We start from the raw sequence: 57,671 nt of genomic DNA, 5'->3' as shown, positions 1-57,671 counted from the left end.
TTGTCCAAGAGGCAGAAGGTAAGAATGATAACTTTTTCTACAAAGTGACTCGTGCCTACTGGGATACAAACATTTATGAAGTGAGCAAATCAAATTCTAATTGGATTGTTGTTGAGGATTATACTGGATGGGATAAGATTCAGGAGAAAGTAGAAATCAAAGAACTAGTCTATGATTGGAATGGTGATAAGATCAAATGATAGGAATAGAAAAAATCGCCTTTGATTCAAAAATAAAGGCGATTTTTTTGATGTCAAAATAAATACGAGCATGTATTTATCAATATCTTGATGCTAGTCACTTATTAGGGGTAGAGGGAGCGAAGAACAAATTTGGTGCCACCAATCTTGCTCTTCGCTCCCTCTACCCCTAATAAGATTTTTGGAACAGAACTTTTCCTAGTGTGACCAAAATCACACCATTATAATATCTAAATTGCTATATTATTTTATAACAATCAGTTTTTATAAATTAATATAGGAGGCAATGAAAATGAAAAAAACATGGATAGTGCTATTTACACTGGGTTTAATTTTTAGTATAGGATTTACAAACAACGCAAGTGCAGCATCTTCAGGAGAAAAGGTAATTATCAAAGAGTTTAAGAATGCGAACGAGCAATTTTCTTCTAATCAAGCACAAGTACAATCTATCGATAAAAGTGCATGTTCCATAGCGAAGTTGAGAGCAAATTTTGCATCATCTATGTCAGTAGATACTTATAATTACTGTTTAACAACAAATGAATGGAAAAATAATTTAAAATTCAGTATCAAATTACAGGATCATTTTGATATTTTAGAGAAGAAGACAGTCGAATATGATGTTAGGATGACTGATCAGACTCATCTATATACTATGCTGCAAGGTCAAACGAGGACAATTAATACAACTATTGAAAATAGTGGATCGACTATATTTAAAACAAATGCTGGTCTTAATGTGGGGCTTTCTGAAAAGATTAATCTTAGTTTTGGAGCAGAGTTCCAAAAAACAGGAGCATGGAGTAAAAGAACGGAAACTACCGAGACTTTCACAGGGCCAGTAGAAGGTTTTCAAGTTCGTGATTATTATAGTGCAACCGGATATGATTTAGTTAAAGTTACTCACAGAAGAAAAAATGTTATGTTTTATAACGATATACATGGGAAGTATACTATAGCATTTAAGGTTTTACAAAACCCAGAAGTAACATATGTTGAAAAACCCAAGCAAGTGATGTTTTATATTGATAGAAATCCTATTAAATAACAAACAAAAGCATCCATCAGGGTGCTTTTGTTGTGTGAGCCACATAAATGAGTAGACTCAGCAAACATGTCACGAAGCGTAATTTAGTTTAACCTTTTTCCGTATCTGGTGTTTAAGAAACTAGTGAACTACTCACCACTAAAAGTGGTTGAGCTTCTCGCTTCATCTGGCGTAGCATCCTACACCCATCCACGAAGGCACATTCCATGCCCTAATATACGTGTCAATCACGTTTGGTGACACTAGTGCTGGGTTTATGCCGTCATGGAGGCTTTTATTTTTGTTTATTTTCTACTCAATGCGATTTTGCGATACAAATCAAAAACATCTCTACATTTAGATTTCCAAATCGTATTATGAACAGCTGGCTTTTGACATTGTGCCTCTATTTTTTTCATAAGCTCACCTAGTCTTTGATTACGTTCTTCTATATCCAATACTTTCATAATCATTTCATACTCTGTCACAAATAAGCTTATATCGCAATTATCTTCACATTCATACAATAAAACCACACCTTTATTTGAGATAAAGGAAGCAACGACCAAATTTGCCGCCAAACAGGATTTACATGAAAAATGGCTTTTTCCTATATTGTTCTCATCAATATACATTTTCTTGAGGTTAAACATCCTATAACAAGCATACCGAATTAAAGTCAACCCAGCGCCTTTCTAAGAGATATTATCGTATTCCAAATACCAAACCTATTGCCTGATGCTCTTCATATCAACTTTCTTACTTGGAACAATCGTACTAATTACGTGTTTAAATAAGACTTGTTGCTTCCCGTCCGCATCCAACATCACTGAATATGTATCAAATCCGATAACCTTGCCCTTATACTGAAAGCCATTTGTCAAAAACACTGTACACAGTATCCTCTTATTCTTCAGCTCTCTCAAAAATGCTTCTTGGATGTTGACCGCTTGCTTAATCATCTACTGCTACCTCCTAAAGAGTCGAATCGTTACTCGCAATCAAATTCAAGTTTCCTCTAGCTTCGGGATCATCAAACCATCCTCCAATAAGCTGAGGGAAGAACATCTCACAAGATTCTTCAAAAGAGATAACAATTCCTTTATAAAATGTGCAATATAAACAGTATATGCAAAGCATACGGAGACCGTTCCCCAATAAAAAACAGAGAAAAAGAACTAAAATATTGTAACTAAAGCCCTAAAAAACCGGAAAAAATTAGAAAGCAGTCCAATTATATTTGTTTATAGTGACAGAGGGTGGGACAGGGAACGTATGTTTAGAATACTTATAATGACACACTCTGGGACATCATAATTGGCTCTTTAAGCGTTGGACTACAGACTTTGAAAAACCTGTGATTTCAGCTAACTTCCGTATGCTCGCAGTTGGATTAGTTTCAATCGCTTCATGTAATAGATCGACCTTGCTTTGTGTCTTAGCTCGCTCGTTTGCTTCATACTCCGTTCTAGATTTCACACCAGCTTCACGACGCTTCTCGCGTACTAGCTCAGTGTTACGGTTCTGACGTATCACATCATCAATTAGGAAACGCATCTGCTGTCGTTCTTCACTGGTGATATCCAATTTGCGTATGATAGTTGAAGCTTTTTCAGGTTTAATCAGATCTCGTGCCAATCCATACATAGTGTACTTATTATCGCTGAATGCCTTGAAGAAAGTGGATGCGTCTTTATGTGCTGACTTGGCTGTTTCTTGGACTTCCTTAATTAGCAGTGGTTCATTGAATTTTTCGTTGAGCTGTCTAGCGAAAACAATGGTAGATTTTTGTTCTTTAACAATTAAAGCAATCGTGAAGCAGTATGTATATAAACAAGTATTCCGATAGCCGACCATCTGACCACTACGCAATGTCACAAGTAACTCCAGATCATCTTTCTTTTTTGTATTCAAACTGTAAAGGTCCACAAGCCCCTTCGCAGGTGGTAACGTGACGACTTCACGTTTCTTCTTACGCCTAGACTTCTTGATCTTTTCAACTGGCGTGCAATAGCTGTATAAGGTAGACAATTCATATTCAATGTTATTCCAAATATCCACGGTAGCTCGCACTTGGTTCTTCTGGTTAATCGTATTCGGAAAGCGTAAAACCCTTGTGGGGTCAGTCGTTTGTGTATCCGCTCCAAGAAAACCAAGCTTCATCGTATATTGTGCCGTAATATATCGGCTCATCCAGACCATTTGTGGTGATGCTCCGCCTTCTATACCGTAAATTAATTGAAGCCCACGGCCACTACCTATGACCAAGTTTGGCTCTGGCAATATCCGATCTAGCACCAAGGCTTGTACCTCGTCAGTTGCTTCTGCCAGTGTTGCACCCATTTTGTAGATATCGAGATCCAGACCTATGTTGCGGATCTGTTTTAAAGCGGTCTCCTTTCGGCTACCATACTTAAATGCGTTCAAGCTGAGATACATATCACTCTCATGCTTACTCTCGGCGTGTGTGAGCATCTTCTGTATGTCATTTAGCCCCCAGTAACGCTGAAACCCACCGGGCATCTCTAAAGTAGCCACAAACCCCGTTTTCTTCCGCTCCGACAGATAGCAGTCGTGCCACAACTCAAGTTCAAGCTGTTTTGCTTGCACTAATGTAGACATTTTTTCCTTCTCCCTGACCTACAGGGCGTCGCTCGGTTCTGTTCACCATTATTCTATCTATTTTCCGATATTTCCCCTGTTGACCGTATTCCGAGAAATAGATACAATGATAGTGTAAATTCAATCGAACATTTCTGGCTGTAACTGTTGGTAGCAGTTGCAACCTTCGAGCGACCTGCCCTACAGGTCGTTTTTTATTTTATCCGTTGTATTTTATTTTCTGATTTATTTTTCTGAAAGATTGTTTACTAGCTTCAATTCTACCAGTTATTGCACATTCCGACAACATAATTGGTAGAATTAGTTTGTCCATAGATATAAAGTAAGAAAGGACACCCAGACAGTGTCCTTTCTTACTTTATATCTCGACTAATATAGAAATTAAATCTCATAATTTGGGAGAGCACGGTTAAATAGTTTAAAAATATAGATTATTTGCCCTCTATGATGAGCCTCATGATCAAGTAAATCAAGGAGAACTTCAAAAAATGGTGTTGGAGCTCCATCTATCGGAATTTCAATATCCAGAAAATCATCTTGAAGAAATAGTAATCTATCCCTAGTTCGATTCGTTACTGAATGGATAATATCCACGAGTTGCATTCTATTAATGGGATTCTCTAGTGAAGGGATCGTCAGAGGATCATTGATTCCCTTAACTCTCTGGAACATTTCAATTTCCCAATTAAGAATATGCAATATCTGTTCCTTGAAACTATATTGATCCTTTAAATCGAGTTCAACCATTTCATCTGTAGCACATTCTAAATATGAAATGGTTCTCTTACGTGTTCGTAACCATTGTTTATAATAAATATCAAATACTTTGCACATTTATTATATCTCCTATTTATATTGAACTTATTTTTTTATTTATAAACCCAGCAACTATTAACATTAGACACATTACCCAGCTGTATGTTACTATGCTTATAAAGTTGCTGAGGATCATAAATAGAGACAGACCAAATACATATCCTAACTTAGTAAATGTTCCCAAAAAAGCAAAGACTCTACCACGATGACTATCTTTTGTGTTGTGCATAATACTTGATTCAAACGATATATTTAATAGACCTTGAGGAATATTCATGATCAGAATAAACAATAAGAATAACCAGAACGAATCCATAGAAAATGCTATACCTAATAATATGCCATACAGAGTTATAAAAATCAAACAAAAGTTTCCTAGTTTTCTATTATTTTCAAGCATATCCTGTTTTATAAGCTTCTTCGAAAAGAATCCCAATGCTATATAACCCAATGCTGTTGCTGTATATCCATAAGCAATTCCCGTATCACCCATTGAAAAGCTAACAAGAATCACGGTATTGAACATAATATTGACAGCACCTAAAACAAAATCTCTAATACCATTTAATAGGAATGTGCTTTTTAACAAGGTTGAATCCCTTACAAACTTGTATCCCTCTTTCAATTCCTTTAGATATGAAGAATTGAACCTTTTTGGTGTATCTTGACTATCATCTCCCTTAGAAGCTTTAATTAATAAAACCAATAAAGCTGATATTAAGTACATTATAGATGCAATAATTAATACATTATATGATCCAATGTAGCTAAGAATGATTCCGCCTATTGCTGTTGATACAGCCATTGTGACATTGAAGCTGATTAATAAAATATTATTTGCAGATACAATTTCATCTTTTCTTGTAATCTGTGGAATAAAAGCTGATCTTGTAGGAATAAATATAGCAGAGAATATATTTGTTATCAATATAATAGTTAGGATAAGAAATAGATTTTCCGTATACATTACACATACAAGAAGAAGCCCTAATAGAAAACGAATAAAGTCAAGAAAAATGATCAGATTACGTTTATTGAATCTATCTATAAAGGGACCAGAAATAAAAGAAATAAATATTTGTGGTACAATAGCAAGTATAAACAATAATCCGGTTGCATTTGCATTCTGGGTTAAATGATAAATAAATCCAATTAAAGATACGGTCTTGATCCAATCACCAAATACAGAAAAAAGTTGACCTAAATACAGATACCGAAAATCTTTATTTTGCGTAAGTAACATATTGACCTCCACCTATAAACCTCTACTTCTTATGAATTGAAAGGAAGTAGAGGTTTAACCCCGTAATCCACATATTTACTTTATAATTAAAATAAAAAAACGTCACATATAATATTTTTTGCCATAAAAATTATTACATTTACAAACTCGGGATGATTGTTCTTTTTTCTTCTTTCCAGTTTTTATTATTTTGCATACTGTTTATAGCAAAATCTAAGGCGTTTTTTTGTTTAACAGGCATTAGTTCTACCATAACATTAGCGAACCAAGCCTTGCCTTCATCAGTTAGTAAAAATTCATCCTGCGTTTCATATATCATGTTTTTTTCTCTCAAAGATTTTAATTTTATGTAGAAATATTCTTCTAAGTTGTATTTTTCCAAATGAGATTTCTCAATTCGCATTTTTTTAGGGAAAAAGACGAGTCCTCTTTCGTAAGCATGATATTCCATTGCTTGAGCAACTGGAAATGAACCCTTGGATACTAAGCCTATATAATCATCTACATTATCTACATTGCCGTAAGACAGACCTTTAACAGTCGAGTATCCTCCCACTCCAAGGGCAAGAAATTCATCTTCATAACCCCCATATATGGTCTCACTAAACTTAAACCTCTTATATTTTGCATCATTTTTTGTAAATGTATATACATAGTTTTGAAAATATCCACTAGAATTTAATCGATCATACACTAGCTTGTTATAATTAATCTTTTCAATTGGTACAGGAGGTTTTTCGTATTTACTATTATTTATACTATTCAAAAATTTCTTTGATGTCGCCAAATATTCTAATGGGTAGACATCAATACTTGACGTATTCAATGAAATTGATTTTTCTATGTCCTCTAATAACTCTTCATGGGTTTGCCCTGGAAGATGATAAAGCAAGTCCATGTTACAAGCATTGAAGTAATTCATCATAAGATCCCTTGTGTGTTGTACTTGATCTTCAGTCCACTGAAGATTGAACATCTTTTTATACTTCTCATTAAATGTTTGAACACCAAAACTGCCCCTATTTACTCCTATTTCGGACATTGCTTTAATTTTATCTTCAGTAGTAGTCAGTGCTGCGCATTCAAATGTCCACTCGTAATCTTCTGCTAACTCAAAGTTGGATGTAATTGCATCTCCGAGACGTCTTATTTGATCTGGTTGAAGAACAGATGGTGTTCCTCCACCGATATAAACTGCATCAATAACCCTAGACTTCATTTTAGGAGTAGATGACAACATTCTTATTTCCTTGATTAAAGCATCGAGATATGGCTCTAGATTATTAATATAGTTTGTAGTCTTTATAAAAGGGCAAAAAGTGCAAATAGTATCACAGAACGGTATATGTAAATATAAACTTGTAAGACCTTTGTTCTTTTCATTTTTATTTAGATATTCTTTTGCTAATGCTTGAGCAGAAGCTCCATTTGATTTCTCTAGATTACCCACTACCGGATAAAAAAAGTTCCACAATGCTGGTATCTCTTTAAATGGGATTTCTTTTATACCTAAACTCATTCTTTCACCTCATAAAAAATAATTCCCTGTCAGAGGGAATTATGTATAGCTTCAACTTCCCTCTGACAGGAAGTCTATCATCTTAATAATATTAACACTAGTCTGATTATCAGTAATCAACAAAAATTACAAGTACATTTTTTACCAACCTCATGACTTGGTAAAAAAAGAATAAGCGTACTCAAGTTCTTTATTAAACAGCTATCCACTCATTCTTTACAGAAATCCACTCATTACTCATTTATTACACACCTCGCTTTCATGTAATCTTTCGATGATGAATCAAATTAAATTAAACAGCTATCCACTCGTTCTTTACAGAAATCCACTCATTACTCATTTATTGCACACCTCGCTTTCAATCAGAATTTGATATATGTACGAAGTAATTAAATATCAAATTCTATTCTTATTACTTCGATTTGTATCATATATTATTATATTAAAATTTATATGTCAATACATACTTGTTAATACAAATTTTTTTACTTAGAAAGTATATAAAAACCTATATATACGTAATATTTAGTTCATTTGCATCGTCTAAATTAAATTGCACCATTACTGGCTGTCGATTATTCGCCATGTCCTATGCCTCCCGTGCTTCAGCTTGTTGTGTATCCTTAATGATCTCCTTTGCAATTCTGACTGCTTCCTTCGCTTGATAGTCAGAGCACTTAGCCAACTCCATAACATCTCTTCTAGATGTGAAATCATTAGTCTCTTCTTGTAATCTAAATACCGCAGATACCGCCAATCTCATATGGGGTACGACCACCAAAAGCAGATTCAACCGCCACATCTGAAAATATTTCCATATAAGGAACAGATCTAGCACCTAATACAAGCGACAGAGTAGCTATCTACAGACCACTAAAGCTTAGTGATAGAGTAACTGCTGTAAACCGCAAAGTAGAATACATCGCTTGATGTAATTGGAAAAAACAAACCACTTCACCTTACTAAAGACATACTATATGTGGTGTTTTACTAATTTCCAGTTTACGTTTCATATCTAGGTATATGGTCAAAACCCTTATATATCAAGGTATTAAATCGTTTTCATAGTATCTTCTTATTCTTCAACTCTCTCAAAAATGCTTCTTGGATGTTGACCGCTTGCTTAATCATCTATTGCTACCTCCTGAAGAGTCGAATCCTTACTCGCAATCAAATTCAAACGAGCTTACTATATTTTCGCGTATCGTTTCCTCTAGCTTTTGGATCATCAAACCATCCTCCAATAAGCTGAATAAAGAACATCTCAAAAGAGATAACAATTCCTTTATAAGATGTGCAATATAAACAGTATATGCAAAGCATACAGAGACCGTTCCCCAATAAAAAAACAGAGAAAAAGAACTAAAATATTGTAACTAAAACCCGAAAAAATTAGAAAGCAGTCCAATTATATTTGTTTATAGTGACATACAATGGACAGGGAACATATGTTTTTATTTATTCTTATAATGACAGACCGTGGACACCTAAGTAATTCTTTTTTTTAAGCGTATAACAGTTGTTCTAGGTATTCCTGTGATATTAGATAACTGCGAATTTGAAGCGTTTGGGTTTTCCACTATCGCCATTCTCAACACATCTAACTTATCATCAACTTTAGCTTTACGCACTTTCTCATACTCTTGCCTAGGCTTCACACCTTCTTCACGCCGCTTTTCCCTCACAAGCTCTGTGTTACGATCACGTCTAATATCTTGATCTATCAGTACTCGCATTTGCTGGCCTTCATCACTCGTCATTTCCAGCTTTCTAACAATAGTAGACGCCTTCTCAGGCTTGATCAGATCACTTTTAAGCCCACGCATAGTATATTCATTCTCACTAAACGCCTTCAGAAACGCCAATGCATCTTTGCAAGCAGACTTTGCAACCTCTATTACTTCCTTTATCAGCAGTGATTCTGTGAACTTCTCATTTATCTGTCTAGCGAAAACGATTGTGCTGGCTTGCTCTTTCACTATGAGTGCCACCGTAAAGCAGTAGGTGTAGAGGTATGTATTGCGATAGCCGACCATCTGACCGTTACGTAGGGTCACCAACAGCTCAAGATCATCTTTCTTCTTCGTATTCAAGCTGTAGAGGTTAACAATACCCTTTGGTGGTGGTAACGTGACGATTTCGCGTTTAATCTTCCGCCTCGATTTTCGTGTTTCCTCGACTGGTGTACAGTAGCTATATAAGGTAGGTAATGCGTACTCTATGTTGTTCCAGATGTCCACAGTAGCCTTGACCTGGTTCTTTTGGTTAATCGTATTTGGGAACCTTAGCACTCGTGTTGGATCAGTCGTCTGTGTATCCGCTCCTAAAAAGCCTAGCTTCATGGTGTACTGTGCAGTAATGTATCTCGACATCCAGACCATTTGCGGTGATGCTCCGCCTTCTATACCGTAAATTAATTGAAGCCCACGGCCACTACCTATGACCAAGTTTGGCTCTGGCAATATCCGATCTAGCACCAAGGCTTGTACCTCGTCAGTTGCTTCTGCAAGTGTTGCACCCATTTTGTAGATATCGAGATCCAGACCTATGTTGCGGATCTGTTTTAAAGCGGTCTCCTTTCGGCTGCCATACTTAAATGCGTTCAAGCTGAGATACATATCACTCTCATGTTTACTCTCTGCGTGTGTGAGCATCTTCTGTATGTCATTTAGCCCCCAGTAACGCTGAAAACCACCGGGCATCTCTAAAGTAGCCACGAAACCCGTTTTCTTCCGCTCCGACAGATAGCAGTCGTGCCACAACTCAAGTTCAAGCTGTTTTGCTTGCACTAATGTAGACATTTTTTCCTTCTCCCTGACCTCCAGGGCGTCGCTCGGTTCTGTTCACCATTATTCTATCTATTTTCCGATATTTCCCCTGTTGACCGTATTCCGAGAAATAGATACAATAATAGTGTAAATTCAATCGAACATTTCTGGCTGTAACTGTTGGTAGCAGTTGCAACCTTCGAGCGACCTGCCCTACAGGTCGTTTTTTATTTTATCCGTTGTATTTTATTTTCTGATTTATTTTTCTGAAAGATTGTTTACTAGCTTCAATTCTACCAGAAGCCACCTATTCCGACAACAAATTTGCTATATTCGTAGCCATCACAAAAAAGGACGCAACAATGTGCGTCCTTTTTTCATAGATATTTATTGTGTGAATACTAGTTATACAAAGGTACAAAACCTTTATAATAACACTCCCATGTATTTCCACTAAAACTCGTTTTACAATAGACACGATCTATCTTTCCAGCATAGGCGGCTCCACCAGCATTAATAGATTCGTAATAATTTATTTGGCTTGGTGTGTTTTGCCATGAAGGGTATTTGATTTTCGAATACTCAACAGTTTGAGATGCATATTTTCCTTGAGCAGCAGAAGCATCCGAATAACTGGCAAATAGACCGAATGAAAACATGAAAACCGCCATTGTAACTAATGCAAACTTTTTCATTTTAATCACTCCAATTGTGAAATTTTCAATCACTATTTATATTAATTAAAAAATATAAAGTTTAGTGTGATTTTGGTCACAGTAGGAAGATAAAATTTTAACACAAAAAAGGACGCCTTTGTGCGTCCCGACACAGTTTGCTACTACAAACTACAATTTATCTTTTCCAAAAATTTAACCAGAATAATAGCAACCCCAGCTTGAACCAGCATCAAAGCAGTACTCTTTATACAAAATTTTTCCGCCATAATTTATCATTGATGGTACTCCATGGATCCAAGGCCAAGCAGATTTAGACCAATATCTTATTGTACGTGTAAAATTAGGATTTACGGTTTCTGTAACTGAAGAACTAGTAATTTGCGATGCATTAGAAGCGGTAGCAGCGTCGACTTGATTACTCATAGGTATAACCAAACCAAAAATTAAGACAGAAGCAAAAAGAGATGTCACAACTTTCTTCATGAGTAATACCTCCTAATTTATCATAGATTCCTAATTCAAATTCATTATACATTAAATTCCAATGATTAAATAGTGAAAATGCAAATTTTTTTGTTTTTTGAGAAAATTGATTATATAATATATTTGTTCCACATTTACAATCAAAAAATCAGGAGGCGTTATTTATGAAAAGAACCGTTATTTTCATGTTTACACTTTCTTTAGTTTTTGGTTTATTCGTTCCAGTAACTCAAGCTAATGCCGTTTCAAACGGCGAAAATGTAGTGTTAGATAGAATTCACACTCAAGAATCCACTTACATTTATAAAACACAAACTGTACCACAAACAAAATGGTTTAGTAAATATTATAATGGCGGTTACTATGGTGGAACATTATGGTTGGACGGATGTATAGACTATGATTTTTCAATATGGAAATGCTATTATAGTGGGTACTTATCTAGAATTTCAAAATAAAATAATTTCAATAAAAAACAATTAGGAAGTTTCTATAAGTCCTAATTGTTTTTTTCTATTCAACAACTACACTTCTTTTGCTTCAGCTCGTTGTGTATCCTCAATGATCTCCTTTGCAATTCTGATTGCTTCCTTCGCTTGATAGTCAGAGCACCTAGCCAACTCCATAACATCTCTTCTAGATGGGAAATCATTATTCTCTTCTTGTAATCTAAACACCGCAGAAACCGCCAATCTCATCTCATCTTTCTTTCTACTTTTCTCCAGCTTATTTTCGATTTGTCCGCGTAGTTTTTTGTCTTTTAGAAAGATCACGTTCTTACGCTTAGTACTTCGTTTTTTGGTGATAGGTTTAATTTTATTTTGGTTGTTATCGTCATTACTATCACCAATATTTTGCGTAGTTATATTTGTCGTTTGGTAGTCATTAGCCTTATCTATTTCATCACTATTTTTGGTGTTAAGCGGTGTAATTTCATTGGCGATAGATTCATCATTATTGGTCGTTATTTTAGTTTCATTGTAGTCATTTTCTTCTTCTATTTCAGTTGGCTGATTACTGGTATATTTTCTTTCTTCATCAGCAATAGAAGCAACAATATCTTCATTTTTTTCATTGTTATTTTGGACGTTATCATTGGTGATTAACTGACGTTTATTTTTGAATTGATGGGCCAATAGACCCTTACTAATTAGTAACAAAATTGGTGTTCCGACCCCTATCGCCAAGCCGAAAATATTGTCAGCCATTCCCATTACATTAGATACTTCAACAAACAAAAATCCCATCAAAAATCCTAGCCATGGTGCCCAGCCAGACCTCCAATTTCCCTTTCTAAAATCATTTGCCAGTATGATTGATGAGAAGATAAAAATAAGCTCCCAGACAACCATTGCCACCCATTCTAAACCATTTGTAGCACCAGCTTGTCGAAGCAATTGAAGTGAGTGAGACGCAGAAAATATGATTGTACCTGCCAAAATTACGATATTAACAAGCACCAAAGAGAACCTACCAAGGAAGCTGAAAAGTGCACCAAAAAGCGGTTTGAAATCATAGCAGAATTCTATAATAGTATTAATACAACGTACAATGAAATTAGGTTGTCTTACATTTTTTATTGTATCGTTTAACATCTATATTCCTCCATTATTTTTTATTTGTTATGTATAATCTTTGTTTATTTGGTGCTTTATAATCAGTTGTTTATATTCTTTTACATGTTATTATATATGATTATTTGATCAATACAACACTAACTACAAAAGTTGCTAGCAACTTTTGTATGATAAATATAATTAAATAGCTAAGTTGCTAGCAACTTTTATAATAATGTTTAAATGTTGATAAAAAAGTAACAGAGAATGTTCGTAACACTGATTCTATAAAGCTTTATTTAATAGCTATTCTCTATGTGATAGACTTGGATTGTAAAATACTTGTAAAGGGTGGTGTAAATGGGGAAAGTAACTGCGATACTACAAAACAAAGGTGGTGTAGGGAAAACTACGGTATCTTGTAACTTAGGTGCTGCATATGCTAAACGTTTTCCTGATAGGAAAGTTTTGATAATTGATGCTGACCCTCAAGGTAACCAAGCACTTAGCTTTGGGATTCAGCCAAATGAACTAGAGAATGCTTTGTATGATGTCCTGGTTAATGATCTCCCTGTAAAGGATGCAATAGTTCCAATCAAGTACTGTTCTAACCTCTACCTGCTTCCTGCTAACGACGATATGAACTATTACGAATTGGACACACTTCCAGGCATGGCAGATGTCCGAGAGTATTTACTGACGCTTAGAAAGGCAATAGAGCCCGTTTTAGACGATTTTGACCGTATCATCATTGACAGCCCACCAGAGTTAAAAATTATTGCTGCATCGATTATGATGGTAGCTGACGAAATCTACATACCATTTGAGCCGGACGCTTACAACGCACAAGGACTAATACAGCTACTTGAAAAAATTGAGGTATACAAAGAGCAGTATGATACATCTCCAGAAGTAAAAGGGATCATTCCAATGAAGGTAAAGAAAAAAACCCTTTTACATCGCGGTGTTTTGACTCAAGTTGATGCGTTTTGTAACTTAAAAGGAATCAAGGTTATGAATACCAAAATCCCTGACTCCATCCGATATCCAGAATTCATCGCATCTGCTCGAATGCCAATTGTACTAGCCGATCCGAACGGTGATCATGCCAAATACTACTTTAAATTGCTCGATGAGGTGTTACAGAATGGGTAGAAAATCAAAAGAAATAAAACCGCTATTTCCAGAAGATAAAAAGGAAGAAATAACAGAGGAACAACCAGTAATAGAGGAAAATACAGAAACTATAGAAGAAAAGCCAAAAATAGTCCCACAACAAGATGATAAAATGGCTCCTTCTATAGAAAAAGAAGCAGCCATTAAACCGAGTTATGCAAAGTATAAGAAAAAGCCCAAATATGAAACTCATGTACCACATAACGTCCGTATCCCCAAAGAACTACGCAAGGAGATAGAACAGATCGGTAAAGCATTGAAAGTACCACTATCGAAGAATTCCGGTTTCTTTCAAGATTTCACTATCGATGCTCTCCAGGCACATGTTGATAAAGTGAAATCGGATTTAGGAATCAAATAACAAACATTAGTTCTATTCTCTCGTACTGGGTCAATTAAATCAACCCAAGGAGGCTCCCCTATGCACACAGGCGAAGTCTGGCTCGGACGCACCGGAACACCCTATGCAGGCGTGAGTGCTACAATAGACGATGTTACAACTCGCAATGTGGTTTTGTCGTATGATCGTGTTGTTGATGTGAACGGTGTGCAGACCATTGGCGAGGTCATGACGCAAAAGAAGTTCGAGCGAATGTTTGAGCAGATTGTGTACGAGCAAGGGGAGCTGTTTTAGAAAGACAAATCTAAGGAGTTACCTTTATGACAGACTTACTAGAAAAATTTATAGGACCCTATGATCTATTTTATGTCTTCAATATACTATTAATCTTATATCCTATTTTTGCTTTAATTACAGGCTTATTATCCCAATTAATAGCCCGTAAAATTTGGCTAGGTCCGTTAATAACTACAGTATGGGCTATATTAATAAACGTAATTGTTTCTTTTTTTCCTACATCATTTGACTATTTGCCTATATTCGTTGATATTCCTATTTGGGGAATTCTAGTCTATGCTACATTATCGTACATTAGCGCATGTCTTGTATACTATGTTCAAGTTAGATACAAAAAATAGTCAGTCATAATTCAGGGTGCTATTGATAGCACCCGTTTTTGTTAGTGGTTATTGACCTATGTAATACTACTTCTCATGTTAAATAATGTATACAAATTAATATTTATAGTTTATACTGAATAATTATAGTAAATAATACACTAGGAGTAGTGATAAAAATGAAAAAACTATTACTCGTAAGCTCAATCGCCTTTGCTATGCTTTTATCCAATGGAACTAGTGGAGTTGTTGATGCTACAACATCTTCAGAATCTACGTTGTTGGCAGGATGTATATCTGGACTTCAACATACTTGTATGTTAGATGCTGTATAATAGGTGAATACAGAATAAACAGATCGTATAATACATTATTGTGGAAACAAACCTACCATGCTTTGAATATTGGTAGGTTTGTTTAGTTATGTATATAGATTTGGTCACGTCTCTTGGTTGTTCGTCGAATGCGATGAGGATTTCTCTTACCGACTACTGGGCAGATCATGCAGACTACACCATACAAAAAATCTATGTTTGATCAGATTCCGGATGAGCAAGGGGAACTAGCAAAAGAGGGTGCCACTACAACACCCTCTTTTGCTAGTTTCCTAACGACTGTTCAGCCATTGCAACTGCATGCTTTGTAATCTCGCCATCTATAGAGCCATTTGCGCTTGCTGTACCTGCTACTACAAGCTGGTTAGAGCGGGGATGATTATCGAATAATTTAAATTTTATGATTTAATTAATGACATGATATATAAGATAATATACACCAGTGGTGTGGATTAACCCAAATTAGATTATAAACATTTTTCCATATTATGACTAATCGACACTATTTACTATACACATTAATAGGAATATTTCATATTTATTTATATATTGGTATATCCCACTGGTATCCGACATCTGAAAAAAATTCCAGATAGATATCAGCTAACTTGTTTGCCTGCTTACTAGCCCAAGCGATGTCTGTTGCATATTGATGTGTACCTGGATTCAGTGGGTTCCAGCGCATTTTATACAATGTATCTTGACCTGCATGTATATAATTAAATCCAATGTACTCTGCTCCCCCTAGTATAGCTTTGTAAACGGAATCCCATCCCTGTTCTTTTGCATATATTGCACCATTTAATTCAGTCCATGCCTTTATCCCGTACATGTTGTAGTATCCTTCATAACCTTCAACTACACCTCTTGCTAGTCTACTACTACCATTTCCCGTTTCTAAACTAGAGTGAACTGCTAAATATATAGGATCTACATGATAAACCATTCCTGCAACCAAAAAAATCATGCCAGCTTCTTCAAGCACACCTTTACCAACTAAAAATTCATTCAAATGCTCTATAGATATATCTGGAATACTACTTAATTTTATATGTTGCATGACCTGATTTCCTTCCAATGAAAGCGCCGGATCACAAAACTCTAATATATCTGTGGATGTCGCAGGTACCCAAGCACCAGACTCATATTTAACAGGATTAACACCTTCCTGTATAGACACGGTTTCTTCAAGTGTATTCAATGCTTGAGTTAATACAATACTTTTTATCTTACCTGAAAAAGCATCTTGAACGCTAAGCTTCACGATATCTTCCTCCTTCTGATCATTTGAATGGTCTTTGAAATCGATAAATGTATCGCTTATTCCAATAACAGCACCTACATCACTGTCAACCATGTCCAGGGTCTATAACTACTTTCAATGTTTGATAACCCATTCTATTTTCATTTATATTAGTATTATATTAATAAACGATTCTAATAGTTACTATTAATATAAATTGATTATAATTAAAAATTTTAAATCACACATAAAAAAGCCCCTAGCATACTAGAAGGCTTTGCCGGATATAATGGAACTGACGTGACCCGTCGCCTGCTACTTAGCAGACATATGTTTCAATTCGTACCAACGGATCAAGACTGGGACCAGCACAGGCGCCCAGTCTTTCAACTCGTGGTATAAGTACGAAAGAACATGCAGCATGATATCACCTACTCGGAAAAGGTTTCTGCTGCTGTTGCCACGTTGAGATAGATTAGGCTAGGCATATATGCTTGGGTCACGTCCCCTTGTAATTCGTCGCGTACAATGGGGATTCCTCTAACCGACTACTGGGCAGATCATGCAGACTACACCATACAAAAAATCTATGTTTGAGCAAGTTCGGTATAAGCAGGGGGAGTTGTTTTAGAGGGGGCTATGATAGCACCCGTTTTTGTTAGTGGTTATTGACCTATGTAATACTACTTCTCATGTTAAATAATGTATACAAATTAATATTTATAGTTTATACTGAATAATTATAGTAAATAATACACTAGGAGTAGTGATAAAAATGAAAAAACTATTACTCGTAAGCTCAATCGCCTTTGCTATGCTTTTATCCAATGGAACTAGTGGAGTTGTTGATGCTACAACATCTTCAGAATCTACGTTGTTGGCAGGATGTATATCTGGACTCCAACATACTTGTATGTTAGATGCTGTATAATAGGTGAATATAGAATAAATAGATCGTATAATACATTATTGTGGAAACAAACCTACCATGCTTTGAATATTGGTAGGTTTGTTTAGTTATGTATGTAGGTTGGGTCACGTCTCTTGGTTATGCGTCGAATGCGATGGGGATTCCTCTAGGTAACCGGTTCTACGTCGTGTTTTCCGCCAACTGGATCAATCATTATTTTGCTGATTTAATTTTATGTGTAAATTACAATATCATTAAACTTTTCTAATTTAGTAGTTCTGTCAATTAGATACTTGTTCACTCTAGGTGGTTTTAACCTATCTCTACTAGTATATTCAAATTTATCACTTTTGAGATATTCTCTTGTTAATTCTAAATCAAAGTATTCCATATTAACCTCCTAAAATTCTTCCATACAACTACATCAAAGAACCCCACCGTTTGGCAGGGTTACAACATCTTGCTAGAGCTTTCGGTTCATGCTTCGTGAGAACACCATTTACTTCTTATTACATATCAGTTTTATCCCAACCACATTTTCCATCCAATCGATCAAACACCTTGATATGACTGGGTTTAACGCTACTTTCCTTATCACACCCTGAATTACAGTAATAGATTGGGATAAAACACACAAATCCCTTGATGTTACTATCATTATGAGATATCCTAGTAATCAAGAATCCAGTGTTTATCGGGGTTGAACATTAACATGGGATGTATTTAAACATGTGTACCACTGAACGATTAAAGGCATAAGGAGAGTTGAACATTAACATGAGATGTATTTAAACAGGTTCGGAGCAAGTAAAATTGCGCTTTGCCCCTCGGTTGAACATTAACATGAGATGTATTTAAACTGGTTCCGATAGAAAGCCGTATTGAAAAGTACCGTAGTTGAACATTAACATGAGATGTATTTAAACTTGAATTCTTCTCGGACTACTTTTTTTAACTGATTTGTTGAACATTAACATGGGATGTATTTAAACCGATGTAATCCTTCATGAAGCGACCGGCACCGCCGAGTTGAACATTAACATGAGATGTATTTAAACTATTTACCTGCTGGGCCTTTTACCCAAGAATCTTTCGTTGAACATTAACATGAGATGTATTTAAACATGTACTTTTGATCTCCTGTAGGACCAAGATAGATTGTTGAACATTAACATGAGATGTATTTAAACATGTACTTTTGATCTCCTGTAGGACCAAGATAGATTGTTGAACATTAACATAGGATGTATTTAAACTCTATTAGCCGGCAAATATTCATTTCTCGTTCTTGGTTGAACATTAACATAGGATGTATTTAAACAGTTGGCTACCCAGTGCATATGTGCGTGATGACTTTCGTTGAACATTAACATAGGATGTATTTAAACCCGATTGTGGCAAGGACATTGTCAAGCATGAGAATGGTTGAACATTAACATAGGATGTATTTAAACTTTTTAGATATGGCAGTCTCAAATGAAAAGAAGTTCGTTGAACATTAACATGAGATGTATTTAAACTCCCATGACTTGATTTGCAAGGGTTCCATCTTTGGTTGAACATTAACATAGGATGTATTTAAACCCAAAAAGCGCACGACAAAAAAACGAAATAATAAACGTTGAACATTAACATAGGATGTATTTAAGCTGGGAAAGTAACAACCCGATCCTCACTGATGCAGTGGGGATTTTCTATACCAAAAAACCCCACCGTTTGGCAGGGTTACAATATCCTGCTAAAGCTTTCGGTTCATGCTTCGTGAGAACACCATTTACTTCTTACTACATATCAGTTTTATCCCAACCACATTTTCCATCCAATCGATCAAATACCTTGATATGAATGGGTTTAACGCTACTTTCCTTATCATACCCTGAATTACAGTAATAGATTGGGATAAAACCCACAAATCCCTTGATGTTACTATCGTTATGAGATATCCTAGTAATCAAGAATCTAGTGTTTATCGGGGTTGAACATTAACATGGGATGTATTTAAACGTAATCGTCTTAACCACTTTGTATTCGAAAGTCTCAAGTTGAACATTAACATGAGATGTATTTAAACTCATTTTTCGTATCTCGATTTCCGCACGCTGCTCGTTGAACATTAACATGAGATGTATTTAAACTTTCTTGTAACTCTTTAAGTGTAAACATTTAAAACGTTGAACATTAACATTAGATGTATTTAAACCCGTAGAAGTCGGTTCCGTTTTCGGTGTCAATGACCGCCTTGTTGAACATTAACATGAGATGTATTTAAACACAGATTGGAGATAACGATTGGGCGGAAAACATCGCGTTGAACATTAACATGAGATGTATTTAAACATTACCTGGCGTTGTCCAGCTCGGTTTATGATGATTGTTGAACATTAACATAGGATGTATTTAAACAAGTAGCCGCCGCACTTATCTGTCACGAAAAAGCGCGTTGAACATTAACATTAGATGTATTTAAACCTCATTTTGTAAAACGTTTTGATGTAGCTAGAGGTGGTTGAACATTAACATGGGATGTATTTAAACAAGTAGTCAAAATGTTTCTGGTTTATGCGATACCCTGTTGAACATTAACATGAGATGTATTTAAACAGAGCAACCGCGTACTGCTCGTAAGCATAGGCATTAGTTGAACATTAACATGAGATGTATTTAAACTTGTTGTCTAACATCCCGTTTCTAAGTGTTTGTAAAGTTGAACATTAACATGAGATGTATTTAAGCTGGGAAAGTAACAACCCGATCCTCACTGATGCAGTGGGGATTTTCTATACCAAAAAACCCCACTGTTTGGCAGGGTTACAACATCTTGCTATAGCTTTCGGTTCATGCTTCGTGAGAACACCACTTACTTCTTATTACATATCAGTTTTATCCCAACCACACTTTCCATCCAATCGATCGAGTCCCTTGATATGACTGGGTTTAACGCTACTTTCCTTATCACACCCTGAATTACAGTAATAGATTGGGATAAAACACATAAATCCCTTGATGTTACTATCGTTATGAGATATCCTAGTAATCAAGAATCCAGTGTTTATCGGGGTTGAACATTAACATGGGATGTATTTAAACATGGTGTCACTTTCTAGGAAATCGATAAACTTGGATGTTGAACATTAACATGGGATGTATTTAAACTTCGAGTAGTAGATGATATAGTTGCAAAATTGAAGAGTTGAACATTAACATGAGATGTATTTAAGCAGCGAAAGCAACAACCCGATCCTCACTGATGCAGTGGGGATTTTCTATAACAAAAAACCCCACCGTTTGGCAGGGTTAGCAACATTCGATAGCTAAAGTTGCTCCATCTGTTGGATTAGATGGTGGTATTACATCACCAGTATTAGAGCCCCATAGAATAACGAATATAATTGATAATGTTAGAAAATTTTTCATATTGCCATCTCCTCTTTATCACAGATAGTTTTAAATAAATTCAAGTACTTAAACTTCTCTTCCTTATTGTCATCAAAACAATCACATAGTTTTGAGCAGATAACTTTCTGTTTCTTTGTTAAATTTTGTTCTACCGCTAAATCAAAAGCCTTTATATAGTGACCTCTTGCTACAAGAATATCAAATTCGTGGAAAAAGTCACCTAAACCTGTAAGTAAATCCACATAATTTACACCACTATATTTTTGTGATTCACATAATTTTATTCCTTTTTCAAATTGTTCTTTAGCGTTTTCAAACTCTGATTGATTCAAGTAGAAGTTACCAAACCGATTATGTGCAAGAGAAACAGACTCAATCTTCTTATCAATCAATTTATCTTCAACAGTTAAAGATTGAAGGTAGTATGTTTTAGCTGTGTCGTTTTTGCCTTGTTCCGCGTGAATATCCGCCAATAATACATATAATTCCATATGTCTATGAAGCAAATGGTTGTCTTTCGCTAATGTTATACCTTTTTTTATTTCTGTGATCGCATCTTCATATTCCTTATCTTTGATGAAAAACTTGGCTCTATACTGATATTTATAACTCTTTACTAGCGGACTATCTAACCCTTTACAAATAACTTCTAGTTCATCCATCGTATCTCTTGCTTCAAATAGTAAACCTTTAGCCTCAAGCAATTCTAGTCTGTTCATTAGCATTAGTCCATAGCTTTTTTGGTGTTCCCCGTTCTTTTCGAAGTTAGCAATTGCAATTTCGTTTTGTTTTATTGCTTCATCTAAATTGTTTTCAAAAAATGAAATGACACTTAGAATGTGATGAGCACAACTATAGATATTTAAATATCCATTCGTTTCTTGGTATTGCTCAGCGTATTTTACAGCACTCGTCAGAAGTTTTTTTGCTGCATTTCTGTCTTTTTTCTCATCATACATACATATTTTAGCATTCTGGTAACAGATCCAATCATAAAATTCACTTGCATATATCGAGTCTAATTTCTTTTTTGCTCTATCAAGTTCTCTATGCTCTATTTGTTCATCTATCATCCAAAGTTCTTCTTCAGAAATACTTGCAATTATCTCTTTTTTCATTTTTTGAATATCAAGTTCATATTTATTAGCTACATAGTCTAGCAGTTCCTCTCTTACAGTTTCATCCCCCACTTCAATTCTATGAAGCGTAGTTTTTTTTATCACACTATCAACAACATCGTCTAAAATCCAACCTCGGTCTTTTCTAGTTTTTTTAAAAATTTGACCAAAAACCTTACGCTGACCGATTGTGATCACTTTTATCAACACCCTTCTAATTTTTTTTGATATTTATTCAAAGAATACAAATTTAGTTCAATGAATAAATGTGTTTTTTGATAATTTACATATAGTTTTTTTAAATGAAGTTCGTTTTTCGCTCCTTTTTATTCATTGAATAAACCCTTTTGTTCAATGAATAAGTTAATTAGAGGTGGTTTGTGTGTGAAATTTTGTATTGTTATATTTATGCAATTAATTTAAAATGTTAATCATAGAAAGTAAATACATTAGCGTGATGAATTTTCTCAAGAATGAGAATGAAATATATTTAAATCCAAATAGAAGATTACTTTAATAAAAAACGAGAACAAGAGTTCTCATTTTTGTGATACAATAATGCTCTGAGGTGATATCATGTACTTACGTAAAACCAAAGAATGTAATATTCTACTGTTGAAAAATAAGATGAACATAGTTGCTAAAACACTAGATACTAATGAAACAACACTTGATGAGCTTTATAACCAAGTGATACAACAAGACCCCTACATGCAAGAGTGGGTAAATTCTCACTCAGAATCCTTTTTGTCTGATCGCTTTAAAAACTTATCAAAAAACTGAATGAAGAACTCAGCATCTTCTTCAGTTATTGGCTTACCTTTGAAGGTAGGTGTGGTGTTGTTAAGTATGTAGTCTAAATCTGGATTACTTGATTTAATACCTTTTTCAAGTTCATTTACGCGTTCTTCTTTCCGTTTTAAATGGACAATCTTTTCATCTATAGTCTCTCTGATGTCGGTTCTACCCATGAGATAATCTATAGATGTATCAAAGAAACCAGCTAACACAACTAAGTTTTCCCGACTCGGTTTTTTCTTTCCTTGCTCATAGTCATTTATCGTTTGTTTGCTGACATTAAGCTGATTCGATAATTCTACTTGGCTCCATCCTCTTTCTTGTCTCAATTCTCTTAATCTATCGAAACGGAATTCCATAATTTTCACCATCCATAAGTGTCTATAAGTACATACTAACCTATAGGATGGTCACATGTGAATATTTTTATGAAAAAAATCAGCCTAGGGCTTTATATACAACTACAAGTTGACTATAATTATAATATAGTCAACTTAATAAAGAAAGGGGTGATACCATGAAAGTTACACGTGTAGAATTAAGGACAAAGCGCAAACAACTTGGACTATCCCAAAAAAAGCTTGCAAAAAAGCTGGGCGTTACAGTTCAGCATGTATCAGATATTGAATGGGGCATAAAATCACCTTCACTCGAACTCGCTTTAAAAATAGCAAGAACACTAGACAATACAGTGGAATTTTTTTTCGGCAAACAGTCAGCCTAGAGATGTTAGTGAAGAGAAAAAAGTTAACCAGTTGTTATTCTTACAACAAAAAAACACCCTCGCGAGAGAGTGTCTAGGTCATTCTGCTTTCTTTAACTTCCGCACATCCGTTTCTAGTTTAATAGAACGGACGCTAAGCGTATCCATGACAGCTTTATGATCAACGAGCTGTGCTTCGTGAACGTCTATACGGTGTTCAAGTTCACTATCGTTGTTGTGATCAATACGTTTAAGCACGCGGATAACATCGTCTTGAACGTCCTGACCAAGTAAGTTTACTTTTTGATCGAGTTTGTTGATGTCGGCTTTAACATCTTGCATATCGATTTTCAGTTCTTTGACATCGGTTTTCAGTTCTTTGACATCGGTTTTCAGTTCTTTCAACTCATTGAGAATCTGTTGAAGAAGGTTGTCGCTCATGGGGGTCACTCCTATTCCGCTTTCTTAAGTTCGCTCAAATCAGCATCATGAGCAAGTGTGCGTATGGCAATAGTTCCGAGTGCCTTTTCTTGCATCTTTTGGCTTCGCTCTATGGAATCTACATTACCTTTAATCGTTGAAACATCGGATTCCAGATTGGAAAGACGAGTGTCCATCTTATCTAAGCGACTATCAATTGAATCAAGTCTGGCATTAGTCGTTTGTTGTCCTTCAAGAATTGCGCTCAATAAAGCTGTTATTTCATTGTTGTCGCTCATGGGGTTCACTCCTTTATCTTTTCGATGAACTCGTTAAGTGAACTGAGTTGATCGGGGTTCAGACTTTCAGCTAATGCGATTAGTCGAATTAATTCAGGGTTATCAGTCGAAGTTGATTCAGGATTAAAGAATTGCTTTATAGATATCCCAGTCACTTCACAGATTTTATTTAAAGTCGACATTGAAGGCGTGATCTTATTATTTTCGATTCTACTCAGATTCTCCCGTGAGATATCAAGCATCATAGCGAATTGTTCTTGAGTAGATTTTTGACTTTTCCTAAGTTCAGAAATACGTTTACCAAAATCAAACATGTTAATTCCTCCTGTGATTTTCAAAATCACCTAAAACTATTGTACAGAGGATACACAGAAAAATCTGTGATAAAAAATATCACAATATGGTTGACATGTGATGTTTAATATCACATAATATAACTAGAAGGAGGTAACACAGTGTACCGCACAAACATTAGAAGCCTAAGAAAATCAAGGCATCTATCACAAGAAGCACTGGCTGAAAGATGTGATGTAACTAGAGAAACGATTAACAGAATTGAAAATGGAAAATATGAACCATCTTTCAAACTGTTACAAAGATTTGCGTCGGAACTAGGCATCACATTAGAAGATTTGTTTCGTGAACAATCGGCTTGAGTACCTCACTATTGAAGGGAGGTGAACAAAAAATGGTGATCGCAATCGGAAAAGTTACGCGTGGCGCAATTACATTTCGCAAGGCACTAATTTCCCAAGAAATGTTAAACGCCCACCGGCGCAACGGTGAGCGTAAAAGTAAAAAATCTCGAAAAGACATTTTGAGTCAGTATACCACGAAAGGAGATGAGATTCAATGCACCCACAAGCCTGTCATCACCAGTTAGGCGAAATCTGGTTCAAATATCGCAAGGGTTTCTATTCAGAGAAGGAATTTTTACGCGACATCAAAACTCCATTGGATGAGAACGTAGACTATCTAATCCTGAGCGGTCAACTGAATCAGATAGCCGATCTTGCAACAAGTATCGGTGATGGAGACTGGGAGAACGACGCAGGACTAAGGCTTGACGCATTGCATTTCAACTCAGGAGGCGGTATTGAATGAATAGTCATTTACAATTAGTCGCACAAGAAGAACAACAAACAAGCAACTATGTACCCACTCTTAGCATGACATCTGGAGAAGCTAAAAACCTCATCCAAGAGCTAGACCACTTAAAGCAAGATGCACTACGTAAAGGCATTGATTACGATAAAATCCCATCAACACCAAAACCTACACTTTTAAAGCCTGGTGCAGAACGACTTCTACAATGCTTTGGATTTGGTCACAAAGTTAGCGAAGTACGACACATAGAGGATTGGGAAAAAGGGTTCTTCCACTACGTATACAAGGTCACAATTGTTAAAACCTATCCAACATATGAGCTGACAGTTGCAGAATGCGAAGGATCATGCAATAGCAAGGAGAGCAAATACGCTTACCGTTGGGTAAAGAAATGGGAAGTCGAGAGAATGGGTTTAAACATCAATGAACTTCAAAAGAAAAAAGATAAGTATCGTATCAATAACGATGATATATACAGCCAAGTCAACACATTGCAAAAGATGGCTATCAAGCGAGCGTTGGTGGGAGCAACTCTCCAAGCAACCGGCACAAGCGAATTCTTCACGCAAGATGTCGAGGATATGCCACAGTTCCAACAACAGCGCGAACAACCTACACCACAGCAACAACAACAGAATTTCCAAAGCACACTAGAAGACAAATTGAAGCGCGGACGAAGTGCTATAGCTATAGAGGCAGAGACTAACAAAAAGTTGACCAAAGAGGAACGCAAAGCCATCCTCAAGGCTGAGATACATAAAGACAGCCTAACGGACTTGGATATACATGAATTAAAGACAATCTATGAATATTTCAATAAACATACTAGCGAGGAATTGAAAGAAATCGCAAAAGCTCACATGGCACAGCCGGAACCAGCACCAGTCATTGACGCTGATTACACGGATGTAACAGAACAAAAAGCAGACTCACATGCACCCATCACGGATGCCGAATTAGAAGACATTTTCGCGCCATCCCAAGGCGGTGAGATGTGATGACCCTCAACATTCCGATCCAATGGAAGCGAGCTACAACGGTTACGGGGATACGCAAGCGAGATTGTGCAGAGATACGAGGGCGCACAGGTCACATACTCTTGCTGGAGGGTGAACGTAGCGGTGAGTTCTTGTGCGGAGCTAGGATACGAAACCAGTTAGCACACGAGCTACTGAACGTGAACACGAGGACGGACGAGGCACGGGTAGTCACATGTCAACGATGCATCAAGAGAGCACAACAAAATAAATGGGCGGTCTAGTACCGCCTCCCTTGGCGAGCTATGGTCGGATGTTTGTGACGGACAAGTGCGGAGCTTTTTTTGAGTCAGATTTGAAATACAAAAGCGGACTACATGTAGTCGAATAAACAGAATCGGGGCGGGGTTCCGCCCTTTCATATACAGGGGGCGGAGAGTTTGGAAGGATGGGTTAAATTACATCGCAAGATTTTACAAAGCGATATGTACAGAACATTAAATAGCAAGCAAAGAGACGTTTTAATGACTATCTTACTCATGGCTAATCACAAGGAAAATCAATGGGAATATAAAGGAGAAATTCACACAGCAAAGCCTGGTCAATTTGTCACATCAGTGAAGAGCATTAAGGAAAATTGCGCTAAAGATGTAACCGAGCAAAACATAAAAACTACTCTAAAGAAATTAGAAACATGGGGATTTTTAACCAACAAATCAACCAAGACTGGACGCCTTATAACTGTAGTAAATTGGGGGCTTTATCAAGATACATCAAAAGAAACTAACCAAGATATTAACCAAGACCTAACCGAGAACCAACCGACATCTAACCAAGAACTAACCACTAACAAGAATGTAAAGAATGAACAAGAATGTAAACAACAACAACCGAGGGAGCCGAAACCAAAATTAATTGAGCAAAAAGATGTCGTAGCTGTTCAAGATCAATTTGAAAAAATATTCAACTTAAACATAACACCTAAGAGTGCAGTCAATCTAATTAATCTTTCAAACAAACATGAAAAAACAATAGAAGATGCAATTGAGGAAACCCAGACCTATTACAAACAGTCTGGAAAGCCAAAAGAAAACCCTTATGGGGCTGTTTGGTACGCAATAACAACAGGGTGGAACATCAATTCTAATGTAATCCCGATTGAATCTGGACGTTATAACTTACCTTCTGAAGAAGACATTCGCAAACAAGATGAATTAGAAGCTGAAATGCTAGCGCTGATGGAACAAAGACAGAAAAAACGAAAGGGTGTGGCAAATGTCTAATAATGCTTTTGATAGCAGCCTAGAAGAAGAAATCATTGGTTCCATGATCTTTGATCCCGAATGTATCTCAGACGTGGTAGACATTATCAAGCCGAGTCATTTTTATCACCAACAGTATCAAAAGCTATGTGAGAAAATATTTAATCTCTGGCAAGAAGATCAAACACTAGTCAACATTATCCATATGGCTCACTTTCTAACAGAAATCGGCATTGGCATTGATAAAATAACGAAAATCGTTAATTCTGTTGCATCTACAGTAACTATTCGTCATCATTCACAACGACTAAAGACACTTTGGTCTCTACGGGAAGCAATGAAAGTGGGACACACATTAACACAGTCTGGAAATCTAAAAGGTACGGATGAAATCAAAGAAGTTATTGGACAATCAGAAGCAGCCTTATCTAAAATCACAGACACCACTACAACTACAGATACAATGGCAACTATGATGGATGCGCTGATGGATTTTGGGGATAAATTCGAGGAGTTATACCATAAAGGAGAAGGTGTTGTTGGTGTCGCTTCAGGATTTAAAAGCCTGGATTTGAAAACAACCGGCTTTAAAAGTGGAGATTTAATTGTTGTTGGTGGACGTCCATCAATGGGAAAAACAGCTTTTGCACTACAACTTGCAAGAAATGTAAGTATAGAGCAGGATCAAACTGTTCTATTCTTTTCACTAGAAATGAACAAGGAATCACTAGTAAGACGAATGGTAGCTGCGGAAGCGTCTATCAATATCCAGAAAATGAACTCAGGGCTTCTCCAACCTGATGAGTATATGAGATATACCGAGGCTATGGGAGCGTTAGGAAAAGCACAATTGGTTATGGATGAACAAGCCGGACTGTCTGTACTTGAGATGAAATCTAAGGCTAGAAGAGTAAAGAGGGAACGTGGGTTGTCCTGTATCATCATTGATTATTTGCAATACGTGAAAGGTTCAGGCAGATCACAACGTCATTTAGAAGTAGGTGAAATCACACGCCAACTCAAGAACATGGCAAAAGAATTTGATATACCTGTTATAGTGCTAGCTCAACTAAGCAGGAAGGTTGAACAACGAGATGATAAGCGCCCAATGATGAGTGACTTGCGCGAAAGTGGCGACATTGAACAAGATGCGGATTTAATTATGTTCCTTTACCGTGACGAGTACTACAAACCTGATACTGAACAAAAAAACACGGTTGAAGTTGTTATTGGGAAACAAAGAAATGGACCTACTGGCATTGTGAAACTTGGATTCATCAAGGAAACTAACCGTTTTTTTGATTGGGATACAGCAAAAGAAAGGGTGGCACAACATGCATAATCAATGGCACGTATATAACTGACTCAAACAGACATACATGGCATCAGGTAAGATGCCAGCTATAACCGACGCACGGGACGCATTCCCAGACACAGACTATGGCGAAGTCATGGAAGGTTTCGCAGAGTTTAGAAGCACGATCCAGTGAGGGGCGTGAATAATGAAACCCATCATAACAGTAAAAAAAGATTTTAAACTTTTCACCTACGAATGGTTAGAAGATAACGCTTTTAAAGCTCACACAAACCCACCACCAGTGATTGGCGATGTACTCGAACATGAAAATAAGAGTTGGCTCATCATTGGAGTCGAACAAATTGAAGTAGATGGTTACGGCGGTGATTTAATCGTATGGTATACGTTGCAAGATCCTCAAAAGGAAATACCTAGGTCAACGTCAGCCACACTAGACAGATCACACATAGCTGAATTGTCATTGACATTAAGAGCTAAGTTATCACACGGGTTCTATACTTACTCGGACTACAAGCAAGCGGTTTTAGACTACCGCCCAGGTCGATTCTTTTACGTGCAAGACATACCATTCAAGTGTCTAGAGTACTCAGGGATCCAAATGAAAGGAAAAAACATTCTGATTGATCTACTGGCAAAACGTGTTCAGCCAGTTTCACATAAAGAAGGTAAGGCAAAGCTTCTCCACGCACGTAAAACGAAATTGCAACTTGAGGTGATCAGATGAAGCATTCTGGGAAGAAGGAGACGAAGGTGAAAAAAAAAGACGGTTTACGTGTGTAGTAGATGTGATAAAACGATTGTTACCGTATATGTGAAAATCGAAGTGGCAATATGCGGATGTGGTCACAAGATGAAGCCGAAGGAACAGGGAACGCTGAATCTAAAGGAGACGGGGTGAAATGATAGAATTACCATGATTTAATACTTAAATAAGATTAGAGGTCAGTGATATGGATAGAGGGAAGTTCATTGATGAATTAGATAATGAACAGTCAAAAAAAATTAAAGAGTGGCTTGAGGAACACATTTTTCCAGAAGATTATTTAGAAAACTACTTAGAGGACGATCACTTTGATACGGAAAAAGTTCTTTATCATACAAAATTAAGAACAGGCTACGTATTTGTGGATTCTATCGTCCACAACCCAAACACTGCAAAATTTTCACCTAAGGATCTAAATGACACCATTCTCAAAGCATGTAGACAATTGAATCTAAATGAGGGTTGTCACTACTTTAATGTCAACATTCATTGTGGAATAGCTAGAATTGCTGAAGTAGTGGGTAACTATAGCTTAAAGCGTTGTGGAGATGATCCCCTATTTCCTTTGTATTGGCTACTGACTGAAAATCCCCCCGATCAAGGTGGTACAGGCTATACAGGGCTACTGGGCTTAAATAAAAACTGGATGTTAACATTTGAATTTGACAGTGAAATTACCTTTAGAATTCACGGAACATCTGAGTTCTGTGAATTAGTTTCTAAACAGCTTCAAGAAATCAATTAATAACAGGAGGGGTCAGGATGGGAGCAGCAACCAATAAACCAGACTATAGGAAACAGGTCGAAGCCATGTTGAAAGCATATCCATGGGTAAAACAGACGATACAAGAATCCAACGAGGAGCTGTACCCGTCCTGTGTACCGATTTATGAAGAGATGTTCGGGCATGGAGAAAAGGAGTACGCTTCTAGTACAGAAAAATATGGGATAAAGCGGGCAAAAAAGTATGAACGGATTAAAGAGTTGGAAGATGCATTGAAAACTCTCAACTTTCACGAACGCATGGTGATTACGGAAACATATTTCAAAAACAATGACAATCAGACTGCTATTACCATTAGTGAACAACTTGGTCTAGCTGAACGAACATACTTCAGAATAAAGAAAGAAGCAATTCTGAAAATAGCTGGAACACTAGAGTTAATACAATGAATTTGTTATATTTGTAAAGCATTTCATTTTTAAATAGTAAGGTGAGTTGTATGGAAAACAAAAAAAGAGGTATTTTACTTACAATCGTACTATGGTTGATGATGATTTCTTATTCTATAGGCCTATTCGTGTTCATCACATTACTTATTATGAATGAACCTTTGCCTCTAGAGTTCCATTCTAAGTACGCAGAATTGATCTTTTATTGGGTGTCGCCTATTATAGTAATTTTCAGTTTAATCGTTTCCATTGGTATGTATTGTTGGAAACGATGGGCAGTGTATGCATACTTCACTATTCAATTTATTGGACTTATAATAGCACTGTCTCTATATTTCATGCATGATGCATTGCCTAACTTTGGTGACCTAATAGGTGCAATCATTATTTTTTTCTTAATCAAAAGAAAGTGGCAATACTTCGAGTAAAATATTTTGGCAGTTTTGGCAGTAATGGCAGGATTTACGATTTTTAGGGTGCTATTATGCTAGTATGGAGCTTCTGGATGAGTCTCTAAATATACGATCAGTGCTTATTTACATCAATAGCCCATATTAGTACGTACGTAACAAAAATAACTAATCAATATGACTCCTACAGTGTGACCTATTCAACTGTAATTCCATCAGCAACGGTCAGTTACCCAGGAGGTGCTTTTTCTATTAATCCTGGTAAAATCACTTGGTAATTCACGTTCTTGAAGGACATTATTTTTTGTATTAGAATAAGTGAATCTACCGTTAGGAGTGATTATTTTGCATCTCATCACCGTTATCAATGGTGGAAAGTTGAGTATCACAGGTACTCTAGTATTAATAATCTCCATCGTTCTTCTTATTTTTATAACACGTAGTATTGTTAGATCTATAAGAAAATAATCTAAGACCAGAACATACAAAAGAAAAGTTGAAGCCTCTGCTATTATATAGAACTATAGCTGAAATAATTACTGCATATAAGCACCCGTTGAGGTGCTTTTTCTAGATTACACGTATCCCACTTACGCCGCCAATCACTAGATTTACTTTTATACCTTATGTATTTCCCGCATGCAAAACAGTAAGGAGGAGAGGTGACATGTGATATGGCAAAACTGACACCTAAACAACAAGCATTTGTGAAAGAATATTTGATCGATTTGAACGCAACACAAGCGGCAATTCGTGCAGGTTATAGCAAGAAAACAGCGGAAGCAACTGGATCAAGGTTGTTGAGAAATGTTAAGGTTCAAACCGCTATACAGAAAGCCCTAGGCGAACGTGAAGCCAGAACAGAAGTCACCGCAGATATGGTACTCAAACAGTGGGCAAAGATCGCATTTGCCGATATCAAAGACGTGGTGACATGGGAACACGAGGACGTCATGATCAAACGTGACAAAAAGACGGGTGAGCCTGTCATGGAAAACCTGCTCACAATTGACTTAAAGCCATCTGATGAAGTAGACGGAACCATATTATCTGAAGTGAGCGAAACCATTATGAAGGATGGGAGAAAGGTAACGGTTAAAATGAACGATCGTATGAGAGCACTCGAAATGCTAGGAAGGCACTTGGGCATGTTCAACGACAAGATGAATCTTGAAGCGGATATGAGTATAAACATCAATGTGAAAGGTTCCAAGGATGAACATTGATGTAACAGTCAACCAAGTGTACATGCCCTATTTGCAAGATGACACCCGCACACAACTATTCTTTGGGGGATCGTCATCGGGAAAAAGTTTCTTCCTAGCACAACGCACCGTACTTGATGTTCTTAGTGGGAATCGGAACTATCTCATTGTACGTAACGTTCTCAATACAGTTAAAAAATCGGTATTCAATGAAATCACGAAGGCGATTGGGGCGATGAACCTATCGGCTTTTTTTAATGTCAACAAATCAAATATGATTATCACTTGCAAGCTCAACAATAAACAGATTATCTTTGCTGGCTTGGACGATCCTGAGAAGATCAAGTCAATAACACCAATTGATGGCGTTGTCACGGATGTCTGGGTTGAGGAAGCGACGGAAACGAAATACCAGGCAGTTAAGCAACTTGGTAAACGTCTACGCGGTCGGTCAAAAGCTAAGAAACGTCTGATATTATCGTTCAACCCAATCTTGCAAAGCCACTGGATATACAAAGAGTATTTCGGGGGATCGGATGACGCAAAAACAGCCTACCGAGATGATAAGCTGTCTATCTTAAAAACCACTTATAAAAACAACGACTTTCTGGAACCAGATGACATTGCTGAGCTAGAAAATGAAACCGACTCCTATTACAAGGAGGTTTATACCTATGGAAATTGGGGTGTGCTTGGTAACGTCATCTTTAAAAATTGGGAGATTCAGGATTTATCAGATATGCGCAAAACCTTTGACCGGTTTAATAATGGGTTAGACTTCGGATATGGTGATGATCCTGCTGCACTCATTCACATGCACTATGATAGAAAGCACAAGACACTATACATTTTAGATGAACTATATGAAAAAGAAATGACCAATGACATGCTGGCAAACGATGTGAAAAGAATCATTGAGGATCAAGTTGTTGTATGTGATAGTGCAGAGCCGAAATCAATCAAAGAACTAAATGATTTGGGTGTGCGTGCTATTGGCGCTAAAAAAGGACCTGACTCTATACGCTTCGGTATTCAATGGTTACAACAACAACGCATCATAATAGATGTTCGATGCCAGAATACAAAGAATGAATTCCAAACCTATCGGCGCAAAGAAGACAAGCAAGGAAATGTATTGCCTGTTCCGGTGGACAAGGATAACCATGCGATAGATGCAATTCGTTATGGTTGCGAGGAATACATGACTAAACGCCCGAAGGTGAAAGTGTACTAATCATCATGAATTCATCTTTTCAAATTCTCGATATAGAGCTGATCGACTGACACCCGTTATATCACATATTTCTTTAACCGTTTTATCAGTGGTGTTACGAAGCTCTAGGGCGTGAGCCATTCCAGCATGTTTGGAGTGGTATTTCTTGACTCTGCCTTGATACTTACCAGCCTTTTTAGCACGCTCAATACCTGCTCGCTGACGCTCTAGCATCAACTCACGCTCGAACTCAGCAAAGCCGGCGAACATAGTTAACATTAGTTTTCCTGTAGGAGTTGACAGATCAAACTTCATTCCTTGGAAATTGAGTACTACCATAATGACACCTTTTGCATGCAAAGCTTCTGCGATGTTGCGGGCATCAATTACAGAGCGTGCGAACCGATCCAATTTTGTAAATACGACTGTATCTCCTTCTTGTGTAGCATCAATTAATTCTTGTAACTGTTTACGATCATCCAAATTTTTGCCGGACACGATTTCTTGATAGATTTTTTCGCAACCATACTTTTCAAGTTCGCTAATTTGCAAATTGATATCTTGGTGACCAGTTGAGACACGAGCATAGCCATAAATCATGAAAAAACACCCTCTATTTTTGGGATATGTAAATGGGACAGTATCAACTTAATTATATGGGTTATTCAATAGTGTTTCAATAGACCGAGGTTAATTGGGACAAAACACAATATCTACTGTGACCAAAATCACACCATCCTATAAATCTTAATACTACAATGAAATATAGGTTGAATATTAAGAAAAAAAGGAGTGTCGTGTAATGAAGAAAATATTACCTCTTTTGTTTGCATTAACACTTTTTTTTACGTTTCCGGTGACTACTTTTGCTACACAAACACAGTATCCTGAGGATTATGTAACGGTAAAAGAATTTAAAAGTTATGATTCTTTTGTCAAAAAAGACACTAAGCCTAATCTGACTAAAAAGGAATCGAAAATCGTATACAATGCAAATGGAGCAATATCTTGTAATCTTGATGACTACAGTCTAGGTGGTAATTATAGTAATTGGTTTTTAATGTCTAAACCTGTGTACGATGCCTGTAGTAACATTAGAAACCAGTTTAAGTATTACATTGGCATTCTTTTCGGTTCTAAGGGCGTTAAGGTTACAGGAAAAACTCTTATCGAATACAATTCAAAGCCATTTACAAATCAGCAGCATATATTCAGTGTTTTAAATGGACAAACAATTACCAAAACTAAAACCGTAACGAATTCAGGTAGCACGGAGTATTCAAATAGTAGTCAAGTATCTGTACCCTTAAAAGAAGCTATCAATGTAAGCTTCGGATCTAACTATAGAGAGACTGGTTCGTGGTCAGAAACAAATACTATAACCATGACCATCACGGGTCCAAATGACCCTTATGTTAGACGTGATTACTACAGTGCAACCGGCTTCGATAAGTTTAGAGTAAATACTACTGAAGTTGGAATCTACTATAGCACGCCTACTCAAACAGATACTACTAAAATTCTGAGTCTTTCAGGTATAGAAAGAACAACTGAAGTTCATGTGCCAAAACAAGTTATCCAATACAATAATTCCTTAGAATAGTACAACAATATTTTAATCGTTTCTAATGATGATGTTCGATTATCACATCATGGCTTAATGAGAATGTCGTCCTACCAATCAAAAGAGGCCATAATATGGTCTCTTTTGTGATTAATTAGGGCATAAAAGAGGTGGTGATCAAATCGAAATATAAAAAAGAACCTGTTAACGTTGGCGATTGTCGAGATGCATTATACAGACTCATTCACGGGGTTCATACTTTAAACGTTCCTGCAAGCGATGAGGATGAAGATGTATTACTGGAAAAGGCACTCGACGAATTAGAACGCCTACAGACTCACGTATATAGATAGGAGGTGTTAGCGTGACAGGTAAACCGAGTGTAAAAGCCTATGTACTCAAGGACGGTGATGTTGTTTCATCCGACTATCTAGACCAATATGCCATCCATAAAAGCCAAGGCGGATCAAAGCAAATAAATGACCCATTCAGTAATGCATATGATGGTCAACAAGGCATTGTGGCTCCCTTGTATAATCCCGAACAGTTAGCCGAACTAATGGAACTAAACACATACCATTTCCGAGCGGTCAAAACAAAAGCACGGGATACCGTCGGATTAGGTTGGCGTTTGGAACCCAACCAGAAAGTTAGCAATCCAAACGATGGACAAAAAGAAACAGCCGAGGAGTTTTTCAAACGACCGCATGTAGAGGATACATTTGGCGAAGTATTGGAACGCTGGATGATTGACTTTGAGAGTGTGGGTAATGGATATCTTGAAGTTATTCGAGATCCCAAGCAGAAAGTAAAAAATGCTAATGGTGTAAATGTCAATCGGATAAAAGGTATTGAAACGATACCAGCTCACACCATGAGGCTGCACATTGACGACATTCGATTTGTGCAGATGCGAGGAAATCAAAAGCGATGGTTTATCCGGTGTGGTTCTCCCTACGATGTCGACAAGGACACAGGCGACCTACATGAGTATGGAAAGCTCGATCCTGACCAACGAGGAAACGAAATCATACACATTATGAACTATTCGCCGCGTTCGGATTACTATGGGATTCCTGACGTCCTACCTGCCCTGGGTGCATTGCTAGGTGACAAGAAACGGGAAGAGTACAACATAGATTTCTTTGAGAATTTCGCCATACCTGCCTATGCTGTTACGGTCGAAGGTGCTGACCTAGATGAAGAGGTAGTGAAGCAGATTAAGCAGTACTTTCAAAAAGACTTAAAAGAGAATCGACACTCTACACTCGTTTTGACCGCAGAACATCGGGGCGGTGATGGTCCACCCGTTAAATTCAACTTTGAAAAGTTAGCGGTAGACATGAAAGAGGCATCATTCCGCTTATATCGTCTAGACAATCGTGATGAAGTCCTATCCGCTCATGGGGTCCCACCTTATCGCGCAGGCATCGCACAGGAAGGAAGTCTAGGGGGAAGCACAGCCACAGAGTCAACGGAGATTTACAAACAGTCGATCATTAACCCACGTCAAGAAATCATTGAAGCAAGAATAGACCGTCATGTCCTACGGGATTCACTTGGTATAACCGATTGGGAATTCAAGTTCAATGACATTGATACACGGGACCAGGAAAGAGAATCCGCAATAAATGAGCGATACTTTAAACTAGGTGTACTTACGCCAAACGATATACGAGAATCAATGGGCAAAGAGCGAATAGATAACCCGATCATGAATCAGCCATTTATTGGCGGAACACCAATTCATGAAATGGGAATCGGGGGACTCCCGCAATCAGATGAATTGATCCAATCGGTGAAGTCGTTGCATAGTCGTTTACTGGACGTGGTGACCAAGTGAATACACACAAAGCAGAGGTGATGTTAGAGAAAGTCACTTCTTTTTTATGTTCATGTGGCACACTACCAGCCATGAAGGGGGTTGATGACGATCTAGACGATGCGGAGCAAGCGTTATATAGAAAGCTCAATCGGTTGTTTGTTGGCGTAGAGAATCGGTTGATATCTCGATTCATTAGCATGGGCTACATTCCCACTGACGCCGAGCGAAGAACGCTATTTGTTACCGAGTATCTGTCATTTCTATACGATGACGCTTCTGAAACCATCATAGAAGATGCATTGTCTCAGTATCACATTGGGCGTTTGATAGCATTTGAAGCACTTGCCGATCAAGGTTTAAACCTTTCGTTTACTGAATTCGATCCTTGGACTCGTGATTTACTGCGCGAAAAGGTTTATACATTCAGCCAAGACACCGCACGACGAATCATAGGCGATGTGGCAAATAATCTTGCACGGTCTTATGAACAAGGTCTAGGAATTGATGATGCAGCACAACAATTGAGACAAGAAATACGCTTACTGCGCAAACATCGTTTACAACTGATTGCACGCACTGAGATTAATTCAGCACAAAATGAAGGCGTTCAGCAAACCCTAAATGATCTGAATGTAAATTATAAACAATGGATTACTGCAAGAGATCGACGGGTAAGAGGCAGAGAACCACAAGACAAAGCCAACCATATCAAGATGCATGGCGAGATTGTGAAGGTAGATGAAGCCTTTTCGAACGGGCTTCGCACGCCGGGTGATCGTTCAGGACCTATCGCCGAGTGGATCAATTGCCGCTGTCGGATACGTCCATATTTTCCTAGACGTGGAGAAATGATCACATCAACACCTTACCGAAAATGAAGGAGGAAGGAAAATGCCAGAGTTAACAGCACCGCTTGTAATGAAGAGCTATGAAAAACGTATTGTATATGGTCCCGTTATGGTACCAGGTGAAGCTGATCATGACGGTGATGTCGTTTCAGCGGATAAGATTGAAGCGGTAGCACATGACTTCGCTGATAAGTATGCGAATATCGACCTGCAACACACTTTGAACAATGTAGGCAGTATGGTTGAGAGTTATATTACACCTGTTGATCTGACCTATGGAGATATGGTTGTACCTAAGGGATCATGGATGATGGGGGTGCGTGTTACTGATGATGAATCTTGGAGCTCAGTTAAAGAAGGAAAGCTAACAGGTTTCTCAATCATGGGAATTAAATCAGCTGTTATGAAATCAAAGAAAGATGATGAGATAAACGCAGCACTTAAGCGTACTACATTAGCTGACTTGGGTGAAGATTGGATTGTAAATGCGGTTTCATTGGTTGATGAGCCATGTGTACCTAAGGCTAAGTTTGTAGTGATCAAGTCAAAGACAGATGAGGTAGAAGAGAAGCCAGATAGTAACGGTGGGTTCTTCGCCAAGTTTATACAGTCGTTTAAACACGCTGATCCCCCAGGGAAAAAAGGTGATGATATGACCAAAGAGGATGTTCAAACCATGATTGATACTGCAGTAAAGACAGCTTTTCAAGAGGTGGCCAAAGAATTCAACAAGGAAGAGGAATCAACAGATCATATCCCAGAGCAAGAAACAAATGACCCCCCTGCTGCACAAGAACAAGAGTCAGATCAAGTTACATTAACAAAGGACGAATACAACACTCTCACAGAAAAAATTGAAGAACTTGAAGAAGTTGCACAAAAAGCCAGACATAGCGGGCTTTTTTTTAATTCCCAAAAATTGAAGGGGCAAGATGGCGACAACACACCTGAAGCAAGTGAAAAAGAAAAACATAAACGAGATGCGTTTGGAAGACGCATTAATTCATAGGAGGTTATCAATATGAGTCAAGTAGATATCTTAAGCAAGTTAGATACAGCGTACAAAGCGATTACCACGAGTGACATTACAACTGGATTGCTTAAACCACAAAAGGCGGAACGGTTTATACGAGTGGTGGAAGACTCTACACCATTGTTATCGGCTGCACGTCGAATCACAATGACTGCACCAACGCGAGAGATTGACCGCATTCAATTCGGTGGTCAAATCTTAGCGGCAACGGGTGAAACAGATTCAGTTACCAGTGAGCAAAAAGTTAACATTCCCATGAACAAGCTGGACGCACAAGAGTTGACTGGTTTCGTAGGGCTAACAGATCGGACATTGGAAGATAACATTGAAAAAGGAAATTTTGAAAATACATTGATTGACCTTCTTGGTGGGCAGATCGGCTTAGACTTAGAACATCTCTATTTAAGTGGTGACAAAAGTGAATCGGACAGTCTTCTAAAAGTAACCGACGGCTGGTTAATTAAAGCGGCCAATAAGGTAACTGGGGCTGATGCACCAGAAGCAGGGAAATTTGATAAAACAAAAATCGAATCGATGCTAAATGTCATGTTACAGGCTGTACCAAAAAAATACCTTCGCAATAAAACGGAGTGGAAATACTACGTTACTTGGGAGATGGAAGACGACTACCGCAATACATTACGTAATCGTCAAACATCGCTAGGTGATGCAGCACAAACATCTGCACAAGGACTGTATTATAAAGGGATAGCCCTTGAATATGTGCCACAAATGCCTGCTGGATATGCAATGCTCGCACCTGCAAACAACCTTGTGTATGGTCTATACCGTGACATTACTATTGAAAAAGATCGTGTCCCAAAGCTACGTAAAACCGACTTTGTAAACTCATTACGAACCGATTGCCATTTTGAAGATGAAAACGCAGTAGCAGTAGCAAGTGGTTATGTTGGTTCATAGGAGGCTAAGCGATGCTAGTAAAAGTAAAGAACATTGGTAAAGATCGCGTGGTGGATCGGTTAGGACATCGGTTTAAACCAAATGAAGAAAAGGAAATCAAACTTACGCACAAGGGGCATTTAACGCTCCTTGCTGCATGTCGCTATTTAGAAGTAACAGAAACAAAGCCATCTAAACCAAAGACAGCTAAAAGCATAGGCGGCAAATGATGTACGGCTCACCCGATCAGATCAAACAGCTTACAGGGCTCACAACTGATAGGCTATCGGACGATATGTCGGATATAGAACTTGACGCTATTTTAAACGAATGGATCACGCATATTGGTGTTGAGATTAACACGCGTTTAGGTGAAGTGATACCAATTGATGACAGTCGATACAAAGGAATTGAAGCGGTAGCCTTACGTACAATAGCCAAACTGGTTACCTATGCCATGCAAAATCGAACATCAAGCATTGTACAGGTTAATGAATTCACTATTAAAATGCTGGATGCTTCCGAGGTCGTAAAATCACTGGATCAAGAGCTTAAGCCTTACGTGAAACGAACAATCAACCTATTCCATTCTGGAGAGGAGTGGGAGAATGCCAGCAACTAGCACACTCAATCTCATTCAAGAAATGGCAAGGCTTACTGCTAAAGCGACACAGAAAGCCAGTGAGTATACCGCAACGGAGCTATGGGGAAACGTTCGCGAAAACTCTCCTACCGATCATGGCCGTCTTGCTGGTTCATGGCAATTACGTGGAAGTGGTACACACAAACATCTTATCTATACCAACGTAACCTATGCGCGATTTCAAAATGATGGAACAGGCATATATGGCCCCAAACGTCGTGAGATTACACCAGTAAGGGCAAAGGTGCTTGCATTTGAATGGAACGGTAAAATGGTTTTCGCTAAGAGTGTAAAGGGTGTGCAGGGCAAGAAGTATATTGAGAAGTCCATCGATCAAACGGAAGACCGACGTAAAGAGTTTGTAGAAATGGCATTTGAGGATGTGGGATTGTTATGAGCTATACACCAGATAGCCGAAACCTAGCGGATATACGTAAGGAGATCAAAACCGAGTTACTTGCAAAACTCAAAAGTACCGACGGTTTAAAGAATATCCAAACTGTGGTATATGGAGACCGCGTAAACATTGGTAAAACGAGCAGTATGCCTTTACTGTGGGTATTACCTGTACCACATCAACCCGATCTAAGAGGTGGTCATACAGAACTACATGACTTTACATTTACGTTTGTTACAATGGCATACTCGGTCAATAATCCCGAAGATGGAAAAGAACAGGCGGAAGACCTAACTGCAAAAGTGTACGATGTCCTGTTATCAGATCGAACCTTAAGCGGAAAGGTGCTTGATGTACGACCGATTAACATAGATCCATCATATGAAGCTGAAGCGAATTCCAAGGTGTATTGGGCATCTTGTGAGTTCGCTTTTCGCATTCAAAGAAGAGAAAGGAAGTGACCACATGGCAGTGACAAGATATTTTAGTTTTGGTGAAGAGTCCACATTTGCAACTGCAGTTCCAGCAACCGAAACCATTGACCCTGAAAGTGCAGAACTTGATCCTACTGGTGATCAAGCCTTGATCTATGAGGGGGTATCTCGCTTAGATCGAATTGTTGCACCTGGTCCCTATCGTTCAGAAGGGTCTGTAACAACTCCTGTAGACCTCAAAGTATTCCCGTGGTTCTTTAAATTTGCAATGGGAGGATATGAGGTGACTGGAAACAGCCCATCATATACACACCGTTTCTTCCCACACACAAGCGCATTAATGCCTAGTTTTACATCTCGTGTAGGGAAAGACGTCTTTGAACATGTTTTTCCTGGGTGCGTTGTTTCTTCTATTGAAATGGAATTGGACGATGCGTTCCTATTGGGAACCGTGGAGATGCAAGCTGGAGGAGATGAGAAAGCTTCGATTGCGATTCCTAATTGGACAGGTGGCGAAATCTACGCGCCCCATCAAGTGAATGCCATGATCAATGGTGTGGACGAGTCTGCTTATATCGAAAGCTTTTCTTTAAAGCTAGAGACCGGAGCAGACAATGAGGCTGGTATGACGATTGGTAGCCGATTCCCACGTCGGGCATTCCGTGGCGCGTTTATGGTGGAGTTGGAATTAGGACTATCTTTCTTTTCAACCACACAGTTAGAGCGATTTTGGGGAAGTGCTACAGGCCCTACATCAGGTTCACTTGTGGAATTTCCTATCACTATCAACGTAGGAGAGAACATGGATATTATCGTTCCGCGTGCAGTATTTACAACGATGACTCAGCCACTTTCTGGTCGTGATCGTATTGAACAATCCGCTACAGTACGCGGTTTAGTTGCAAGTGATAGTACAGGACCAATTGAATTTAGTGTCACAAATGATGTTGAAAAATACGGTGAACCCGCCGCATAAGGAGAGATTTTATTATGAAAGAATTAACACCAGATCTATTAGATGGAATCAAATATGAGGAACAAGTTGAGTTAAAAGGACGTAACGGTGAGTCTTATCACGTCTCTATTCGCCCACTCAGAAGTTCTGAAATAGCGAGAGTACAACGCATTTCCACCGCATCGATTAAAATCAGAGGTGATAAAGTTGGCAATAAAATATCTAGGGAATCCATGGAAACAGATGCTGGATCAATGGCAGAGGCTAAATATATAGCATGGCTAGAAGCTTCGGCATTAGCAACAATTGATAAAGCATGGACCAGAGATTTAATTGATGAAAAGTGGTTGCCAGAGTGGGTTGAACAAGTTGGGGAACGAGCCTTTGAAATATCCACATCATCATCTAAGGATGGTAAAGACATAAATTCCTTTCGCAAAAAGTAATGAAGCCCATACTTTTTATATCTTAGTCTCAAAATTGCATATGTCACCTACTGATATATCTGATTTAACACCAATACAGCGTCATGTGTTGGTTATTCAATGGAACGAAGAACAAGAAAAACACAAAAAAACATTTAAAGGAAGTAAAAGAAAGGGGTGAACGCATGGCACGAGCAGTTGAGATCATAATATCCGCAGTTGATCAGGCTTCACATGTATTTGATGATATTGCAGGCGATGCTAGGCGTTCATTTCTATCAATAGAGCGTTCTATAAGTGATGTAGATCAAGCAATCGAATCATTACCTGATGTTGATATAGATGCAGATGTAGCTGATGTAATTGCTGATGTCGAGCGGATAGAACGACAACTTAAGAGTCTACCAGACTGTGATTTAGACATTGATGTAGATGAAATCGCAGTTGTTGCTGCAGTCAATCGAGTAGAAAAAGCATTACGCGATATGGGCGATGCAGCGGCGGAACAATCCGCAAAGACAGAACGAGAACTACAAGCTATAGCTGATGAAGCAAGAAATGTAGAACGCGCAGTAGATGGGATTGACTTTGGTGCATTAGGTGGTGGTGCTGCATTAGGTGGTGTGTCAAAATCATTCAATGATGTTGAATCGAGTGTTGGTGCACTCCAAGCCGAACTAGGAGTAACCAAAGATGTAGCTGAAGAATTTCGTGGTGTGGCAATTGATGTATATAAAAATAATTTAGGTGATTCGCTCGGCGAAGCTACACAAACGGTAGCTCTCTTAAATCGTGCTACAGGCGAAACCGGTCCTACCCTAGAAAATTTAGCCAAAGATATTTTCATGGTTCGTGATCGCTTTCGTGACTTAAGAGCTGAACCAAGAGAAATGACTGAGGCATTACGGACCATGTCACCAAACTTTCCAGGCGCAACCGAAGCCCAACAGTTAGATTTAATTGCGCGTTCCTTTCAACTAGGAACTGGTGATGCTGGCGATTTGCTCGATACTTTAAACGAGTACCCAGGGGATTTTTCGCGTATTGGATTAAATGCATCCGATATGTTCAATATTCTAGATGGTGGTATGGACGCAGGTGCACGTAACACCGATGTGTTAGCTAATGCAGTGCGGGAGCTGGGTACCGAAGTAACTACTACTGGTACGGATACACAAAAGGCAATCAGGGAGATGTTCCCTAAAGCTGAAGCAGATCGAATCATAAAAGACTTCGCAAGTGGGGGAGAAGCCGGCCGAGACGCATTTTACAAGATATTAGAAGGCGTTAATTCAATAAAAGACCCTCAGAAGAAAGCAAATACACAGTTTCGGTTATTCCGTTCTATTGCTGAAGATAATCAAGCGGCATTAGATAGAGCAATTCCTAAATGGCTTGAGACTAAAGATGCTACGCAAGAAGTATCTGACACCACCGGTACATTAGGCACCCAATACGACACTACTGGTCATCACATCCAAGGCTTTATACGCGAGCATCTAGGTGGGCTCATGGAAAAATTCTCTTCCTTGGATGGTTCCACACAAGGATTGATGCAAACCCTCGCTGGTCTAGGTGGTGGGATGCTACTACTTCAAGGTTTTGGAATTGATTTTGGCAAGATTTTCGGTGGTTTGGGAACTAAAGTAATTAACCTCGGAAAAGACATTTTCGGCTTCTTCAAAGGAGGCGGTAAAGGAGCAACTGGCTTATTAAGTAAACTCGGTGTATTTGGTCGTTTTTTAGGTGGTCCATGGGGTGCGATTATCATTACAGCAATCTTGTTGATCGTTGATGGGATTGACTGGTTAATAGAGAATTGGGAAACAGTTGGGCCAGTTTTCGAAGGTGCTTGGAACGACATTAAAACGACAGTTCTACCACTAGTTAAGGATATTGTCGAATGGATTAAAACAACCTTTTCTGACTTAAAGACATGGTGGGATGACACTTGGGAAGGATTAAAACCTATCGTAGAAGGGTTATCTAGCTTCTTAGGAGCAACTATAGGGTTAGCCTTACTAATACTAGTTCAACTTTTCCGCTGGGTATGGCCGTTGATTTCTTCCATTGTTGAAACTGCGTGGGAACTCATAAAATCCGTGATTAGCGGTGCTCTCAAAATTATAACAGGTGTGATCGGTTTCTTTGTCGATCTGTTCACTGGTGATTGGAAAGGCATGTGGGAGAACATAAAGCGTATCTGCTCAGGTGTCTGGGATATCGTTACAGGATTATTTAAAGCGAGTTTCGTTGGGAAAATACTAGGATTCTTAATAGATTTTGGGGTCAAAGCATTTAACAAAACCAACGAGACTTGGAATAGTATCAAAACCACCATATCCAACAAAGTATCCGAGTCCTGGCAATGGGTCAAAGATAAGTTTACATCGATGAAAAATGATGCCACTACCAAGTTCGAAGGTATTCTGTCATCGGCAAGGAGCAAATTTACCGCAGTCAAAAATGCTATCATGAATCCCATTACATCAGCAAAAGATTGGGTGAAAAAGAAAATCGGTGAGATCAAAGGTTTTTTCAGTAGACTTAAGTTGAAAATACCCACTCCAACACTGCCAAGGTTGCCAAAATTTAGCTTAAGAACGGCTAGTAAAACAATATTGGGTAAAACGATTAGCTATCCCACAGGGTTCAACGTCAACTGGTACGCAAAAGGTGGGGTTTTTGCAGGACCTAGTGTGATTGGTGTAGGTGAAAAAGGTCCCGAAGCCGTTGTACCATTGTCTGGACCTAGAATGGGACCATTTGCCGACGCTATTGCGCGTAGAATAACTGTGAATCGCTCTAACGATAGTGAAGTCATACAAGTCAACATTAACGGGCCCGTAACCATTCGGTCTGACGATGATATCAAGAAGTTTGCGAAAGCGTTACAACCTTTCATATCAAAAGAGATGTACAAAGTCAGACGACGCGAATCTAAAGGGTTAGGCGGGTAAACATGACATGATTACATTCAAATTTGACGGAATTGATAGCTCAAACTACTTTCTAGTTAACAATATCAAACGTGATATTTTACCTTCTATAAAAGATAAACTTGTTCAAGTGCCTGGACGATCTGGTACGTATGACTTTGGGATAGAAGAATCTGAAAGACAAATTGATATCGATGTAACAATATCAGCTAGTTCACCTGAAAGTTTACGTCAAATTGTTCGAGAGATTGCTACATGGCTGCATAGTGAACGAGTAAAACAACTCATTTTTTCAGATGAACCCGATAAGATTTATTATGGCCGACTAAGCGGAAATACTGACATAGACCAATTAATCAGCATGGGGCAAAACACGCTGACTTTCATACTGCCTGATCCACACGCATTCGGTCAAACCAAACAGCAGCAGATTGACGGTTCAGGTATCGAACATACAACCGACAAGCAAACCGAATGGCAAACGGGTACACTCACAGGGCTAAAAGCAACGCCGAAGGGGTTAGAGTTGGAGAAGGTTGGAACGGATTACACGAATACAGTCAACACATGGAATGGATTGCATACACAAACCAAAACGTTAAATAACAAACTTATACTCGATAGCACCAGCACCCCAAGTACTACAACAATCAATGATCCAAGCGGGGATTTTGCCATGTCTGGTCTTCCAAGTTGGAGTTTTTCAGATAACATGAGTAACTGGTCTAATACTGGTTGGGAATCCCGTCTGACTACACCGTTTACTCAGACTACAAACGGTGCTAAGTGTCAAAGCGCTGGTGTAAGTGCAGCCCTCGTGAAAGAAGTTCCTAACATGAGTTTCCCATATACTTATGAGTTTCTGTACAGACTGACACCACCAACAAATCCGAAAAACGGATACACGACACGAGCATCTTTATATCTGGTCGAACAACGTGGGCCGTATCAATACCACTTTAACGTTACTTTAGCTCAAGCAAATAGCTGGACTCGCATCAGAGTGGTTGTTAAGTCAGACACAAGAGCTAATGTGTATACAAACGGAGTTCTCACTACAATATTGAATCAATCTGCAATAATTAGCTTAAGCCCACGCATTCAGTTCATTATTGATAAAGACACATCTAGTCAGGGTGTTTTGGAGGTTTCACAGTTCTACATGTCATCAGGGGCAATAGATACTGCTGAAAAGTCAGTTCCCTATATTCAAAACAGAGAATTTGAGGTTGATTTGTCTAATTTAAACACTTATCAATCGGGATCTATCAGTTTTAATTCAGTTGCTCCTAGCGGTTTACATGGTTGGGATAGCTCTGCAATGGTTGAAGTAAGCGTGTTTAAAGATGGTGAATGGAAAGAGTTAGTTGAAGTTGTAAATGGGGATTCCTTACCCTATTTAAACCATGGTGACAATCTTTCCAATATGAAAGTAGTTGCGTATATGACACTTAAAGCCTACGATGTTTCATACTTACCTACAATCTCAGATGTCAGTTTTTCCATTACGAGCGGAACAGCTGCATATTACAGTTCGGGAAACTATATTATCTCTGATGCAGCTATTCAACAGGTTCAGAAGGCTAAGCAAGCGATACTTTCATGGAACGAAACGAAGCCAAATGGAACGAATATTAAAGCTCTAGTTTCGCTGTCTGATGGTGCATATGAAGAAATATCGAATGGTGGCAGCATACCCCAAATTGAACCGAGTACAGACCTATCAAGTTCAAGTCTGGCTGTTAAATTTGAGCTATCGACATCAGATAATACAGTCACACCAGAGATACAAAACTACACCATATCTTTAGATACTGCTTACTATACAACAGGTGAACGCATATCAGATCCAACCGAATTAGATACAATAGAAGAAATCGGGTCTAGTTTTCTCGGTTGGGACGGAACACCGAATAACTCGCTAAACATCGAAGTTTACACGCAAGTCGTGAATACAGGCGATTCACCAAGCAATGATGCATGGCAGAAGGTATCAAACGAAGGTACAATTCCGGACATAGAGGGACAGAGCGGTCAGGGGCGGTCACTCTACACAAAACAAGTTTTGCTATCAGATGGCACGTACACACCACTATTGCACAGTCAAACGGTCAAAATTCATCCCAATATCAATAGCACCATCACCTATGAGGGTACCGCAGAAGCGTATCCTATTTTTTATGTCAATTTTTCATCTGACTGTGGCTATTTTAAACTGCTGCATGTCCAGTCAGGCAAGTTTATCTATATAATCAAGCCATTTATAAAAGACAACACACTGGAAATTGATTGCAGCACCAACAAAATCATCACCAATGGTCGAGTTGAGATGGCTTCATTGTCAATCACAAGCGACTTTTTCAGCTTACAAAAGGGGATCAACACGCTCACGGTTGATCCAAGCGGAGTCGCAGAAATCAGAGCAGAATGGAGGGAACGATTCAAATGACCACGTTGTTTATTTTTGAACATGACACGCTTAAGCTGGCGATAGGTAACGATGCTCCGGAAAGTATTCCGTTGCTGTCAGTCATACTGAAAGAGAAGATAAATGGTGAGGTATCGCTCACTTTTTCTGTTCCATCCGATCACCCAGATAGCGAACAGATTAAGTACGGGAATCGTGTTGTGTGGCATGACATGGACAATATACCGCGTTGTTTTGTGATCTCAGAGGAGGAGGAATCCCACGACAGCAACGGTCTAGTTCGGGAGTTTTACACCGAGGAACTAGCTGTTTCTGAGTTAAATGACGACTTTATAACGGATGTGAGACTCAACAATACTACGGCTAAGGATGCGCTTGATCGCATATTAGGTAATTCATTATGGGAAGTAGGCACGGTGGACAATCTCGGAACATCTAGCACTAACGTTTACTACGATTCGGCTATGTCTGGTATTCAAAAGGTGATTGAAAACTGGGGCGGCGAGGTTCGTTTCCGTGTCTCGATAGCGGACGATAACACCATAACAGGGCGTTATGTTGATCTATTTGAGCGTCTAGGTTCTGACTCAGGTAAGCGGTTCAAGTACAGCAAAGACCTAACAAGCGTCACCCGCACAGTGGACATGAAGAATGTTAAGACGGCGCTTTATGGTCGTGGGAAAGGTGAAGAAACCGACAGCGGAGGTTACGGCCGGCGCATCACGTTTAAAGGTGTCGAGTGGAGTAAATTAGATCGTGATCCTACTGAAAAACCAGCCGGACAGGAGTATGTAGAAGACTTTGTAGCGATGACTAGATGGGGGCATCGAAACCCAGACGGTACTTATCGTCACAGGTATGGCGTCTATGTAAACGAAGAAATAGAAGACCCCGAAGAGCTTCTGAATGAGACTTGGAAGCAACTGCAACAGATGAATGAACCCAGCATCACCTATGAAATGAGCGTCGTGGATCTCGAACATCTATATACGCATGAGGCAATCCGACTAGGCGACACAGTGCGAGTCATCGACAACAATTTTGCTTGGGATGTGAGGGTGGAAGCTCGTGTGATTGAATTGGAACAAGACTTGTTGCGTACAGAGAATACAAGCGTAACACTCGGAAACGCAGTCGGGGAGCTTGACGATATTGTTCGGCAACTCGAAAGCAAAATTGATAAAAAGGTAGCTACTGGGGATGTCGTTGATTGGCTCCAAAGTGAATTAGACCTTGCTAAAAAGCGCGTCATATCGGCAACATCGCATTTATATTTGGGCGATTCCCAACAGTATCCAGGTCTTTTTATCCCAAACGCCAAGGAATCCGATAATCCCACCGAAGCTGTATATCTTACGTCTGGTGGTATGTTGCTTTCGGATAGCACCTTGCCAGATGGTTCGTTTAATTGGCGTACAGCCATCACAGGAAAGGGTATCAATGCAAATGAAATCAATGCTGGTACACTCAATGCAGAGCTGGTCAATATACAGTCGATTGGAACAGATAGGTCAATCTATCTTAAAGATGGTCAGTTCAAAACATACTATAATGGGAAGCATTCGTTATCGGTTGGCGCATACTCAATGACTATATACGATCACGGTATGTATGATCCAAACCCTAGTTATACAGAAGCTGGAACTGTGGGGTTAATGTGGTTATCTTCAGGGAGTGACACGGGTAACAACTCCTCATATCGCGGTTTAGGGGTTGTGACGTATAAAGACTTTATAAATCTTGGTTTCGCAAAATCTGATGGAAATGGAGAATACACATCACAACCTATACTACGGGTAAACCGTGCATCAAAACTATCTCAATTTTATGGGCCTGTTTCAGATTCAAAGGATGATTACGTCGACATGCAGATCTTCGCTGATTCTAGACCGCGAAGCGAAAATACTCAAGGCGGGATCTTCGATGCGCCTGGCATTCGAATTCATCGTGGGATTTTCCCGAATTCAAATCCTTCTAGCTATGTAAGTGGAGTACAGGTATATATAAGCGATTACGAGGATCAAGGAGTCGAAGGATCATTTAAAGTTAATTTGATCGAGGGGGAAAGCAACTATAATACTATTTTCAATCTAGATAGATCGCACTTATATGTCGAGCCAACTTTGCTTCAAATTGGCCCCGACACATGTAAAATCAATGTTCACCGGAACGTCGCGCGTTGGCAACAAAGCGATAGCAATTACATTTTGCAGGCCAGCAATGGCAATGTAGCTATCTATGCAGGTGGACAAGCAAAACACACCTTCTATGCTAACGGAACCAAGTCAGGGGGATCAATCGAACTCGACGGAAAGAACTGGGGAATGTCGCCAATCGACTCACCTCGAATCTTGATTGAAGATGTTATTTTTGATCAGGAAATAAAGCCTGAAGGTGTAACGATTACCCTTGATGAACGCTTATCAAAGGCTCTTGATGGTAAATATGACGTTTTCCCAAGTCGTGGTGACGTTATTGTGGCAGATAAGAGTGCAAATTCGTTTGTTGTTCAAGGAGAAGGAATCGTATCACTGCGCATTATTGGTACACGAAAAGGAACTAATCAATATTTCGAAGATATGTCCATATATGAAGATATTGTTGAGGAGGGAAACAATGCAGACACCAGTAGAACTAAAGATCAATCAAACAAAAGCAAAGCTAATTCAGCTAGTTCGGGAGAATCAACTAGGGATCACGATTAACCGAATGATTGTAAATGAGCTCTTATCTCAGTTAGAACATGAAGAATTCATGATGTTACAGCAGATGCAGCAAGAGCAAAATGAAGAAGAAAACGACCAAACTGGCGCATAAGCGCTTTTTTTTATGCCGCCAAGGAGGTGATACGTGTGGCGGAAAAGGAAAACGGAGTGCTGATCTCATCTAAGGAGGTTTATGACTCTGTGCAAGAGATGCAGAAGACGTTACAGAGGATTGAAACTAGATTGGATCATTTAGAGTGTCAAATCAAAGATAGCAAAGTCACTGAAGCAAAAAGTAGGGCCGATGAAGCTTTCAAATATGTTGAGAAAGTGGAGGCAAGGCAACTATGGTTATGGGGGCTAGTTATCGCAAGCGTCTTGTCTAATGTTTTAAGACTACTAATTAAATAGATGGAGGAATCACACATGAAAACCAACATTATATCTAAACTTAAAGATCCCGTGGTATGGGGTCTATTTTTTGCGTTTGCGAAGTTGCTCACATCCGCGCTAGGTCTGGACATTGCACCAGAGTCGTGGACACAGTGGGAAGAGGTTTTTAACGCTGCATGTGGAATTGCGGTGGCATTGGGTATTTTCTCTTATAATCCCAATACGCGAGCAAAGGTTCAAGAAAAATAATAGCTTTCATCGCATACCCCTATTGTTGAAGAAAAACAATATTCAATTTCATAAAACCGTGATATATAGTCACCATTTTCTAACAAAATGCATATTATATCAGCAGAGTTGAATCTTATTGAGATTGGACAAGTTATGTTGAATTCCGATGAGACTTCTCAATTTGAGATGGGATTGGAGGTTTTTTTTATGTCATTATCGACGGAAATTAGAAGTGCGACAGTAAATTTTGGACAAACTCATGACTTTAATTTTGCTGGAGAAGTAATTCAATCTGAAGTATTTCTTAAAGGATTTAATATTAGTTATGTGAGTAAAGATCATCATATAAAATCCCTGCATATAGAAAGTGCTAGAACAGTTGCTGGAGATACAATTACTGTTTCTGTAGTGGCGAATATGCAAGATGGAAGTGGTAATCATCAAGATAACAGTTTGACTAGTGTGACTGTTGTTGTTATTGCAGTAGTTGATAGCTAGAAAATTGTTTATTGTAATTGATGGTAAATATACTGCTCTTGTGTCAACTAAGCCATGGCTATACCTAGCCATGGCTTTTGATGTTGAGACTATTTTGAGACTATCTTGAGACCATGACCTTTGAAATTCAAAGTAAAATATATATAGAACGAACGTTCTAAAACAGAGACCTAAAGGAGAAATTTATATGATATTTAAAGCCGAAATCGAAGTAACAAATATTGAGGATACTGTAACTGAAAAATCATTGTTAATTGATAGCAGTAAACTTGAAAATGAAGATGAAATCTTGCTCTTAAGAGATATCAGACATGAAGCAATTAATACAGCTTTGGAATCTGCAAAATTTCAGAATGAGATCGTTAAATCGGTATTTGTTAAATCAGTTACTATCCAAGTAACTGCTGTTGTTGATGAAGGTGAAGATTTTGAAACCGAATTTGTTCAGGAATATACAGCCTCTACTTCTGTTGATTATTTAGGAATGCACTTCTATACCTTGAAAGAAGCCATTAAACAGCATAAAGAAAATACTTCAGAACCGGGATCTTTCAAAACAGCTGCAATTACAAAAGTAGGATACTAATCCGAGAGAACTACTCACCACCTACGCTAACGCTAAGAGGTGGGAGTATTATCAGCTATATTGGATAAAAATTCGTGAGCCGTGACCATCTGTAACGATAGTCACGGCTTTCTCATAATCTATCAAAAGGAGAGTGTTCACATGAGTTTTACTAGTTTACCAAAACTCAAAGACTGTCGTAAGTCGTTAACACATAAAGGGAGCTATCGTAACTACGGCGCATCATCCAAAACACATATTGCGATTCATCATTCACTGGCTAGACAATCATCAGGCGGTTGCAATGCTGAAGCCTATGCACGTTATCATACAAGAAATAATGGTTGGCCAGGTATCGGCTACCACTTTGTCATTGAAGCTGACGGAACAATCAAGTGGTGTCATGATCTCGGTGTAAAGTCGTATCATGTGGGTAACTCTAACCGATTCGCACTCGGTATTTGCTTAAGTGGCGATTTTCGCTATGAGAAGCCGACAGCTGCACAAAAAGAATCTCTCGTTAACTTGGTGCAGTATCTGAAAAGAGAGTTACCCAACTTGAAAGCGATCAAGGGTCATAACGAGTTCCCCGGATACTCTTGGAAACAGTGTCCAGTGTTCAACTATAGAGCTGTGCTTGGTATTCGCGGAAATGAAGTGCCTAGTGGAACGACTATAACCAGCTACAAAGCTCCTAGAACCCAATCTAGCAATCTACTAAAGCTAGAACGCCCTTATATGAAGTCTGACGCTGTAAAGAGCGTACAGAAGGTTCTAGGCGTGTCTGTCGATGGCATCTATGGCCCCAAAACTGCACGAGCTGTTACGCAGTTCCAGAAGGCATTCGGGCTGACTGTAGATGGCATCGTAGGCAATCAAACGCGTAGCGCATTAGCTAGTCCACCATATCGCGGTATATTGCGTCGTGGCAGCAAGGGCAATCTCGTCAAAGTCGTGCAACAAAAGCTTGGCGGTATCGCTGTAGATGGCGTGTTCGGTGCGAAGACAGAGAAGAAGGTGCGTGCATTTCAGAAGGCTAACGGGTTGGCTGTGGATGGCGTCGTGGGACGGAATACGTGGGGGAAGTTGTTTTGAAGATAAGTAGCTCACTGTGAATATTTCATAGCAAAGAGTGGAGGCTCATCTTGGAAAATTTAATGAAAGAGTATCAAACTTCTTTAAAACATATACAACAAGCAATAGATAGACTTTCAAATAAAGAATATCCAAGTAAGAAAGATCCAAAAGACATTCAATTACTACGTGGTATGGAACGTGATTTAAAATGGGCGATGGAATGGATGAAATGTAGATCTCAACCCAAAAAGCGTAGAGGAATTGAGCGTTATGCTGGTTATCAACGGGAAATTTTCTGGAGCCGGTTATCAGCAAAACAACAACGAGAAATAGAATGGCGAGAAAATCAAGTGATGCTATCAAATAGTTCATCACATGAAAATCCACAACTAAGACTCATACTCGACCAACTCTCTAGGTCAGAGTATGAGTCTTTTGTTGCTGTTAGAGGGGAAGGAATTAGTTTTGCACAAGTTGCATCACTTTTAAAGTGTTCAAAGTCTACCATTCAATCGTACGTTCATCGTGCAGAACAAAAGATAAATATATTGAAAGAATTATAGAGCTTGCCATACGAATGCCACTAATATATGAGGGATATATATTTGCTTGATTTAAAAGTCTATATCCCCATCTAATTAAAAAAGGAGAGATGTTTAATATGGATCAAATGGTACTTCAAGCACAACAGTGGGTAAATAGTGAATACAGTGGGCGATCTGGCTTTACAATTGCCCCTGAGGATGGGAGAACTGGTTGGTCAACCATGTTTTCTCTAACAACAGCATTACAACTTGAACTAGGTATTACAAAAACCGCTCATAGCTTTGGGTCAGGCACGCTAGCAGCATTGGAGAGACTAGGTGATATTTCCATGTCATCTAATACAAACTCTAATATTGTTAAAATAATCCAATGCGGTCTATATTGTAAAGGATACCAACCATACGGTATTACAGGTGTTTTTGATCTAAATACAGCAGAAGCAATTCGAGACATTAAAGAGAATATAGGTCTATATACCCCAGATGGTGTGGTTACACCAAAATTATTTAAAGCACTTTTGAATATGGATTCCTATGTACAATTAGCAGGCGGTAGTGGATCTGTTAGAAATATTCAACAATGGTTAAACAGAAACTATAATCATCGCAAAAATTTTTATTTTATTCCTTGTGATGGCTTGTTCTCACGCGATATACAGAAGGCTTTGGTATATGCTATTCAATATGAAGAAGGATTAAGCGACAGTGTAGCAAATGGACGGTTTGGCCCTACTACTCAGAGACTATTACCGACATTATCCATTGGTAATGATAATAAATTTGTTTCTTTATTCCAGGCAGCAATGATTTTTAATAACTATGCAGTACCTTTTGATGGTGTTTTTTCCCAGTTACTAAGTGATAAAGTGAAGGAATTTCAAGAGTTTGTAACTCTCCCAACGACAGGTATTGGCGACTTCCAAACTTGGGCATCTCTACTCGTTAGTACAGGTGATCCACATCGCACAACAACAGCTTGTGATACAATTCGTGAAATTACTTCTGAACGCGCGAAAGTGCTTAAGCAAAAAGGATACGAAACAGTTGGTCGTTATTTAGTAAACGCTTCACATACAAATGAAAATGTGCACGACAAGAAAATTCAAGTAGGAGAACTTCAAACTATTTTTAAAGAAGGTCTATCAATGTTTCCAATCTACCAAACCTATGGCGGTGAGGCTAATTACTTCAATTATCAGCAAGGATTGGAAGATGGTTCAGCCGCCGCCTCTGCAGCAGAAGGTTATGGTTTTAAATCAGGAACAACAATTTATTTTGCAGTTGATTTCGACGCTCTAGGAAGCGATATAACAAATAATATCATTCCCCATTTCAGAGGAATCGCAGAAGGTATATCCCCTAATTACAACATTGGAGTCTATGGTTCAAGAAATGTATGCATTCAAGTATCCGAGGCTGGACTGGCTGAAAAAAGTTTTGTTAGTGGCATGTCTACTGGTTTTAGTGGCAACTTAGGTTATCCCTTACCACGGAATTGGATCTATGATCAAATTAGAGAAACTGGTCCTGGGGAAGACGGTCTCAATTTTGGTCTTGATCATGTTATCAAGCGTTATGATGATTCAGTTCGATCTGTGGTCGAACCAATACCACATTCACTTTGGGTGAGTAATATTAACAGTGCCATTGAAGGTTTAGAAGTAAAAAAAGGTCAAGTTTGGTATTTTTGGGAGAAGGGAAATAATAATGCGACTTTTAGAACTTGGGACTTTAAAAATTCGACTTGGACAACCCAAGTATTATGGTTAGCTTCAGACGGAACATATACACAATATATGGATGATACATTTAAATTATACCCTATAAAAAATTGGGAAGAAATCATTCTTAGGTCTCCCACCAAATTCTACTTAAATAAAGGGTACATTAGCAAAGAGCAATATAGAACATTGCCAGCAGGTACAGCACTTACACTCGATTTGAATACTGGATTTATTTCAGATGTAGATGATGACTCTATTCAATTTGTTAGTATTCGTGGATATAAAAATAATGAATTTGATGGAGAACGTATTTCTGGGTGGATTCACTTACCCACTCACCGTGTAGAGCCCAGTTCATATGTTATAGATACACCGTTTAACTAGCTCAAAAGGAGAACCTTTTCGGTTCTCCTTCACTTTACTTTACAGACAAAAAAGGTTTGAGAACTGGTTTACTAATGCCATGTTCTATCCGGGCGCGTATAAAAACCAAAAAATCAGGATCTTTTGTGTCAAAAGCCTTGCGTAGCTTTTGACGGTCAGGATTCCAGTCACCACTTATTTTTGTTAAATCATCGAGAACAAACTTTTTTAATTTTTCTTGATCTCCTTTGAAAATATATATACTTCCATCTATAGGAATCTCCATATGAACTTCTTTTATATCTTTTGGAAACAACCAGTATATTTCAAATGTATTAATAAGAGCTTCTTCTACACTTTTCCCATACACAGCATCTCCTCCCTTAGACCAATTATCAAAGTGTTGGGGCAGTAGTGTCTTATCCACCTCTGATAAAGAATTTAAAGATATTTTATATTTTTCATAATCACTAAAAAAATATAACTTAGCAACTCCATCTTTCAGTTCACCTTTTTGCAGAAAAGTATCAGGATATTTGTTTTTCTCAATATACTCGTCAAAAGGTGTCATTTCCTTTTTTTCATCATGTTGTGAATTTTTTTTCTGTGTAGTACTTTTTACTTCTTCTTTATTTCCTTCATTCACGGAGCAGGATACAAGAATCAATCCGCTGAATACCAAAAGTACACTGAGGTAGATCATCTTATTCAAGGCCATTACAATCTCACTCTCCTCTTTGCAACCAAAATAAAGTTACAGACACTCTCTTCTTAGTTATATCATAGACCTTCCATCATATTCAAAAAACTACCATCAAGGTAGCATATCTATTCCTATAAGGAGTCCTTTCTAAAATATTAGAAGAGAATCCTTATAGGGTCATCTCCTATCTATTATTGTAAGCTCATCTTGTTCTTACTGAACAAGATTGCTACTCAAACAGAGAAAAGCCCCCTTATCATTGTATAAGGGGGCACTCTTCATCACTTCATTTCCTTTTATCGAGAAATGAAAACGTATTAGGAGCTTTTTTTCTCCGTTTTGTCGCCTTTTGGCTCTTTTCCTTTTTTATTCGGATGGATTTTATCTAATTCTGCTTTTAATGCTTCTTTATCAATGCCGTACTTCTCCATAAAGGCTTCTTTATCCTCAGTCGTTTTCATTTCGGTAATGACATCCGTTAGAGATGTGCCACTGATTGTACTAACTGCCGCTACTGTACTTAGCTTTTTAATCCCAATTTCGTTTTCTTCCATCAATGCTTTTGTTTCTGTTTCACTCTTATTCAAATAAGATGCTAGATTTTTCAATGCAACTTCTTTGTGTGCCCCTTTTCCTTTTTTATTCGGATGGATTTTATCTAATTCTGCTTTTAATGCTTCTTTATCAATGCCGTACTTCTCCATAAAGGCTTCTTTATCCTCAGTCGTTTTCATTTCGGTAATGACATCCGTTAGAGATGTGCCACTGATTGTACTAAC

The 57,671-nt window shown here is 38.3% G+C and carries 63 protein-coding genes, 1 pseudogene and 2 CRISPR repeat arrays (1 of these 66 running past the window's edge); of the genes and pseudogenes, 43 read left to right on the top strand and 21 right to left on the bottom strand.

Features of this window, described 5'->3' with window-relative positions:
* Together IC619_RS15480 and IC619_RS15475 are read left to right on the top strand one after the other, a co-directional pair.
* Positions 1-200: the end of a hypothetical protein gene (locus tag IC619_RS15480; RefSeq protein ID WP_191141148.1), read on the top strand. Its footprint begins 889 nt before the window's first position; the window shows 200 of its 1,089 coding nt (coding positions 890-1,089); its start codon lies off the left edge, out of view; the stop codon is at positions 198-200.
* A 292-nt stretch (positions 201-492) separates the two neighbouring features.
* Positions 493-1,251 (top strand): hypothetical protein, encoded by a 759-nt coding sequence (locus IC619_RS15475; RefSeq protein WP_191141147.1) that lies wholly within the window; start codon positions 493-495, stop codon positions 1,249-1,251.
* 284 nt (positions 1,252-1,535) lie between these two features.
* Here the strand turns inward: IC619_RS15475 and IC619_RS15470 are convergent, their stop codons facing one another.
* The 10 genes from IC619_RS15470 to IC619_RS15425 form a co-directional block, all read right to left on the bottom strand.
* Positions 1,536-1,913 carry a hypothetical protein gene (locus IC619_RS15470; protein ID WP_191141146.1) on the bottom strand — a complete coding sequence of 126 codons (378 nt, stop codon included), beginning with the start codon at positions 1,911-1,913 and terminating at the stop codon, positions 1,536-1,538.
* A 45-nt stretch (positions 1,914-1,958) separates the two neighbouring features.
* Positions 1,959-2,192, bottom strand: a complete 234-nt coding sequence (hfq, locus tag IC619_RS15465; protein WP_191141145.1) for an RNA chaperone Hfq — start codon at positions 2,190-2,192, stop codon at positions 1,959-1,961.
* Positions 2,193-2,541: 349 nt separating this feature from the next.
* Positions 2,542-3,852: an AsnC family protein gene (locus tag IC619_RS15460; protein ID WP_213260960.1), complete on the bottom strand. Its 1,311-nt coding sequence runs from the start codon at positions 3,850-3,852 to the stop codon at positions 2,542-2,544.
* Between the two features lie 381 nt (positions 3,853-4,233).
* Positions 4,234-4,686 (bottom strand): DinB family protein, encoded by a 453-nt coding sequence (locus tag IC619_RS15455; protein WP_191141186.1) that lies wholly within the window; start codon positions 4,684-4,686, stop codon positions 4,234-4,236.
* Positions 4,687-4,702: 16 nt separating this feature from the next.
* Positions 4,703-5,911 (bottom strand): MFS transporter, encoded by a 1,209-nt coding sequence (locus IC619_RS15450; RefSeq protein WP_191141187.1) that lies wholly within the window; start codon positions 5,909-5,911, stop codon positions 4,703-4,705.
* A gap of 139 nt (positions 5,912-6,050) precedes the next feature.
* Complete coding sequence (locus IC619_RS15445; protein ID WP_191141188.1) at positions 6,051-7,430, bottom strand: coproporphyrinogen-III oxidase family protein; 1,380 nt, start codon at positions 7,428-7,430, stop codon at positions 6,051-6,053.
* Positions 7,431-8,019: 589 nt separating this feature from the next.
* Positions 8,020-8,193, bottom strand: a complete 174-nt coding sequence (locus IC619_RS15440; protein ID WP_191141189.1) for a hypothetical protein — start codon at positions 8,191-8,193, stop codon at positions 8,020-8,022.
* A 724-nt stretch (positions 8,194-8,917) separates the two neighbouring features.
* On the bottom strand, positions 8,918-10,231 hold the full coding sequence (locus IC619_RS15435; RefSeq protein WP_213260957.1) for an AsnC family protein: 1,314 nt from the start codon (positions 10,229-10,231) through the stop codon (positions 8,918-8,920).
* 368 nt (positions 10,232-10,599) lie between these two features.
* Positions 10,600-10,893 carry a hypothetical protein gene (locus IC619_RS15430; RefSeq protein ID WP_191141204.1) on the bottom strand — a complete coding sequence of 98 codons (294 nt, stop codon included), beginning with the start codon at positions 10,891-10,893 and terminating at the stop codon, positions 10,600-10,602.
* A 174-nt stretch (positions 10,894-11,067) separates the two neighbouring features.
* A complete protein-coding gene (locus IC619_RS15425) occupies positions 11,068-11,358 on the bottom strand; it encodes a hypothetical protein (RefSeq protein WP_191141203.1) in 291 nt (96 codons plus the stop codon).
* Positions 11,359-11,522: 164 nt separating this feature from the next.
* On the opposite strand from IC619_RS15425, the gene IC619_RS15420 reads away from it, so the two are divergent.
* Positions 11,523-11,816, top strand: a complete 294-nt coding sequence (locus tag IC619_RS15420; RefSeq protein ID WP_191141202.1) for a hypothetical protein — start codon at positions 11,523-11,525, stop codon at positions 11,814-11,816.
* A gap of 66 nt (positions 11,817-11,882) precedes the next feature.
* Here IC619_RS15420 and IC619_RS15415 read toward each other — a convergent pair whose 3' ends face one another.
* Positions 11,883-12,953 carry a sulfite exporter TauE/SafE family protein gene (locus tag IC619_RS15415; RefSeq protein ID WP_191141201.1) on the bottom strand — a complete coding sequence of 357 codons (1,071 nt, stop codon included), beginning with the start codon at positions 12,951-12,953 and terminating at the stop codon, positions 11,883-11,885.
* A 321-nt stretch (positions 12,954-13,274) separates the two neighbouring features.
* On the opposite strand from IC619_RS15415, the gene IC619_RS15410 reads away from it, so the two are divergent.
* From IC619_RS15410 to IC619_RS15395, 4 genes are all read left to right on the top strand, one after another.
* Complete coding sequence (locus IC619_RS15410; RefSeq protein ID WP_191141200.1) at positions 13,275-14,069, top strand: ParA family protein; 795 nt, start codon at positions 13,275-13,277, stop codon at positions 14,067-14,069.
* On the top strand, positions 14,062-14,451 hold the full coding sequence (locus tag IC619_RS15405; RefSeq protein WP_191141199.1) for a hypothetical protein: 390 nt from the start codon (positions 14,062-14,064) through the stop codon (positions 14,449-14,451). The genes IC619_RS15410 and IC619_RS15405 overlap by 8 nt, the downstream gene beginning before the upstream one ends.
* A 60-nt stretch (positions 14,452-14,511) precedes the next feature.
* Positions 14,512-14,724 carry a hypothetical protein gene (locus tag IC619_RS15400; RefSeq protein ID WP_191141198.1) on the top strand — a complete coding sequence of 71 codons (213 nt, stop codon included), beginning with the start codon at positions 14,512-14,514 and terminating at the stop codon, positions 14,722-14,724.
* A gap of 502 nt (positions 14,725-15,226) precedes the next feature.
* Positions 15,227-15,382 (top strand): hypothetical protein, encoded by a 156-nt coding sequence (locus IC619_RS15395; RefSeq protein WP_213260955.1) that lies wholly within the window; start codon positions 15,227-15,229, stop codon positions 15,380-15,382.
* A gap of 264 nt (positions 15,383-15,646) precedes the next feature.
* Here the strand turns inward: IC619_RS15395 and IC619_RS16915 are convergent.
* The 4 genes and pseudogenes from IC619_RS16915 to IC619_RS15375 all read right to left on the bottom strand — a co-directional run.
* Positions 15,647-15,727: pseudogene (locus IC619_RS16915) on the bottom strand (alpha/beta-type small acid-soluble spore protein); the annotation flags it as partial.
* Between the two features lie 193 nt (positions 15,728-15,920).
* Positions 15,921-16,646 (bottom strand): glucosaminidase domain-containing protein, encoded by a 726-nt coding sequence (locus tag IC619_RS17250; protein WP_191141217.1) that lies wholly within the window; start codon positions 16,644-16,646, stop codon positions 15,921-15,923.
* Positions 16,647-18,234: 1,588 nt separating this feature from the next.
* Positions 18,235-19,185: direct repeats of the CRISPR family, unit length 30 nt; unit sequence GTTGAACATTAACATGAGATGTATTTAAAC.
* A gap of 323 nt (positions 19,186-19,508) precedes the next feature.
* A CRISPR array of direct repeats spans positions 19,509-20,268; the repeat unit is 30 nt; unit sequence GTTGAACATTAACATGAGATGTATTTAAAC.
* A gap of 677 nt (positions 20,269-20,945) precedes the next feature.
* Entirely contained in the window at positions 20,946-22,247 is a 1,302-nt protein-coding gene (locus IC619_RS17245) for a tetratricopeptide repeat protein (RefSeq protein WP_191141064.1), read from the bottom strand.
* Between the two features lie 533 nt (positions 22,248-22,780).
* On the bottom strand, positions 22,781-23,206 hold the full coding sequence (locus tag IC619_RS15375; RefSeq protein ID WP_191141063.1) for a helix-turn-helix domain-containing protein: 426 nt from the start codon (positions 23,204-23,206) through the stop codon (positions 22,781-22,783).
* Between the two features lie 158 nt (positions 23,207-23,364).
* Between IC619_RS15375 and IC619_RS15370 the strand changes: the two genes are divergently transcribed.
* Positions 23,365-23,571: a helix-turn-helix transcriptional regulator gene (locus IC619_RS15370; RefSeq protein WP_191141062.1), complete on the top strand. Its 207-nt coding sequence runs from the start codon at positions 23,365-23,367 to the stop codon at positions 23,569-23,571.
* 78 nt (positions 23,572-23,649) lie between these two features.
* On the opposite strand, the gene IC619_RS15365 is transcribed toward IC619_RS15370, so the two are convergent.
* From IC619_RS15365 to IC619_RS15355, 3 genes are read right to left on the bottom strand one after another with little or no spacing between them, the layout of a single operon-like run.
* Complete coding sequence (locus tag IC619_RS15365) at positions 23,650-23,991, bottom strand: hypothetical protein (RefSeq protein ID WP_191141061.1); 342 nt, start codon at positions 23,989-23,991, stop codon at positions 23,650-23,652.
* Between the two features lie 11 nt (positions 23,992-24,002).
* On the bottom strand, positions 24,003-24,269 hold the full coding sequence (locus tag IC619_RS15360) for a hypothetical protein (RefSeq protein WP_191141060.1): 267 nt from the start codon (positions 24,267-24,269) through the stop codon (positions 24,003-24,005).
* A gap of 5 nt (positions 24,270-24,274) precedes the next feature.
* Complete coding sequence (locus IC619_RS15355) at positions 24,275-24,583, bottom strand: helix-turn-helix domain-containing protein (protein ID WP_191141059.1); 309 nt, start codon at positions 24,581-24,583, stop codon at positions 24,275-24,277.
* 141 nt (positions 24,584-24,724) lie between these two features.
* On the opposite strand from IC619_RS15355, the gene IC619_RS15350 reads away from it, so the two are divergent.
* The 13 genes from IC619_RS15350 to IC619_RS15295 all read left to right on the top strand — a co-directional run bounded on the left by IC619_RS15350 (position 24,725) and on the right by IC619_RS15295 (position 33,718).
* Positions 24,725-24,925 (top strand): helix-turn-helix domain-containing protein, encoded by a 201-nt coding sequence (locus tag IC619_RS15350; protein ID WP_191141058.1) that lies wholly within the window; start codon positions 24,725-24,727, stop codon positions 24,923-24,925.
* A 32-nt stretch (positions 24,926-24,957) separates the two neighbouring features.
* Positions 24,958-25,152 (top strand): hypothetical protein, encoded by a 195-nt coding sequence (locus IC619_RS15345; protein WP_191141057.1) that lies wholly within the window; start codon positions 24,958-24,960, stop codon positions 25,150-25,152.
* On the top strand, positions 25,122-25,373 hold the full coding sequence (locus IC619_RS15340) for a DUF7667 family protein (protein ID WP_191141056.1): 252 nt from the start codon (positions 25,122-25,124) through the stop codon (positions 25,371-25,373). The genes IC619_RS15345 and IC619_RS15340 overlap by 31 nt, the downstream gene beginning before the upstream one ends.
* Positions 25,370-26,374 carry a hypothetical protein gene (locus IC619_RS15335; protein ID WP_191141055.1) on the top strand — a complete coding sequence of 335 codons (1,005 nt, stop codon included), beginning with the start codon at positions 25,370-25,372 and terminating at the stop codon, positions 26,372-26,374. Before IC619_RS15340 ends, IC619_RS15335 begins: the two co-directional genes overlap by 4 nt.
* Positions 26,374-26,637 carry a hypothetical protein gene (locus tag IC619_RS17475; protein WP_488212620.1) on the top strand — a complete coding sequence of 88 codons (264 nt, stop codon included), beginning with the start codon at positions 26,374-26,376 and terminating at the stop codon, positions 26,635-26,637. The genes IC619_RS15335 and IC619_RS17475 overlap by 1 nt, the downstream gene beginning before the upstream one ends.
* Before the next feature lie 156 nt (positions 26,638-26,793).
* On the top strand, positions 26,794-27,636 hold the full coding sequence (locus IC619_RS15330) for a hypothetical protein (protein WP_191141054.1): 843 nt from the start codon (positions 26,794-26,796) through the stop codon (positions 27,634-27,636).
* The gene (dnaB, locus tag IC619_RS15325) at positions 27,629-28,957 is read left to right on the top strand and encodes a replicative DNA helicase (protein ID WP_191141053.1); all 1,329 of its coding nucleotides are present in this window, start codon (positions 27,629-27,631) and stop codon (positions 28,955-28,957) included. The genes IC619_RS15330 and dnaB overlap by 8 nt, the downstream gene beginning before the upstream one ends.
* Before the next feature lie 160 nt (positions 28,958-29,117).
* The gene (locus IC619_RS15320; RefSeq protein ID WP_191141052.1) at positions 29,118-29,657 is read left to right on the top strand and encodes a hypothetical protein; all 540 of its coding nucleotides are present in this window, start codon (positions 29,118-29,120) and stop codon (positions 29,655-29,657) included.
* A gap of 226 nt (positions 29,658-29,883) precedes the next feature.
* Positions 29,884-30,441 (top strand): hypothetical protein, encoded by a 558-nt coding sequence (locus IC619_RS15315; protein WP_191141051.1) that lies wholly within the window; start codon positions 29,884-29,886, stop codon positions 30,439-30,441.
* Between the two features lie 17 nt (positions 30,442-30,458).
* Positions 30,459-30,869, top strand: a complete 411-nt coding sequence (locus IC619_RS15310; RefSeq protein ID WP_191141050.1) for an ArpU family phage packaging/lysis transcriptional regulator — start codon at positions 30,459-30,461, stop codon at positions 30,867-30,869.
* 50 nt (positions 30,870-30,919) lie between these two features.
* On the top strand, positions 30,920-31,297 hold the full coding sequence (locus IC619_RS15305) for a hypothetical protein (RefSeq protein WP_191141049.1): 378 nt from the start codon (positions 30,920-30,922) through the stop codon (positions 31,295-31,297).
* 656 nt (positions 31,298-31,953) lie between these two features.
* Complete coding sequence (locus IC619_RS15300; protein WP_191141048.1) at positions 31,954-32,505, top strand: terminase small subunit; 552 nt, start codon at positions 31,954-31,956, stop codon at positions 32,503-32,505.
* Entirely contained in the window at positions 32,495-33,718 is a 1,224-nt protein-coding gene (locus tag IC619_RS15295) for a PBSX family phage terminase large subunit (RefSeq protein ID WP_191141047.1), read from the top strand. Before IC619_RS15300 ends, IC619_RS15295 begins: the two co-directional genes overlap by 11 nt.
* 3 nt (positions 33,719-33,721) lie before the next feature.
* Here the strand turns inward: IC619_RS15295 and IC619_RS15290 are convergent, their stop codons facing one another.
* Positions 33,722-34,297, bottom strand: coding sequence for a recombinase family protein (locus IC619_RS15290; protein WP_191141046.1), 576 nt, complete (start codon positions 34,295-34,297; stop codon positions 33,722-33,724).
* 202 nt (positions 34,298-34,499) lie between these two features.
* Between IC619_RS15290 and IC619_RS15285 the strand changes: the two genes are divergently transcribed.
* From IC619_RS15285 to IC619_RS15180, 22 genes are all read left to right on the top strand, one after another.
* Positions 34,500-35,300, top strand: coding sequence for a hypothetical protein (locus IC619_RS15285; RefSeq protein WP_191141045.1), 801 nt, complete (start codon positions 34,500-34,502; stop codon positions 35,298-35,300).
* A gap of 325 nt (positions 35,301-35,625) precedes the next feature.
* Positions 35,626-37,104 (top strand): phage portal protein, encoded by a 1,479-nt coding sequence (locus IC619_RS15280; RefSeq protein WP_191141044.1) that lies wholly within the window; start codon positions 35,626-35,628, stop codon positions 37,102-37,104.
* Positions 37,101-37,964, top strand: a complete 864-nt coding sequence (locus tag IC619_RS15275; RefSeq protein ID WP_347239813.1) for a phage head morphogenesis protein — start codon at positions 37,101-37,103, stop codon at positions 37,962-37,964. The genes IC619_RS15280 and IC619_RS15275 overlap by 4 nt, the downstream gene beginning before the upstream one ends.
* A 13-nt stretch (positions 37,965-37,977) precedes the next feature.
* Positions 37,978-38,943, top strand: a complete 966-nt coding sequence (locus tag IC619_RS15270) for an XkdF-like putative serine protease domain-containing protein (RefSeq protein ID WP_191141043.1) — start codon at positions 37,978-37,980, stop codon at positions 38,941-38,943.
* Between the two features lie 12 nt (positions 38,944-38,955).
* On the top strand, positions 38,956-39,888 hold the full coding sequence (locus IC619_RS15265) for a phage major capsid protein (protein ID WP_191141042.1): 933 nt from the start codon (positions 38,956-38,958) through the stop codon (positions 39,886-39,888).
* 11 nt (positions 39,889-39,899) lie between these two features.
* On the top strand, positions 39,900-40,097 hold the full coding sequence (locus IC619_RS15260) for a hypothetical protein (RefSeq protein ID WP_191141041.1): 198 nt from the start codon (positions 39,900-39,902) through the stop codon (positions 40,095-40,097).
* Positions 40,097-40,489, top strand: a complete 393-nt coding sequence (locus IC619_RS15255; protein ID WP_191141040.1) for a hypothetical protein — start codon at positions 40,097-40,099, stop codon at positions 40,487-40,489. Before IC619_RS15260 ends, IC619_RS15255 begins: the two co-directional genes overlap by 1 nt.
* Positions 40,476-40,907 (top strand): HK97 gp10 family phage protein, encoded by a 432-nt coding sequence (locus IC619_RS15250; protein ID WP_191141039.1) that lies wholly within the window; start codon positions 40,476-40,478, stop codon positions 40,905-40,907. The genes IC619_RS15255 and IC619_RS15250 overlap by 14 nt, the downstream gene beginning before the upstream one ends.
* Entirely contained in the window at positions 40,904-41,368 is a 465-nt protein-coding gene (locus IC619_RS15245; RefSeq protein ID WP_191141038.1) for a hypothetical protein, read from the top strand. The genes IC619_RS15250 and IC619_RS15245 overlap by 4 nt, the downstream gene beginning before the upstream one ends.
* Before the next feature lie 4 nt (positions 41,369-41,372).
* The gene (locus tag IC619_RS15240) at positions 41,373-42,317 is read left to right on the top strand and encodes a phage tail tube protein (protein WP_191141037.1); all 945 of its coding nucleotides are present in this window, start codon (positions 41,373-41,375) and stop codon (positions 42,315-42,317) included.
* A 14-nt stretch (positions 42,318-42,331) separates the two neighbouring features.
* A complete protein-coding gene (locus IC619_RS15235; protein ID WP_191141036.1) occupies positions 42,332-42,742 on the top strand; it encodes a hypothetical protein in 411 nt (136 codons plus the stop codon).
* Positions 42,743-42,906: 164 nt separating this feature from the next.
* Positions 42,907-45,681: a phage tail tape measure protein gene (locus IC619_RS15230; RefSeq protein WP_191141035.1), complete on the top strand. Its 2,775-nt coding sequence runs from the start codon at positions 42,907-42,909 to the stop codon at positions 45,679-45,681.
* Between the two features lie 7 nt (positions 45,682-45,688).
* Positions 45,689-48,109 (top strand): distal tail protein Dit, encoded by a 2,421-nt coding sequence (locus IC619_RS15225; protein ID WP_191141034.1) that lies wholly within the window; start codon positions 45,689-45,691, stop codon positions 48,107-48,109.
* Complete coding sequence (locus IC619_RS15220) at positions 48,106-50,793, top strand: phage tail protein (protein ID WP_191141033.1); 2,688 nt, start codon at positions 48,106-48,108, stop codon at positions 50,791-50,793. The genes IC619_RS15225 and IC619_RS15220 overlap by 4 nt, the downstream gene beginning before the upstream one ends.
* Positions 50,705-50,905: a hypothetical protein gene (locus tag IC619_RS15215; protein WP_191141032.1), complete on the top strand. Its 201-nt coding sequence runs from the start codon at positions 50,705-50,707 to the stop codon at positions 50,903-50,905. The genes IC619_RS15220 and IC619_RS15215 overlap by 89 nt, the downstream gene beginning before the upstream one ends.
* 35 nt (positions 50,906-50,940) lie before the next feature.
* Positions 50,941-51,204 (top strand): hemolysin XhlA family protein, encoded by a 264-nt coding sequence (locus IC619_RS15210; protein WP_191141031.1) that lies wholly within the window; start codon positions 50,941-50,943, stop codon positions 51,202-51,204.
* A 15-nt stretch (positions 51,205-51,219) separates the two neighbouring features.
* Positions 51,220-51,435 (top strand): hypothetical protein, encoded by a 216-nt coding sequence (locus IC619_RS15205; protein WP_191141030.1) that lies wholly within the window; start codon positions 51,220-51,222, stop codon positions 51,433-51,435.
* Positions 51,436-51,624: 189 nt separating this feature from the next.
* Complete coding sequence (locus IC619_RS15200; protein ID WP_191141029.1) at positions 51,625-51,915, top strand: hypothetical protein; 291 nt, start codon at positions 51,625-51,627, stop codon at positions 51,913-51,915.
* A 187-nt stretch (positions 51,916-52,102) separates the two neighbouring features.
* Positions 52,103-52,501, top strand: a complete 399-nt coding sequence (locus IC619_RS15195) for a hypothetical protein (protein WP_191141028.1) — start codon at positions 52,103-52,105, stop codon at positions 52,499-52,501.
* A 141-nt stretch (positions 52,502-52,642) separates the two neighbouring features.
* Positions 52,643-53,575, top strand: coding sequence for a peptidoglycan recognition protein family protein (locus tag IC619_RS15190; RefSeq protein WP_191141027.1), 933 nt, complete (start codon positions 52,643-52,645; stop codon positions 53,573-53,575).
* 50 nt (positions 53,576-53,625) lie between these two features.
* Positions 53,626-54,120 carry a sigma factor-like helix-turn-helix DNA-binding protein gene (locus IC619_RS15185; protein ID WP_191141026.1) on the top strand — a complete coding sequence of 165 codons (495 nt, stop codon included), beginning with the start codon at positions 53,626-53,628 and terminating at the stop codon, positions 54,118-54,120.
* Positions 54,121-54,218: 98 nt separating this feature from the next.
* A complete protein-coding gene (locus IC619_RS15180) occupies positions 54,219-56,210 on the top strand; it encodes a glycoside hydrolase domain-containing protein (RefSeq protein ID WP_191141025.1) in 1,992 nt (663 codons plus the stop codon).
* A gap of 34 nt (positions 56,211-56,244) precedes the next feature.
* On the opposite strand, the gene IC619_RS15175 is transcribed toward IC619_RS15180, so the two are convergent.
* Both IC619_RS15175 and IC619_RS15170 read right to left on the bottom strand, forming a co-directional pair.
* Positions 56,245-56,907: a hypothetical protein gene (locus IC619_RS15175; protein WP_191141024.1), complete on the bottom strand. Its 663-nt coding sequence runs from the start codon at positions 56,905-56,907 to the stop codon at positions 56,245-56,247.
* 302 nt (positions 56,908-57,209) lie between these two features.
* A partial coding sequence (locus IC619_RS15170) for a hypothetical protein (protein ID WP_213260952.1) occupies positions 57,210-57,671 on the bottom strand: 462 nt, incomplete at its 5' end.

This window comes from Polycladospora coralii, assembly GCF_014773435.2.
GTDB lineage: Bacteria > Bacillota > Bacilli > Thermoactinomycetales > Thermoactinomycetaceae > Polycladospora > Polycladospora coralii.
This window is presented reverse-complemented; position numbering and strand designations above follow the sequence as displayed.

What these genes read in the sequence shown, in the direction of transcription:
- IC619_RS15290 (WP_191141046.1), bottom strand. Translation starts at nt 34,297, where the DNA reads ATGATTTATGGCTATGCTCGTGTCTCAACTGGTCACCAAGATATCAAT.
- IC619_RS15415 (WP_191141201.1), bottom strand. Translation starts at nt 12,953, where the DNA reads ATGTTAAACGATACAATAAAAAATGTAAGACAACCTAATTTCATTGTA.
- IC619_RS15260 (WP_191141041.1), top strand. Translation starts at nt 39,900, where the DNA reads ATGCTAGTAAAAGTAAAGAACATTGGTAAAGATCGCGTGGTGGATCGG.
- IC619_RS15205 (WP_191141030.1), top strand. Translation starts at nt 51,220, where the DNA reads ATGAAAACCAACATTATATCTAAACTTAAAGATCCCGTGGTATGGGGT.
- IC619_RS15345 (WP_191141057.1), top strand. Translation starts at nt 24,958, where the DNA reads ATGGTGATCGCAATCGGAAAAGTTACGCGTGGCGCAATTACATTTCGC.
- IC619_RS15225 (WP_191141034.1), top strand. Translation starts at nt 45,689, where the DNA reads ATGATTACATTCAAATTTGACGGAATTGATAGCTCAAACTACTTTCTA.
- IC619_RS15270 (WP_191141043.1), top strand. Translation starts at nt 37,978, where the DNA reads ATGCCAGAGTTAACAGCACCGCTTGTAATGAAGAGCTATGAAAAACGT.
- IC619_RS15285 (WP_191141045.1), top strand. Translation starts at nt 34,500, where the DNA reads ATGAAGAAAATATTACCTCTTTTGTTTGCATTAACACTTTTTTTTACG.
- IC619_RS15250 (WP_191141039.1), top strand. Translation starts at nt 40,476, where the DNA reads ATGCCAGCAACTAGCACACTCAATCTCATTCAAGAAATGGCAAGGCTT.
- IC619_RS15440 (WP_191141189.1), bottom strand. Translation starts at nt 8,193, where the DNA reads ATGAGATTGGCGGTATCTGCGGTATTTAGATTACAAGAAGAGACTAAT.
- IC619_RS15360 (WP_191141060.1), bottom strand. Translation starts at nt 24,269, where the DNA reads ATGAGCGACAACAATGAAATAACAGCTTTATTGAGCGCAATTCTTGAA.
- IC619_RS15475 (WP_191141147.1), top strand. Translation starts at nt 493, where the DNA reads ATGAAAAAAACATGGATAGTGCTATTTACACTGGGTTTAATTTTTAGT.
- IC619_RS15340 (WP_191141056.1), top strand. Translation starts at nt 25,122, where the DNA reads ATGCACCCACAAGCCTGTCATCACCAGTTAGGCGAAATCTGGTTCAAA.
- IC619_RS15425 (WP_191141203.1), bottom strand. Translation starts at nt 11,358, where the DNA reads ATGAAGAAAGTTGTGACATCTCTTTTTGCTTCTGTCTTAATTTTTGGT.
- IC619_RS15295 (WP_191141047.1), top strand. Translation starts at nt 32,495, where the DNA reads ATGAACATTGATGTAACAGTCAACCAAGTGTACATGCCCTATTTGCAA.
- IC619_RS15455 (WP_191141186.1), bottom strand. Translation starts at nt 4,686, where the DNA reads ATGTGCAAAGTATTTGATATTTATTATAAACAATGGTTACGAACACGT.
- IC619_RS15435 (WP_213260957.1), bottom strand. Translation starts at nt 10,231, where the DNA reads ATGTCTACATTAGTGCAAGCAAAACAGCTTGAACTTGAGTTGTGGCAC.
- IC619_RS15430 (WP_191141204.1), bottom strand. Translation starts at nt 10,893, where the DNA reads ATGAAAAAGTTTGCATTAGTTACAATGGCGGTTTTCATGTTTTCATTC.
- IC619_RS15375 (WP_191141063.1), bottom strand. Translation starts at nt 23,206, where the DNA reads ATGGAATTCCGTTTCGATAGATTAAGAGAATTGAGACAAGAAAGAGGA.
- IC619_RS15365 (WP_191141061.1), bottom strand. Translation starts at nt 23,991, where the DNA reads ATGAGCGACAACCTTCTTCAACAGATTCTCAATGAGTTGAAAGAACTG.
- IC619_RS15310 (WP_191141050.1), top strand. Translation starts at nt 30,459, where the DNA reads ATGGGAGCAGCAACCAATAAACCAGACTATAGGAAACAGGTCGAAGCC.
- IC619_RS15175 (WP_191141024.1), bottom strand. Translation starts at nt 56,907, where the DNA reads ATGGCCTTGAATAAGATGATCTACCTCAGTGTACTTTTGGTATTCAGC.
- IC619_RS15445 (WP_191141188.1), bottom strand. Translation starts at nt 7,430, where the DNA reads ATGAGTTTAGGTATAAAAGAAATCCCATTTAAAGAGATACCAGCATTG.
- IC619_RS15450 (WP_191141187.1), bottom strand. Translation starts at nt 5,911, where the DNA reads ATGTTACTTACGCAAAATAAAGATTTTCGGTATCTGTATTTAGGTCAA.
- IC619_RS15315 (WP_191141051.1), top strand. Translation starts at nt 29,884, where the DNA reads ATGGATAGAGGGAAGTTCATTGATGAATTAGATAATGAACAGTCAAAA.
- IC619_RS15405 (WP_191141199.1), top strand. Translation starts at nt 14,062, where the DNA reads ATGGGTAGAAAATCAAAAGAAATAAAACCGCTATTTCCAGAAGATAAA.
- IC619_RS15370 (WP_191141062.1), top strand. Translation starts at nt 23,365, where the DNA reads ATGAAAGTTACACGTGTAGAATTAAGGACAAAGCGCAAACAACTTGGA.
- dnaB (WP_191141053.1), top strand. Translation starts at nt 27,629, where the DNA reads ATGTCTAATAATGCTTTTGATAGCAGCCTAGAAGAAGAAATCATTGGT.
- hfq (WP_191141145.1), bottom strand. Translation starts at nt 2,192, where the DNA reads ATGATTAAGCAAGCGGTCAACATCCAAGAAGCATTTTTGAGAGAGCTG.
- IC619_RS15245 (WP_191141038.1), top strand. Translation starts at nt 40,904, where the DNA reads ATGAGCTATACACCAGATAGCCGAAACCTAGCGGATATACGTAAGGAG.
- IC619_RS15180 (WP_191141025.1), top strand. Translation starts at nt 54,219, where the DNA reads ATGGATCAAATGGTACTTCAAGCACAACAGTGGGTAAATAGTGAATAC.
- IC619_RS15235 (WP_191141036.1), top strand. Translation starts at nt 42,332, where the DNA reads ATGAAAGAATTAACACCAGATCTATTAGATGGAATCAAATATGAGGAA.
- IC619_RS15230 (WP_191141035.1), top strand. Translation starts at nt 42,907, where the DNA reads ATGGCACGAGCAGTTGAGATCATAATATCCGCAGTTGATCAGGCTTCA.
- IC619_RS15265 (WP_191141042.1), top strand. Translation starts at nt 38,956, where the DNA reads ATGAGTCAAGTAGATATCTTAAGCAAGTTAGATACAGCGTACAAAGCG.
- IC619_RS15410 (WP_191141200.1), top strand. Translation starts at nt 13,275, where the DNA reads ATGGGGAAAGTAACTGCGATACTACAAAACAAAGGTGGTGTAGGGAAA.
- IC619_RS15305 (WP_191141049.1), top strand. Translation starts at nt 30,920, where the DNA reads ATGGAAAACAAAAAAAGAGGTATTTTACTTACAATCGTACTATGGTTG.
- IC619_RS15355 (WP_191141059.1), bottom strand. Translation starts at nt 24,583, where the DNA reads ATGTTTGATTTTGGTAAACGTATTTCTGAACTTAGGAAAAGTCAAAAA.
- IC619_RS15300 (WP_191141048.1), top strand. Translation starts at nt 31,954, where the DNA reads ATGGCAAAACTGACACCTAAACAACAAGCATTTGTGAAAGAATATTTG.
- IC619_RS15190 (WP_191141027.1), top strand. Translation starts at nt 52,643, where the DNA reads ATGAGTTTTACTAGTTTACCAAAACTCAAAGACTGTCGTAAGTCGTTA.
- IC619_RS15200 (WP_191141029.1), top strand. Translation starts at nt 51,625, where the DNA reads ATGTCATTATCGACGGAAATTAGAAGTGCGACAGTAAATTTTGGACAA.
- IC619_RS15335 (WP_191141055.1), top strand. Translation starts at nt 25,370, where the DNA reads ATGAATAGTCATTTACAATTAGTCGCACAAGAAGAACAACAAACAAGC.
- IC619_RS17475 (WP_488212620.1), top strand. Translation starts at nt 26,374, where the DNA reads ATGACCCTCAACATTCCGATCCAATGGAAGCGAGCTACAACGGTTACG.
- IC619_RS15220 (WP_191141033.1), top strand. Translation starts at nt 48,106, where the DNA reads ATGACCACGTTGTTTATTTTTGAACATGACACGCTTAAGCTGGCGATA.
- IC619_RS15255 (WP_191141040.1), top strand. Translation starts at nt 40,097, where the DNA reads ATGTACGGCTCACCCGATCAGATCAAACAGCTTACAGGGCTCACAACT.
- IC619_RS15400 (WP_191141198.1), top strand. Translation starts at nt 14,512, where the DNA reads ATGCACACAGGCGAAGTCTGGCTCGGACGCACCGGAACACCCTATGCA.
- IC619_RS15215 (WP_191141032.1), top strand. Translation starts at nt 50,705, where the DNA reads ATGCAGACACCAGTAGAACTAAAGATCAATCAAACAAAAGCAAAGCTA.
- IC619_RS15240 (WP_191141037.1), top strand. Translation starts at nt 41,373, where the DNA reads ATGGCAGTGACAAGATATTTTAGTTTTGGTGAAGAGTCCACATTTGCA.
- IC619_RS15420 (WP_191141202.1), top strand. Translation starts at nt 11,523, where the DNA reads ATGAAAAGAACCGTTATTTTCATGTTTACACTTTCTTTAGTTTTTGGT.
- IC619_RS15395 (WP_213260955.1), top strand. Translation starts at nt 15,227, where the DNA reads ATGAAAAAACTATTACTCGTAAGCTCAATCGCCTTTGCTATGCTTTTA.
- IC619_RS15460 (WP_213260960.1), bottom strand. Translation starts at nt 3,852, where the DNA reads ATGTCTACATTAGTGCAAGCAAAACAGCTTGAACTTGAGTTGTGGCAC.
- IC619_RS15320 (WP_191141052.1), top strand. Translation starts at nt 29,118, where the DNA reads ATGAAACCCATCATAACAGTAAAAAAAGATTTTAAACTTTTCACCTAC.
- IC619_RS15195 (WP_191141028.1), top strand. Translation starts at nt 52,103, where the DNA reads ATGATATTTAAAGCCGAAATCGAAGTAACAAATATTGAGGATACTGTA.